Source organism: Streptomyces sp. NPDC093097 (assembly GCF_044754325.1).
Taxonomy (GTDB): Bacteria; Actinomycetota; Actinomycetes; order Streptomycetales; family Streptomycetaceae; genus Streptomyces.
Genome location: NZ_JBIVOW010000013.1, coordinates 1 through 55,794, shown reverse-complemented (window position 1 = coordinate 55,794; position 55,794 = coordinate 1). Strand labels below are relative to the sequence as shown.

The following is a 55,794-nucleotide window of genomic DNA, read 5'->3' as shown; positions in this document are numbered from 1 at the left end:
GTACGTCTTGCCGACGCCGGGCGCGGCCCCGAGGAAGATCTTGAGCTTCCCCGACCGTTCACTCGGCGCATCGGCCGCGGCCATTCTCGGCGCCACCGAAGTCCCTCCCTCGCCATTCCTGCACGACCCCACGACGCCTGGTTCGGCGAGGGGACCTCGGGCGGCCGAGCGGACATGGGTTGCCTGCCATGGTCACACCAAGTCGACCGAATCGCGGTGGAACGGCGCGATATTGACGCTTCCCTGACCCGCCGGACCCACCCCTCCCCGGGCCCCGCGTCAAGACCGCGTCAAAGCCGGACCGCAACCGGTCCCCACGCGGCCACCTGCGCCTACACCGGAGGAGGGAGGTGAGCCGCCATGCTCCGCTACCTCACCCGCTCCCGGACCGCCCTCGCCGCCGCACTGCTGCTCCCGCCGGCCGTCTGCGCGGTGCTGCTGCCCTTCCGTGCCTGGATGTCCAACACCAACGCGGCCCTGCTGCTCGTCGTCGTGGTGGTGGCCGTCGCCATCCTGGGCCATCGCCTGGCCGGGGCGCTCGCTGCGGTCTCCGCCGCTCTCTGGTTCGACTTCTTCCTCACCCGGCCCTACGAACGCTTCGCCATCACCAAGTCCGCCGACATCGTCACCGCCGTACTGCTGCTCGCCGTCGGCATCGCGGTCTCCCAACTCGCCGCCCGCACCCGCGAGTTGAAGGTCATCGCCATCACCGACGGCGACTACCTGGCACAGATCCACCACACCGCCCGGCTCGTCGAGACCGCCGCCGGCCCGGACACGGTGATCGACCACGTGCGGCGGCAGTTGGTGGGACTGCTGGGACTGAGCGGCTGCCGCTTCGAGTACGGCACGCTCATCGGACACCCGCCACGCCTGATGGAGGACGGCTCGGTCGCCTGGGCACACCGTCACTGGGACGCCGACCGGGACGGTCTGCCGGCCGAGGAAGTCGAACTCCGGGTCAGCCACGGCGGCCACTTCCACGGCCGGTTCATGCTGCGCGGCACCCCGGGCACCGCACCGCCGCTCGCCGCCCGGCTGGTCGCGGTGACACTGGCCGACCAGGCCGGAGTGGCCTTCGACTCCGTCAGCCCCGCGGCCGGCTGAACCCGGCCCTACCGGCACGGACCGCGGCCGCCAGGTCCCGGTTCAGCTCGACGACGTTGACATACGGCTGCCCCAGGAAACCCAGCACACGGCCGTGCAGATGGCGCCCGACCAGGCCGCGGACCCGGGCGGGGGAGAGCCGGCGGGCCCGGGCCACGCGCGGGACCTGCTGGTACGCGTACGCCGGGGAGATCGCCGGATCGAGGCCCGAGCCGCTGGCGGTGACCGCGTCGGGAGGGACCGCCGCCGCGGGCACGCCGTCGAAGGCGGCGACCGCCGCGCGGCGGGCCAGGACCAGCGTCGTGAGCTTGGGGTTGGTCGGGCCGAGGTTGCTGGCACCGGAGTTGCCCGGGTCGTAGCCGCCCGCGGACGGGCGGGGCTGGAACCAGGCGGGATCGGGGCGTGGGACCTCGTGCGGAGTGCGCCGGGGGAGCGTGAAGTTCTGGCCGATCAGCCGCGAGCCCACCGGCTTGCCGTGCGCCGTGAGCAGGGAGCCGTCGGCCTGGTCGGCGAGCCCGGCCTGGGCGATGCCGGTCACGAGAAGGGGGTAGCCGACGCCGGTCACCACGGTGAGCACCAGCAGCATCCGCAGGGCCGCCACATACTGCCGCAGTACGGCCGGAACGGCGATGCGCGCCATGGAACCCTTCTCCTCTCCGCGCCGACCCGTCAGCGCAGGCCGGGGACGAACTGGATGACGAGGTCGAGCAGTTTGATGCCCAGGAACGGCAGGACCAGCCCGCCGAGCCCGTAGATCCAGATGTTGCGGCGGAGGAGTTCGGCCGCGGAGGACGGGCGGTAGCGCACCCCGCGCAGCGCGAGCGGGATCAGCGCGACGATGATCAACGCGTTGAAGACGATGGCGGAGGTGATCGCCGACGCCGGACTGTGCAGCCGCATGATGTTGAGCCGGTCCAGCCCCGGATAGACGCTCGCGAACATCGCGGGGATGATCGCGAAGTACTTGGCGACGTCGTTGGCGATCGAGAAGGTCGTCAACGCACCCCGGGTGATGAGCAGTTGCTTGCCGATCTCGACGATCTCGATGAGCTTGGTCGGATTGGAGTCGAGGTCGACCATGTTGCCGGCCTCCTTGGCGGCCGAGGTGCCGGTGTTCATCGCCACCCCGACGTCCGCCTGGGCCAGCGCCGGGGCGTCGTTCGTCCCGTCACCGGTCATCGCGACCAGCTTCCCGCCCTCCTGCTCGCGCCGGATCAGCGCCATCTTGTCCTCCGGCGCGGCCTCGGCGAGGAAGTCGTCCACGCCCGCCTCCTGGGCGATGGCGCGAGCGGTGAGCGGATTGTCACCGGTGATCATGACGGTCCTGATGCCCATCCGCCGCAACTGGTCGAACCGGTCACGCATCCCCTCCTTGACCACGTCCTTGAGGTGGATGACACCCAGCACCCGAGCCTCCGGAGCCCCACCGCCCCGCACCACCTGCCCCACCACCAGCGGAGTCCCGCCACCGGCGGAGATACCGTCGACGACCTGCCCGGCCTCCGCGGTGGGATGCCCGCCGTTGTCACGGACCCAGCGCATCACCGCGGTCGCCGCACCCTTGCGCAGCGAACGGCGCTCCGGCCCGTCGGCAAGGTCGACCCCGCTCATCCGGCTCTGGGCGGTGAACGGGACGAAGCCGGCCCCGTCCAACTCGCCCTCCTCCCGGCCGCGCAGCGCGTACTGCTCCTTGGCCAGCACCACGATCGAACGGCCCTCGGGGGTCTCGTCGGCGATGGAGGAGAGCTGGGCGGCGTCGGCGAGCTCCGCCACGCTCACCCCGGGCACCGGAAGGAACGCGGCGGCCTGCCGGTTGCCGAGGGTGATGGTGCCGGTCTTGTCCAGCAGCAGGGTGTTCACATCGCCCGCCGCCTCGACCGCCCGTCCCGACATCGCCAGCACATTGCGCTGGACGAGCCGGTCCATGCCGGCGATGCCGATCGCCGGGAGCAGCGCCCCGATCGTGGTGGGGATGAGGGCCACCACCAGCGCCACCAGGATCACCAGCGACTGCTCCGCCCCGGCGAAGACGGCGAACGGCTGGAGGGTCACCACGGCCACCAGGAAGATGATGGTGAGCGACGCCAACAGGATGTTCAGCGCGATCTCGTTCGGCGTCTTCTGCCGCGCCGCCCCCTCGACCAGCGCGATCATCCGGTCGATGAAGGTCTCGCCGGGCCTGGCCGTGATCCGCACCACGATCCGGTCCGACAGCACCTTCGTGCCGCCGGTCACCGCCGACCGGTCACCGCCCGACTCCCGGATCACCGGCGCCGACTCCCCGGTGATGGCCGATTCGTCCACGCTCGCGATGCCCTCGACCACATCGCCGTCGCCCGGGATGAGCTGCCCGGCCTCGACGACCACATGATCGCCCAAGCGCAGCGCGGTGCCCGGCACCTCCTCCTCCACGGGCTCCACCGCCCCGGGCCGCCAGTCGGCCAACCGCCGTGCCGTCGTCGTGGTCTTGGTCCGGCGCAGCGCCGCCGCCTGCGCCTTGCCGCGGCCCTCCGCCACCGCCTCGGCGAGGTTGGCGAAGACCGCGGTCAGCCACAGCCAGGCCGTGATCACCCAGGCGAAGACACTGGGCGTCCGCAGTGCCGACAACGTGGTCAGCGCCGCCCCGACCTCCACCACGAACATCACCGGGTTGTGGAACATCACCCGCGGATCCAACTTGCGCAACGCGTCGGGCAGCGAACGCACCAACTGCCCGGGATCGAGCAGCCCGCCCGAAACCCGCTCCGGGCCACGGCCGGCACCGCCCGGCGGATCGGCGGGAGGAACGGCGGTCGAGGACATCAGCGCAGACCCTCCGCGAGGGGACCCAGCGCCAGCGCCGGGAAGTACGTCAGACCGACGACGATCAGGATCACACCGGTCAACAGGCCCACGAACTGCGGCCGATGCGTGGGCAGGGTGCCCGCGGTCACCGGCACCGGCTGCTGCCGGGCCAGCGAACCGGCCAGCGCCAGGACGAACACCATCGGCAGGAACCGCCCCAGCAGCATCACGATGCCCAGGGCCGTGTTGTACCAGACGGTGTCGGCACTCAACCCGGCGAACGCCGAACCGTTGTTGTTGGCCGACGACGTCAGGGCGTAGAGCACCTCGGTGAAACCGTGCGCCCCCGGGTTGAGCATCGCGGCCCGCTCGCCGGGGAACGCCATGGCCAGCCCCGCGCCGACGAGCACCAGCGCCGGCGTGGTCAGGATGTAGAGCGAGGCGAACCGCATCTCCTGACCGCGCAGCTTCTTGCCCAGGTACTCCGGCGTGCGCCCGACCATCAACCCGGCGACGAAGACCGCGACCACCGCCAGAATCAGGAGCCCGTAGAGCCCCGACCCCGTGCCGCCGGGCGCGATCTCGCCCAGCATCATGTTGAAGACCGTCATCCCGCCGCCGCCCGGAGTGTACGAATCGTGGGAGGAGTTGGCCGCCCCGCACGAGGTGAGGGTGGTGGAGACGGCGAACAGCGCCGAGCCCCAGATCCCCAACCGGGTCTCCTTGCCCTCCAGCATCGCCCCGGCCGCATGACCGGCCGGACTGCTCACGCGGTACAGCTCGTTGACGGTCACCAGCGCGACCGAGGCCGCCCAGAGCACCACCATCACCGCGACCAGCGCATACCCCTGGCGGTGGTCGCCGACCATCACGCCGAAGGTCCGCGGCAGCGCGAACGGGATCACCAGCATCAGATAGATCTCGATCAGATTGGTCAGACCGCTGGGATTCTCAAACGGATGCGCCGAGTTGGCATTGAAGAAACCGCCGCCGTTGGTCCCCAGCTCCTTGATCGCCTCCTGCGAGGCGACCGGACCACCGGGCAGGCCCTGATGGCCGCCGGTGAGCGTGGCGACCTCCTGGGCGCCGTGGAAGTTCTGCAGGACGCCGGCCGCCACCAGGACGATCGCGAAGACGAAAGCGATCGGCAGCAGCACCCGCAGCACCAACCGCGTCAGGTCCACCCAGAAGTTCCCCACCCGGTCCGTCTTCCTCCGGGTGAAGCCGCGGATCAGCGCCGCCACTACGGCGATGCCCACGGCCGCCGAGGTGAAGTTCTGCACCGCCAGCCCCGCCATCTGCACGAGGTGGCCCATCGCCGACTCACCGGAATACGCCTGCCAGTTGGTGTTGGTGACGAAGGACGCCGCGGTGTTGAACGCCAGGTCCGCCGGCACCGGCGGCCGGCCCAGGGACAGCAGCAGATGGTTCTGGAGGCGCAGGAACGCGTACAGGAACAGCGTCGAGACCAGGGCGAAGGCCAGCAGGCTGCGCAGGTAGACCGGCCACCGCTGATCGACGTCCCCGTTCACCCCGCCCAACCGGTAGACCAGCCGCTCCACCCGCCCGTGCCGCTCGGTGGTCAGGACACGTGCGAGATGGCCGCCCAGCGGCCGGTACGACAGCGCCAGCGCCGCCACCAGGGCCGCCACCTGGAGCCAGCCCGCCGCGGTGTCGCCCATGCGGACCCTCCCCTAGAACTTCTCCGGAAAGATCAGACACAGGACGAGATAGACCACCACCGCGGCGGCGACGATCAGACCGACGATGTTCTCCACGCTCACAGGCGTCCGACCCCCTTGGCCGCCAGACCGATGAGGGCGAACACCACCAGCGTCAGGCCGACGTAGACAACGTCCGACATGGGCGCGGCACCCCGCAGCTCGTCAGGGGCGGAACCATCCCGCCCGATATCTGGGCATATGCGAGTGCCTGACGCTATATCAGGCGGAGCGCGCGGGCCGCCTGCCGCGCCGCGGGCCACCCGGCGCCGAACTGGGCAGGGTCAGCGTCACCACGAACCCGCCCCCCTTCCTCGACGTCCGCAGCGACCCGTCCATGACCTCGGCCAGGTCCCGCGAAAGCCGCACCGACAGACTGTCGGCACGCGAACCGGACACCCGCGCCGGCACCACCCCGTCGCCACCGGGACCGTCCGCGACCCGGATCGCCACCCGGCCGTTCCGCGTCTCCGCGGTGACGACCGGCGGCCGGTCCGGCGGGCTGTGCCGCAGCGCCTCCGCCCCCAGCGCCGTCAGCACGCGGGTGAGCAGCGCGGCATCGGCGATCACATCCGGCAGGTACTCCGGGAGCCGCAGCACGATCGAATGGCCCCCCGGACCGAGATCGTCCAGCGCGGCGCCCAGCGCCTCGTTGAGATCAACCGGGCGGAGATAGAGATCCAGCGCCCCGGCGTGCAGCCGGCTGAGGTCATCGAGGTCGGCGACGAGCTGCGCCGCCCGGTGCACGGCCCCACGAGCCGTATCCAGCAACCGCCGCTCCTCCGCCTCCCGCTCGGGCCCGCGGCGCCGCCGCAGCCGCACCAACGCGTCCTCCGCGGTACGCAGCGGAGCCCGCAGATCGCGGCCCGCGGCGAGCAGCAGCGCGGCCCGGTTGCGCTCGGCCTCCACCAGCGGATCTCCCGGGCCGGCCGGCCCCGCGAGCCGGCCCCGGGCATGCGCCAGCCCCAGCTCGGCGGCACACGCGTCCAACAGCCGCCGGTCATCCGCACTGAGCCCCGGACCCCGCGCCGCCAACGTCAGACGGTCGTCGACCGGGCTCTCCACATCGGCGTCGTACGGCCGCTCCGGCGGGTGGTCGCCCGCGCTGGCGACCACATACCAGTGCGGCACCGGCGACGCCCGGGCATCTCGTTCGAGCAGGCTCACCGCACGCAACCCGAAGTTCTCCCGGATGAGCTCCACCAGCGCCGGCAGATCCTGCCCGCGCAGCACCCCCGAGGCCAGACGGCACAGGGTCCGCGCCTCCGCCGTCGCCCGCGCCGCCCGCCGGGTGTCCCGCGCGGCCGACCCCGCCGCCGTACCCACCAGCACGGCCGTGACGACGAAGACGACCAGCGCGAGGATCTCCTCAGGACGGTCGATGGCGAGCGAATGCAGCGGCGCGGCGAAGTAATAGTCGGCCAGCAGCGCCGCGGCCACCGCGGTCAGCACCGCCGGGTAGACCCCGCCGACCAGCGCCACCACCACGACCACCAGCAGATGGATCACCAGCACATCGGCCAGACCCACCGGACGGCGCTCCATCGCCAGCAGCCACGTCAACAGCGGCAACAGGACCACCGCGGCCCCCAGCGCCACCGCGAACCGCCGCGCCCCCAGCCCCCGGCCCGGCCGCGGCAGCCGCAACGCGGCGGACCCGGCCGCCTCCTCGTGCGTGACGATATGCACGTCGATCGGCCCCGACCCCTTGATCGTCCGCTCGCCCACCCCCGCCCGCAGCAGCGAGCGCAGCCGACCGTGCCGACTCGCGCCCAGCACGATCTGGGTGACGTTCTCCACCTGCGCGAACCGCAGCAGCGCCGCCACCACGTCCTCACCCGTGATCTGGTGGAAGCTGCCACCGAGCGACTCCAGGAGGGTCCGCTGGCCGTCCAGCTCCGCCGGCGCGACCCGCGCCAGCCCGTCCTCGGGGACCACATGGAGCGCCAGCAGCTCCGTGCCCGGCGTACGGGCACTGATCCGCGCGGCCCGCCGGATCAGCGTCTCGCCCTCCGGCCCACCGCTGAGGCCGACCAGAATGCGCTCCCGGGTCTCCCACGGGGCGACGATCCCGTGCTCGGCGCGGTAGCGCTGGAGCCCCTCCTCCACCCGGTCGGCGAGCCACAGCAGGGCGATCTCCCGCAGCGCCGTGAGGTTCCCGACCCGGAAGTAGTGCGTGAGGGCGGACTCGATGCGGTCCGGCGGATAGATGTCGCCGTGCACCATCCGCCGCCGCAGCACCTCCGGCGGCAGATCGACCAGCTCGATCTGGTCCGCCCCGCGCGCCACCTCGTCGGGCAGGGTCTCCTGCTGCCGCACCCCGGTGATCTGCCGGACCACGTCGTTGAGCGACTCCAGGTGCTGCACGTTCAGCGTGGTGACGACGTCGATCCCGGCGTCCAGCAACTCCGCCACGTCCTGCCAGCGCTTGGCGTTGCGGGTCCCCGGCACGTTGGAATGGGCCAGCTCGTCGACCAGCGCCACCTGCGGGCCGCGGGCCAGCACCGCATCCAGATCCATCTCGGTGAACCGCGCCCCGCGGTGCCACAGCGTCCGCCGCGGCACCGTCTCCAACCCCTCGGCCATGGCCGCCGTCGGCCGCCGCCCGTGCGGCTCGACCAACCCCACGACCACGTCCGCACCCAGCGCCCGCAACCGCTGCCCGTCCGCGAGCATCGCGTACGTCTTACCGACCCCGGGAGCGGCCCCGAGGAAGATCCGCAACCGTCCACGTCCCACCGGCGGACTCCTGCCAGTCGCCCCTCGGCCTGTGCCTGTCCTTCCATGGTGCGCCTGGGAAGGCGTCGCGCAGCGGCGGAACGGGGAGCGGCGCGCCGGCGGACCAGGCAGCCGCGGTCCACCCCCGCCCGCGACGGCCGATCCGGCTCACGGATGCATCCGCGCACCCTTGAGCACCCTGTCCACCGCGTTACGCGGGCCGTACACGGCCAGCCCCACCAGATCCAGTTGGCCACTCGGGACGGCCCGCACCGCCGCGCGGTTGTCCCGGTCGTTGCCGGTCGCGAACAGGTCGGAGGTGAACACCGACCGGGGCAGGCCCCGGGACAACGCCCGGCCGTGCGCCGTGACCAGCGTCTCCTTGCTCCCCTGGAAGACCAGGACGGGCTGGCGGAACATCGGCAGGTACACGGTGTCCTCGGCATCGGCGTACGGCTCGCCGATCACCTCGGGGAACTCCGTTCCCAACCCGCTGACCAGGAAAGCGGTCACGTTCAGGCGCTGCCAGGTCTCCAGGTCGTCCCGCAGGAGCACGGCAATCTTGGTATCGAAACGCACCGGGGCGTCGTCGGCTGCTGTCATGCCCCCAGGCTGCCGATCCGCCCACCACACCGTCTTGTACGTTCTTTGCATGGTCGCCCGGCAGCACGTGTCCGCATGGCGCCCGCAGGTCCCGGGCGGCGTGGAGGTCTTCCACGCCCACTTCACCGAACACACCTACCCGATGCACGTCCACGACGTCTGGACGCTGCTGATCGTGGACGACGGCGCCGTCCGCTACGACCTCGACCGCCATGCGCGCGGCACCCCGCACGACACCGTGTCCCTGCTCCCACCGCAGGTACCCCACAACGGCTCGCCCAGCACCTCACAGGGCTTCCGCAAGCGGGTCCTCTACCTGGACCTGTCCCAACTGGACGAGAGGTACATCGGCCCCGCGGTGGACGGCCCCGACCTGGCCGACCCGCTCCTGCGCCGACGCGTCGGACAACTGCACGCGACCCTGGCCCACCCCGGCGACGAACTGGAAGCCGAGAGCCGCCTCGCCCTGATCGGCGAACGGCTCCGCGACCACCTGCGCCCCCGGCTCGCCGACCGGCCGCGCCAGTCCGCCCCCGGCCTGGCCCACGCCCTTCGGGAACTCCTCGACGACCGCCTACGGCACGGCATGACCCTCGACGCGGCCGCGCAGGTGTTGCACGCCCACCCCACCCATCTCGTACGGGCGTTCAGCGCGGCCTTCGGCATCGCCCCGCACCAGTACCTGATGGCCCGCAGGGTCGAGCGGGCACGACGCCTGCTCCTCGACGGCCGGACACCGACCACCGCGGCAACCGAGGCCGGCTTCTGCGACCAGTCCCACCTGACGCGCCACTTCAAGCGACTGCTGGGCGTCACACCGGGGCGCTATGCGGGGACGGGCCGCACCCGCGGGCGATGACCGCGTGGCGCCTGGCACAACGGGTGCCGGCTACTGAACTCCCCATCCCCCAAGCGGCGTTACGGAGCCGGCGGCGCCGCGGAAATGAGGCAGGGGCGAGCGGACGTGCCCGCCGGCCCTCACCGTTCGGCCGGGTGTCCGCCTGCCGTTCGCCCGACGACCGAGGCCGCACCGGCCACCGCCCACGTCCCCACGCCCCACAGCGACAGCGCGCACAGGCAGCCCACCACCAGGCGTACGGCGTCATCCGGGCCGCCGGCGAGCCACACGGCCCCGCCGGCGGCTCCGGCCGCGACCAGCAGGGCGGCGGGCACCCGGAAGCGCGGCTGCTCGAACACCGCCACCAGCGGCAGGAAATGGAGCCCCACGACGACCGCGACCAGCGGCGGGACGAGCACCGGGACCCCGGCACTCACGCATCCCACGACAACTACGGCGATCAGCAGCCACTGCACCACATTGACCTGCCGGAACCGCCGCCGACGAGCCGCGGGGAGGGAATCGCCCTCCGGCGCCGGAAGGAAGCGCCGCGCGGTGACGTGCAGCGCCAACGCACCGGCGCAACCGGCCACGATGAGGATCAGCCGCGTCGCACCGTCAAAGGCGCTGGTGCCCAACAACCACCAACCGAGCCCGAACCAGACAAGAAAACCGACCCCCGATTTCGACATGGGGGCACCTTATAGGGTGCCGCTTGCGGGGCGCGGTGCAAGCGAGCTGTCACGCGTGGGGGGCAGGAGCCTGACGGCGGACGGTGCTTCGGAGCATGGGTGGCGGGGTTTCCGCGGTACTCCGTTGCGCGGCCGCGTGGTCTTCCGGCGCGGTCGTGCCCCCGTCGCCGCGGATCTCCGTGAGGATGGTGCGGGCCCAGGCAGCAGGGGACCGGCTGTCGAGGAGGCCGGCCAAGTCGGCGGTGTGGGCCGCGCGTTGTGCGGGGGTGAGGGACAGGGCTCGGTGCAGGGTGTCGACCAGGTCCTGGGGCGAGTGGGGGTCGGTGAGCAGGGCCGCGGGGCCGAGTTGCTCGGCTGCGCCGGTGTGGCGGGACAGGACGAGGACGCCTGGGCGGTCGGCGGCGGATCGGGCGGCGACGTATTCCTTGGCGGCCAGGTTCATACCGTCGGCGAGCGAGGTCACCCAGAACACGTCGGCTTCGAGGTAGTGGTCGACCACGGCGGGGAAGGGCAGGGCGTATGGACGGTAGTCGACGGGACGCCAACCTGCACCGCCCCAACGGGCGTTGACCTCTGCCACGGCCCGTTCGAGCGCGGTGCGGGTGGCGTCGTAGGCGTGGATGCCCGGCTCGGCAGGCGGGCAGACCAGGCGGAAGTGCAGCCGCTGCCGTAACCGCGGCTCCCGTTCCAGGAGGGCATCGATGGCGCGGACCTTGTGAACGGGGGCCTTGGCATAGTCCAGACGCTCCACGGAGAGGACCAGGAGCGGAGCGTCACCGGTGGGCGGATGCTCCGCCCGGACGCGGGACCGGGCGAGTGCGGAGAGGGCCTCGCGGTCGATGCCCAGGGGGTGGACTCCGGTGCGCGGCGTGCGGCCCGTTCCGGCCAGCAACCGGCGGAAGTTGCGGGCGAAGGCCGCGGTGTGGAAGCCGGCCCAGTCGAGTCGGGTGAGGGAACGGCGCAACTGCTCCGCGTCCGGGAGCTGTTGGAAGACCTCCGGGGCGGGGAAGGGCGTGTGGTGGAACAGGCCGATGCGCAGGTCCGGTCGCTGCGCCTTGAGGATGCCGGGGACGAGCCAGAGGTTGTAGTCGTGCAGCCAGACCGTGGCGCCGCGCTCCGCGTGCGCATCGATGTGCCGGGCGAAAGCCGCGTTGACGGCCTCGTAGTCGGACCATTGCGAGGGGCGGCGCCGGATGAGCTGGGGTTGGGACATCAACGCCGGCCAGAGCGTCTCCTTGCAGGCGCCGTGGAAATAGCCGGCCCATTGCTCGGGCGTCACGGTGAGCAGCGCGAGGGGAAGCGACGGGGTGGTGGGGGCGGCGGGAGGGGGGATGTCGGGGTCTTCCTCCACCAGCGCGGCGGCCCATACCGCGTCCGGACCGGGAGCGTCGTCGCCGGCGCCGCCGAGGACGGAGGCCAGCGTCGGCAGGATTCCGTTCGGGCTGGTGGGCGGGCGCCAACGCCCCTGTGACCAGCGCAGTGGTGGACGGTGGTAGCCGATGACCACCGGTGCGGTGCGCCGCACCCAGCCGAGCCGTTCCAGAGCGTCCAGGATCGCTGCGGCGCCGTCCAGCGGAGGGCGGTGGACCAGCGGGCTGTCCGGGACCCGCGCAGGGAGCGCGGGTTCGGAATTGCCCATGATCACGCCATGGGCGCCGAGTTGGAAGAGCGACAGGTCGTTGAGCGAATCGCCGGCCACGAGCAGACCGTTGCGCGGCCACTGCAACTTGCCGGCCAGCCGCTGTACCGCCTGTCCCTTGCCGGCCTGCGGCGGCAGGACGTCGAAGTAGCATCCGGCGGAATAGACCCAGGAACAGCCCAGCCGCTGCACCGCCGCGATGATCTCGGGGGACAGGTGCTCGGGAGCGAGGTAGAAGGAGCAGCGCCCGTCCTGCGCCACGCCGTCCTGGTGGACGAGCTCGGGGAAGTGCCACAGGGCCGACCGGATGCGTTCCGAGCCGGGCCATCCGGCACGCAACTCCGTTTCCAGCGCATCGAAATGGGTCATTCCGACGGCGTCGACGACGCTGGCGCCGACGTCCGCGATGATCCATCGGGGGACGGGCAGCAGCGGATCACGGTCGAGGAGCCCGCGGACCGAGGGCAGACCGCGGCCGGTGGCGTAGACGACGGTGATGTCCGGGTGCCGGTCCAGTGCCTGACGCAGTCGCCGTCGCGAGGCTTCGTCGCCCCCGAGCAAGGTGCCGTCCAGGTCGGCCACCAGGACCCGGACGTCCTGCTCTGGGGACCGGGCCATCACCGTGTTGTTCCACGCCTGTTCGGACATGCCGCTCCTTCGCACCGGTGAATGGCAGTAGAGCTGTCTGATGTGCCGTCGGCTCACGCCGGGAGACGTGCGAGCCAGGCCCTCAGCCCCGCGCTGTCCAGGGCGGCACTGGATCCGGGACCGGTGACCGCGGCCGCGCCACAGGCCACACCCGCGGCCAGGCACTCCTCGAGCGATCCGCCGGCCAGCCGCTGGTGGAGGAACCCCACGTTGAAACAGTCACCGGCTCCCGTGGTGTCCACCACCCGCACGACGGGCGCTGCCCGTGCGACCCGGCGGCCGGCCTCCGCGGCGATCGCACCCTTGCCGCCCCGCTTGACGACCGCCACGGGCACCAGGTCGGCCAGGATCTCCAACGCCTCCGCCGCGCTGTCCGCCCCGGTGATCCGCAGCGCCTCGGCCTCATTGGGCGCGAACACCTGCACCTGGGAGAGCGCCTTGGCCACGTCGGGCATGTCGAGGTGACCGGGGTAGTCCTGGCAGTCCATGAAGACGTGGCAACCGTGTTCGGCGGCCACATCGAGTGCGTTCGAGACCTCCGGCCCGTACTGCAGATACGGCAACATCAGCACGGCGGGCCGGTAGGTGGCGATCAGCTCCGCCAACGGGCGTACCGCGACGGGGTCTTCATAGGCGATCATCGCCCGGTCCTGGGGGCCGGACAGCGCGACCGTCACGTTCCGCACCGGCTGGGCGTGGTGCCGGAAGCCCCGTTCGTCGAGGCCCTCCACGCGGGCCACGGCGAGAACCTCCTGGCTGAAGACATCGGAGCCGAAGTCGGCCGCCCACACCACCTCGCGGCGCAGCCTGCGCAGACCCATCGCGAGGGTGAAGGCCCCGCCGGGCACCATGCCCATCCCGCCGGCCCACACCTCGGAGCCGAACGCCACCGGCCCGGCCAGCTCCCGGAAGACCAGATCCACCGAGTAGGCCCCGGCGACGAGAACCGGCGCGCCCGGCTCCGGTGCCGCGGGCGCCGTCACCCGCGACGCCCGTGGGCCCGGGGCAACTGATGCGCAGTCCGGTACTCCTGCCGATCGCGCCGCCGGCCACCGGATGGAGACGCTGCGGGCGGCACGCGTCGGAGTGGTGCGTCTTGCTGCGGTGCGTCCTCCCGGGACGCCTGCGGAACGCAGAGTGCAAGAGCCATGCGGGGAACTGTAAGGCGGTGTCGTGTGCGGGAGATCGCCAATGCAACGGCATGACCGAAAATCGTCGCCGGTCGGTCGGCGTGAGGGTCAGGGCGCTCTGTGCGAGCGGGCTGGGGTGTCCGGGAGGACGGGGGTGAGCCGATAGGCGGCGCCGTCCGGGACCAGGCGGCCGGCGGTGGGCGGGGGGAAGTGGGTGCCCAGGACGAGGGTTTGGCGAGCGGCGAGTGCGGCAAGGAGCGTGCGGCGGGTGGCCAGGGCCTGTGCGGGGTCGATGTCGACGCAGCTGCCGATGCCAGGGTCGGCGAACTGGACGGGGTGGTGGGTGCAGTCGCCGGTGACCAGCGCGGTGGCGCCGCCGCTGCTGATCTCCACCGCCAGGTGCCCCGGGGTGTGCCCGGGGGTGGGGAGCAGCCGCAGACCGGCGGCGATTTCGGTCCCCTCAGGCGGGACGTCGACGAGATCGAGCAGTCCGGCGTCCTCGACCGGGTGCACCGAGTCGCGGAACATCTGCCGTCGCGGCTCGTCCATGGCGTACCCGGCCCAGAACTCCCGCTCGGCCCGGGAGACGACATAGCGGGCGTTGGGGAAGGTGGGGACCCAAGCGTCGCCGTCTGCCCGGGTGTTCCAGCCGACGTGGTCGGCGTGCAGGTGGGTCAGGACGACCAGGTCGACGAGGTCGGGGGCGAAGCTCGCCGCCGTGAGGCGCGGTAGGTAGTCGGTGTGCAGGTCGTGCCAGGCGGGGTTCGCGCGGGGCTTTCCGTTGCCGATCCCGGTGTCGATCAGCACGCGCAGACCGTCGATGGTGAGGGCGAAGCTGTGGCTGGACAGGCGGAGGATGCCGTCCTCGTCCGCGAAGTCGGGGCGCAGCCAGCCGTGTTGAGCGACCGCCTCAGGCGTGGCGCCGGGCAGAAGCCAGGGGCCGGTCTGCTGCGGGAGGGGGATCTCGTCGATGCGGTGGATGGTGAGGTCGCCGACGGCCCAGGAGGGCGTGGCGGGGCCGAGGGTGTCAGCGGCGGGTGGGGTGTGCGTCATGCGTCGCTCCCGGAGTCCTTTGGTCCTTGGTTTCGGTGCTGGGCGGGTGGTGGTTGATGGAGGGGGCTCGGCCGGCGGTGGTGGAAGCCGGTGGAGGGGTGTGAGCGGCCTGTGCGGGCTTGAGTGGGAAAGTAAAAGCAATTCGTTTGCGTTAACTCGACGGTAGGGCCTATCGTCATCTAACGCAAACGATTAGCGTTTGTGTGTGGAAGGCGGTCGGCTCCGACTCGTCCTCCCGCGCTTCACCTCCACACCCGCCCCCGCTCCATCCCCGCCCAACGAACCACACGCGAGCGGATCAGGAACCGATCAGGAACCGATCGGGAACCGCTCAGGATCAGGAGACGACTTCCATGCCTCTGCACGCCCCCGAACTCACACCCCCGGAGGCGGCCCGCTGGGCCGCGCGCTCCGGGCTCCCGTTGCCGGCCGACCGCCACGACGCCGTGGCGGCCACCGCCGCCCACATCCACTCCGTCGTCTCGACCCTTCGGGATCTGGACTTCGAGGACACCCCGCCCGCCGCTTCCTACCGCGTGGGGGAGGGGAAGCCCGATGCGGCCGTATGAGCTCTCCCTCGCCGCCGCGGCGGACGCGATCCGGGCCCGCCGGCTCTCGCCCGTCGAGCTGGTGGACTCCGTACTCGACCGCATCGAGGAAGTAGAGCCGCATCTGCGCGCCTACGTCGCCGTCACCGCGGAACGGGCCCGCCGCTCGGCGCGCACGGCGGAACGGGAAGCCGCCGACGGCCGGATCCGTGGCCCGTTGCACGGAATCCCCATGGGGCTGAAGGACTTGATCGACGTCGCGGGGATGGCGACCACGGCCAGTTCCCGAGTCCGGAGCGGCCACCGCGCGGACGCCGACAGCACGGTCGTCGCACGCCTGACGGAGGCCGGCGCGGTGCTCGTCGGCAAGACCCACACCCATGAGTTCGCCTACGGGCTGACCACTCCTCAGACACACAACGCCTGGGATCCGAGCCGGGTCGCGGGCGGCTCCAGCGGCGGCTCGGCCGTCGCGGTGGCCGCAGGAGCCGCCGGCTTCGCCCTCGGGACGGACACCGGGGGATCGATCCGGGTCCCCGCCGCGCTGAACGGGATCGTCGGCCTCAAGCCGACATACGGCCTCGTTCCCCGGCACGGAGTCACCGCACTGTCCTGGTCGCTGGACCACGTCGGCCCCCTCACCCGCACCGTCGAGGACGCGGCCCTGGTCCTGCCCGCCCTGGCCGGACCCGACCCGCGCGACCCCGCCTCCCTGCCCACCCCCCTTGCCGACCACCGACGGCCTGACGGAACCGACCTCACGGGGCTGCGCGTCGGCGTCCCCCGCAACTACTTCTTCGACCGGGTCACCCCGGACGTCGAGACCGCGGTCCGGCGCGCGATCGACCGCATGGCGACGCTCGGCGCGCGGCTCGTCGACGTCGACATCCCCCTGACGCCGTACATCCAGGCAACCCAGTGGGGCCTGATGGTCCCCGAGGCCACCGCCAACCACGAGCGGACCCTGCGCACGGTTCCCGACCGCTACGCCGACGACGTCCGGGTCCTCCTCGAAGCCGGTGCGCTGCTGCCCGCCGGGGACTACCTGCGCGCCCAACGGGCCCGCACGCTGATGCGGGAGGCGTGGACGCGCCTGCTCGACGAGGTCGATGTGATCGCTGCCCCGACTGTTCCCCTCACCGCCGTACCGGCCGACCAGGAGACGATCTCGTGGTCGGACGGCACGGTCGAAAGCGTCTCCGACGCCTATGTGCGGCTCTGCGCGCCCGCCAACATCACCGGCGTGCCCTCGCTGTCGATACCGGTGGGCCACGACCGGGCGGGCATGCCGATCGGCATGCAACTGCTCGGGCGCCCCCTCGGGGAGCCCGTACTCCTGCGGGCGGGCCACGCCTACGAGCAGTCCGAGCCGGCCCGAGCGCTCGCGCCAGTGCCGGTCTGAGGGCGAGGCGATCACGGCCGGTCCCGGAGCGTGCGTGCGAGGCTGCGGCTCGATACCTGCCGGGCTCCGCGGCGTGTATGCGCCGGGTGGGTGGCCGCGGTCCGTGCCCTGCCCTCTAGCCGCATGCGCTGTGCGTTAGGGCGGTGTCGGCCCCTGCTTGATGCACTGGCCATTCAGGAAAGCGCCGCCTGGGCCCAGGCCGACGACCTCCGCACGCAGATCGACGACCTGCAGACCCGGCCGCGGGCGGCCGAGACCAGCAACCCTGCCCCAAGCCTCACCCCGAAACGGATATCACCGCACGAACCGCCCCCTCGACCTCTACCAACCCTGGGACAACCTCGTGTAGCAGTGGGTGTCGTCGCAGTGGGTGCCGTCGGCGGGCCGCCTTCCGGTGAGAAGGTACTTCTCGACCTGGCCGGACATCTTGCCCGACCAGGCGACGATGTGTCCGCCGCCGTCGTAGGTGAGCAGGACGGCTCCGCTCTGGCGGGCGGCGGCCCGACTCCACGCATAGGGAGTTTGTGCGTCGTGGAGCGACTCGACCATGAGGGCTCTGGGGTTGGTGTTCCACTTCGGCAGGTCTTGCTGAGGGTAGGTGGCCTGGCGCGGCCAGCCCAGGCAGCCCAGTACGCCAGAGGGGACAAGGGCGTGTTCGGAGATCTTCAGGTTTGGGGACTCGCGGGCGATGTCTGACAGCATGGCCTTCCATGCCGTGTAGTTCTTGACCGGCAGGTTCCAGTCACTGCAGAAGATCGCCTGATTTGGGCCGTCCATGGTCAGGTCGGCCGAGGGCAGGGTTGTGCCGTTGCCGCGTTTGCCGATTTCGTCGGCGAGTTCGCGCCAACTGTCCTTGTTGATTCGGCCGTTGGACGCGCCGATTGTGGCTTCGTTCACCAGGTCGTAGACGTGGCCGGGGCTGGCCTTGTCCGCTTGTTCAGCCTTCGCGTACACCTCGGAGAACGTCTTCTTTGCTCCCTGGGCGTGGAGGGAACAGTCGGTGTTCGTGTCGCACCAGTCGAAGAAGTCGTTCAGGTTCTTCTCTGCCGCCAGAGTCTCGGTGCCCATGAAGGTGCGTGCGTCCTTGATGCTGTGGTCCATGTTGCCGTCCAGCACCATGCGCCCGGTCCGCTGGGGAAAGAGGGAAGCGTAGGTCTGTCCGCGCAGAGTGCCGTAGGACGCCCCGTAGTAGTTCAGCTTCTCCTCACCCAAAGCGTCGCGCAACGCTTCCATGTCGCGTGCGTCACTGACGGCGTCCAAGTGGTCGATCAGTGAGGCAGGGGTGGTGCGGCAGCTTTCGCCGTACCGCTTGTTGGTCTCCAGGAGCGTGTTGAACTCCGCCTCGTTCCGCGGCAACGGGGCCGCTTTGGGAGCGGGAGCGCACTGGGCCTTGGTGTCTCCGGTCCCCCGAGAGTCGTAGCCGATGGCGTCGAAGGAGTTCCTGATGGAATCGGGGAGGTAGCCGTCGGTGACGACCACGGTGCCGCGTTGTCCGGGGCCTCCTGGTCCGGTCATCAACGTCCCCAGCCGCTGCGCGGGGTCGGCCGCCTTCTGCCGCTTGACGTCCAGCCTCACCTGCCGGCCGTCGGGTCGGGCCCAGTCGACGGGCACCGTCAGCTCGGCGCACTCCACCCCGGGCTTGCCCGGATCATCCTCGCAAGGATGCCACGCCGACAGCCGCCCCGCGCCCACCTGCTCGTCCTGTGCCCAGGCATGTGAGGGCGTCAGCAACGCCAACATCCCCAGCCCCACGAGCGTGATACGCCCCCATGACGGTTTGCGTATTCCCACGAGTTGGTCCTCTCCTTCTTCCGGCACAGGGGTACTTGGTCCGCTGTCGCGATCATTGACGCGGCAATGTCAGCCCCCCCCGGTCCCCCGGGAACAGCCGAACGCGTCGGGTTTGTGGGCCCATCCGGCAGTTGGGCACCGGGTTGTCAAGGCGGTGGTGCACCCCGGCGGTGCACCACCGCCGGGGTGCACCGCCGGGGTCGGTTGCGATTCAGGTGCATTTCCGGCACCAACCGGTTCTGGATACGGGGCCGGACACCAACTGGGAGACCGGCTCCGTCGGTTGTGCGGCAACCATCGCCGGCTGGGCGGGCGTTCTCAGTCCCGTACCAGGCGCCCGCGGCGCAGGGTCAGGACCTCGTCCGAGGCGCGGGCGAGGTCCTGGGAGTGGGTGACGACGATGACGCATTTGCCGTCCTCGTGGGCCAGGCGTTGAAAGACCTGGATGATGCCGGCTGCCGTGTCCTGGTCGAGGGCGCCCGTCGGTTCGTCGGCGAAGAGGACGTCGACGTCGCAGGCCAGGGCGCGGGCGATGGCGACCCGCTGCTGTTGGCCGCCGGAGAGCTGCAGCGTCCTGCGGTGCCGGTCGGCCTCCTCGATGCCCAGCAGGTCGAGGAGTTCGGCCGCCCTGCGCCGGCGGCCGCCGCCGCGTATGCCGGTGATCTCCATGGCGGAGGTGATGTTCTGCACCGCCGTCATGTACGTGATCAGGTTCAGGGACTGGAAGACGGTCGCCGCGTGCCGCTGGCGGTAGGCGCCCAGGCCCAGGGCGCCGATGTCCTGGCCGTGGAAGCGGACGTGCCCGGAGGTCGGCGTGTCCAGGCCGGACGCGAGGGAGAGGAGCGTGGTCTTGCCACTGCCGGACGGGCCGACGACCGAGTACATCCGGCCCGCGTCGAAGGCGTAGTCGACCTCCTTGAGGATGGTGCGCGGACGGCTCCGGTTGCCGACGGGGTAGGACTTCACGAGTCGGTCCAGCTGCAGGACCGGTGCGGTGGAGGCCATGGTCATTCGCCCTTCGTCAGGATCTCGCGGGGCTCGAGGCGCAGGGTCCGCAGGCCGGGAATGAGGGTCGCGAGGGTGGCGATGCCGAGGCCGGTGGCGCCGACCTTGGCGATGTCGGAGGCGGTGAGCTTCACGTCGATGCGGTCGATCGGGTCGGCCTCGGGCTTCGGCTCCTTCTCGCCGCCCATGGAGTTCGCGTAGTCGGGTTCGCCGCTGTCGCCGTCGTTCTGGGCGGAGCTGACCTCCCCGGCCAGCAGGCTGTTGCCCGCGGTCTGCGCCAGGGCCTGGCTGGCGGGGACGGCAAGGCCGATGGCGATCAGGGCGCAGGCGACGGTCTCCACCAGGTGCTGACCGAGCAGCTTGGACTTCTTCTCGCCGATGGCCAGGAGGATGCCCAGCTCGCGGCGGCGCTCGCGGAGGGCGTTCGCGACGATCAGGCCGAGCACGGCGACACCGGCGACGGACACCAGCCAGACGGTGACGGTGGCGAAGCCCGCGGTCTTGGAGATGGGGCCGACCAGTGCCTGGTACTGCTTGTCGTTCAGCTTGAGCGGGTAGATCTCCGGGTCCAGGCCGGCGGCCTTGGCGTCCTTCTTGAGCCGCGCCAGGTCCTCCGGGCCGCCCAGGGTGAAGGTGGCCTCGCGAACCGAGGTGCCCACGGCACCGGGCTTCTCGTTGTTCAGTGCGGCGGCCGCGTCGGAGCTGACGTAGAAGCGGTTGCCGGGATCGCTCAGCGCCGGGGTGTAGCGGTCGCGACTGGAGGGGGTCTCGTCCTCGAAGATCCCGCCCACGGTGAGCTCGACCGCCTTGGAGCCCTGGATGTCGCCCCGGAACGACCCGACCGTGATCTTGTCGCCGACCTTGACCCCGTTCTGCTCGGCCAGCCGCTTCTCCAGCACCGCGACCTTGCCCTCGGTGTCCGGGCCGATGCCCCTACCCGAGATGATCTTGTGGGTGCCGTTGCGGAAGGCGGGCAGCGCCTCGGTGTCCGGCACGCCTTCGGGCTTGAAGAAGTCGCCCTGCTCGGTTTCGGTGCCGGGCGGCGGCGGGGCGGCTCGATAGAGCTTGAACTTGCCGCGTTCGAGCGCCGCGGCCTCGATCAGATAGCTGTACTTGTGCACCACCGGCGACTTGCCGAGCTTGTCGACCGGTCCGGTGCGCAGTTCGTCGGACGAGTCGATCTTCAGGCCCTGCTGCCCGCCGCCCTCCAAACCGCGCTTCTCCATCAGCGCGTTGATGTCCAGCTGCATGGTCGCCACGGCGCCGACCTTCTTCTTCGCATCCGCCGCTGCCCGGTCGGCCGCCGACTGGACGAGGAAGCCGGACAGCACCAGGGTGCAGACGACGAAGAACAAGCCGGTCAGCATCAGCGTCTTGCCGAGCTGGGCGGTCAACCGCCACCAGGCCCGTTTGAACAGGTTCATGGGTGTCTCTTCACGTATAGCCACAAGGGGAAACAGCGCCCACCGTAGAAAGGCGGCCTTATGAGCAGCGTTCGCCGCGGAGCTGATGTGGCTGGTCTTCCAAACACTGCTCAAATGTCACGTTTGATAGGTATGAGGCGAGAGGGTCGTGCGAAACCGGACAGCTACAGAAGGGAACACAGAGCCGTGCGTGTGCTGATCGTCGAGGACGAGGAGTTCATGGCTGAGGTGGTGCAGCTCGGGCTGCGCCGCGAGGGCATCCCGTCCGACGTGGCGTATGACGGGCACAGCGCACTGGAGAAGGCTGCCGTCAATGACTACGACCTCGTCGTCCTGGACCGCGATCTACCGGGGCTGCACGGCGACGAGGTCTGCCGCCGACTGGTGGCCGAGCGGCCCGGCGTACGGATCCTGATGCTCACCGCGGCCGGCCGGCTCGGTGACAAGGTGGAGGGCCTCGCGCTCGGCGCCGACGACTACCTCCCCAAGCCCTTCGACTTCCCCGAGCTCGTGGCCCGGCTGCGCGCCCTGTACCGGCGCAGTACGCCCGCCCAGGCCCCCGTGCTGACCGTCGCGGACCTGACTCTGGACACCCACCGCCGCAAGGCCGCCCGGGCCGGCCGGGAGATCCAGCTCACGCCCAAGGAGCTGGCCGTACTGGAGCTGCTGCTGCGCGCCGACGGCGGGGTGCTCAGCGCCGAGCAGCTGCTGGAGAAGGCATGGGACGAGGCCGCCGACCCGTTCACCAACGCCGTCCGCCTGGTCATCCACAGCCTGCGCAAGAAACTCGGCGAGCCGCAGCTCGTGCACACCGCGATCGGCGCCGGCTACTACCTCGACCACCCTGCGGCCCCGTGATCCCCCGCCCGCGCGATCTGAGCATCCACACCCGGCTGTTCCTCGGCTTCGCGATCACGCTGGTACTGTCCGGGCTCGTCATGGCGGCGGCGGTCTATCTGGGTATGCGGTACCTGCCGACGTACGGGTTCCAGACGCCGGGTTACGTCGACATACACCCCGGCCACCAGCTGCCCTTGCCGGAACCCACCGTGGAACCCGCCCCCGAGCCGTCCCCGAATCCGCTGGCCCAGACAACGACCATCGACTCCAAGGAAGACGTCTGGGCAACCGTCCTGCTGATCTCCCTGTCCGCCGCAGCCTTGGTCGCCCTGCTGGGACTGGCCGTCAGCTGGTTCACCACCCGGCGACTGCTGACCCCTCTGCACACGATCACCTTGGCGGCCGCCAAGGCCGGCACGGGCAATCTGAGCTACCGCATCAACGCCGCCGGTCCGCCGGACGAACTGCGCCGGCTGGCCGACACCTTCGACGACAGCCTGGCCCGACTCGAGAGATCGTTCGACGCCCACAGCCGCTTCGCCGCCAACGCCTCGCACGAGCTTCTCACCCCGCTCGCCGCCACCCGCACCGCCCTCCAGGTGGCCGGCCAAGACCCGACCGGCAAGGAGCTGGTTCGCCTCGCCCCCATGCTGGCCCGTACGAACGACCGCTGCATCGAGATCGTCACCGAGCTGCTGCAGCTCGCGGCGGCCGAGCACGCGCAGCCCGACCCGGCCCCGGTCGACGTCGCCGCCCTGGTCCAGGAGGAGTACACGGAGGCTGCCGCCCGCGCAGAAGCGGCGGGCCTGTCCCTGAACTCCGTACTGGAACCGGACAGCACGGTGCCGGGCAACGCGGCACTGCTGCGCCGCTTGGTGCACAACCTGCTCGACAACGCCCTGACCCACAACGAGCCGCAGGGCTGGGTGCGGGTCACTGTCCGGCAGGACCCGCAAGGCGCTCAGGTGCTGCTACGGGTCGAGAACTCCGGCCCGCAGGTCGACCCGACCACCACCACCCGCCTCTTCGAGCCCTTCTACCGCGCCAACTCCCGCGTCCGCAGCGACCGTTCCGGGCACGGCCTGGGCCTCGCCCTCACTCAGTCGATCGCCCGCGCCCACGGCGGCACGATCACCGCCACCGCCCGCGCGGCCGGCGGCCTGGCCGTCACGGTCCGGCTGCCCGCGGAGAACCCCGGCTGACCCGGCCTTCCGACCGCCGGCCGTTCTCAAAAATGACGGCGTTCACGAGAGGGTTCCCGCTCTCCTGCCGCCGATGTGACTGTTGTCGTCGGGCGCCGCTTGTCCCCTCAACCGGGACCAAGGGGTCCGGATGCCCGCGGTCATGGTCCGTGCTCACCCGCTAGACGCAAGCGCTTTGCGTTAGGGCCGTAGGGTGGTGGTATGAGTCCCCGACCGATGGCGCGCCCCGGCGGCCGTAGCGCCCGTGTTCAGGAAGCGGTCCACACCGCCGTGCGCGAACTCGAATCCGAGCTGGGCCGCGAGGCGTTGACGGTTCCGCTGGTCGCCGCACGGGCCGGCGTGACCCCCTCGACGATCTACCGGCGCTGGGGCGATCTGCGGGAGCTGCTCTCCGATGTGGCCGTCGAGCGCCTGCGCCCGGAGGCGCCACCGGAGGACCAGGGCGACCTGGCCTCCGACCTGCGGACCTGGGCCGAGCAGTTCCTCGACGAGATGGCGTCGCCATCCGGCCGCGCCTACGTCCGCGATGCGCTCCTCGGCGACCCGGACGGTAGCAACGCCGGCCAGTGCTCCGCCTACGCGTCCGACCAGATCGACATCATCCTGGCCCGCGCCACCGACCGCGGCGAGAGCGCACCCGGCGCCGACGCGGTCCTCGATCACGTCGTGGCCCCGATGATGTACCGCATCCTGTTCCGCCCCGGTCCCCTCGACGCCGCCTACGCCCACGGCTTGGTGACGGGGCTCCTCGACGAGCAGGTGTAGCGGCGGCGCACCTGCCACCACCTGCGCCTTCCGGGCTCGTGCTCGGCGCAACAGGCATGCGCCGAGCACTGTGCGCCGCGCAGGGACCGGCCGCGAACGGCCGCGCCGCTGCGGACGCTCGCCCCGCCGCGGACGGCCGTCCCGCTCTTCCAGGCTTCCGGGGAGTGCTCCCCCTGCTTCCGGGGAGTGCTTGCCCGGTGTCCGGGAATGCGGAGACGGCCGCCCGCGGACCGGGTCAGGCGTGGGTCGTGGCGAGCAGTCCGAGGACGTCGTCGGTGGTGCCGCTCTCGCCGATGCGGGGGAAGATCTTGGCGGTGCTGTGCCGGTGGGCGTCCGCGTCCAGATCCGTCATGGCGTCGGTGGCCAGCGTGAGGTGGTAGCCGTGCTCGTGCGCCGCACGGGCGGTGGACTCCACTCCGATGCTGGTGGCGACCCCCGTGAGCACGATCTGGGTGACGCCGCGGCGTCGCAGGTGCAGATCGAGATCGGTGCCGTAGAAGGCCGACCAGTTGCGCTTGGTGACGGTGATGTCCCCGGCGTGACCGGCGAGTTCGGGAACGATCTCATCCCAGCCGGCGGGCAGGGTCTGGGAGTGGCCGGGCTCCTCGGTCCGTCCCGGGACGACGTCGGAACCGTCGGGGGAGAACGAGACGCGGACCAGGACGACGGGCAACTCCCGGGCACGGAAGGCGTCGGCGAGCCGGACGTTCCGCTCGATCACGTCGTCGAGGGAGTACGGAGCGCCGGACAGCGCCCGCAGGCCGTTCTGAAGGTCGATGACGACCAGAGCGGTCTTCGGGTCGAGGGTGGTGAGGGCCATGGTGGGTTCTCTCTAACTCTCTGTGTCTGTCTTGCTGTCTGGACATCTCGGCGTGGCGCGGCTTCCTGCGCCAGGCACTGGGGGATTGGGGCATGGGTCCGGGACGTGGAGCGGCTGCCCGGTCAGCGGTCGGCCCGCTGGGGACGAGGAGCGTCGGTTCCGTCGTCGCTGGTGTCCTGGGGGCGCCCGATGCGGTGGAGCGAGCGGTCGGCGACGCTCGCCACCAGGAACGCCACGGCGACGGCGAGCAGCAGCCAGCCGAGGTGGTGCAGCCCCTCGGTGGTGGCGCCGTCCCGGAAGAAGGCGGCGTTGGCGGCCGAGGCGGCGAGCGCGCCGAGGTAGGTGAAGGTGCGCAGCAGTCCGGCGGACGATCCCATCCGGGCCGGATCGGCCTGCGCGTACAGGGCGTTCTGATTGGCCAGGCCGTTGAGGCCCTGCGGGATGCCGGCGACGGCACCGATGAGCGCCAGCAGCCACAACGGACTTGCCGCGTCGGCGAACAGCAGTGCCGCACAGCCGGCGAGCTGCACCAGGGCCCCGACGACGAGCTTGCCGCGGACCGCGGCGCGCCGGCCGGTGACCACGGTGGCGACCACCGCCGCCGCGGACATGGGCAGCAGCAACATCCCGGCCGTCTGGGCGCTGAGTGAACGCCCCTCCTCAAGCCACTGGGTGAAGCCGTACAGGAAGGCGTACGTCGTGGTGTAGGCGAGCAGTTGGCGACCGTAGGTGGCCAGCAACGGAGCGTTGCCGCGCAGGACCCGCAGGTCGACGAAGGGCTCGGGCGTGCGCAGTTCCCGTACGGCGAACGCGGTGCCCGCCGCCACGCTGAGCACCGGCAGGTACCAGGTGCCGGCCCGCGGGCTCATCAGGAACAGCATGAAGGTGGTGAGCATGACCGCGAACAGCACCATCCCGGCGGCGTCCGTCCGCTGCGCGGGGCGGACGCCGCTGACCTCCTTGAGGGTGGCCAGGCTCGGCAGGCGCACCGCCCCCAGCACCAGACAGGCCGCGGACAGCGGCACGTTGACACCGAAGATCAGGTGCCAGCCGCCCGCGGAGATCAGCAGCCCGCCGACGGTCGGGCCGATCACCGCGATGACCTGGCTGCAGGCGGACAGGGCGGCCAGGATGCCGCTGGGGCTCTTCAGGCCCGTGCGGTCGGACTCGGCGCGCAGCAGGAACATCGACGCCGGATAGGCCGCGGACGTGCCGAACCCCAGCAGCACCCGGGAGAGGATCAACATCCCCAAGTTCGGGGCGAACATCCCCAACAGCCCCGCCGCGCCCACCAGTGCGGTGCCCGTCAGGTACAGCAGGCGGGGTCCGTAGGAGTCCACCAGGCGCCCGATCACCGGTTGCCCGACGGCGGTGGCCAGGTACAGCGCGGAGACCAGCCAGGCGGTCTGCGAGGGCGGGGCGCCGAAGGACCGTCCGATCGGGATCAGGGCCACGGCGAGCATCGAGGAATTGACCGGGTTCAGGATCGAACCCAGGATCATCGGCGCGATCAGCCGCCGGTCGAATCCGCCGCGGTCCGTCGGGCGTTGCGGTGCGGGTATGCGTGCGGAGGGCTCGGTCACGCCTGGACCGTCCCGTCCGGCAGCGCCATCGCCTCGATGATCGTGCGGCGTTGCTGCTCGGTGCACCGCCCCTGCGGTGACCGGGCGAGCCGTTCCTGACGGGCCCGCCGGTCGCCGTGCCGCCGGTGGCGGCCGAGGGCGGTGAGCAGGACGGGTTGCCTGCGCCCGTTGAAGGTGATCCGCACGTCGTCGGCCGCGCGGACCGCAGACGCGGACCGGAGCCCATCGATGCTCTCGCTCATGTTCCGCACGCTAAATATGCTCAACCCAGGTTGTCAAGTTTGATTGATCAATTGAGCTTGATTGGGCGTCCGGGGTCCGATTCCGCATGGTCGGGTTGACGTGTATTAAAAGTTCAACCGTTGCACTTTTTGATTTGATGCACCTACTGTAGAGATGAGGGGGACCGGCGTGGCCGGAACTCAGGCATGACCCGCGCCGTTCCCCGGCGCACAGCCATTGCCATGCCGTTGCCACCGCACGTTCCGACGCCCCGCACCCCTGCCTACGGAGAGGACCCAGCATGACGACGACCAACACCCGCATCGCGATCATCGGCGGCGGCCCCGCCGGACTGCTCTGCGCGCGCATCCTCCAACGCCACGGCCTCGACCCGGCCGTGTACGACGCGGACGCCACGGCGGACTCCCGCGACCCGGGCGGCACGCTCGACCTGCACGCCGACTCCGGCCAGATCGCCCTGGAGGACGCCGGACTCATGGACGCCTTCCGCGCGTTGGCCCGCCCTGAGGGCCAGGCCAAGACCCGCCGCGACCACCACGGCACCGTCCTCACCGCGTTCACCCCCGCCGAGGGGGACGCGGCCGCACCCGAGATCGACCGCGGCCGACTGCGGGCCATGCTCCACGCCAACCTGCGCCCCGGCACGGTCCGTTGGGGCCACAAACTCCTGCGCGCGACACCGGCCGGCGGCGGGGCGCACCGCCTCGCCTTCGCCAACGGCGCCACCGTCGAAGCGGACCTCGTCCTCGGGGCCGACGGCGCCTGGTCGAAGGTGCGGCCCCTGCTGACCGACGCGGTGCCGCAATACCTGGGAGTCGCCTTTCTCGACACCCGGTTCGACGAGGTCGACACCCGGCACCCCGAGATCGCCGCGCTCGTCGGCGACGGGCACCTGTTCGCCACCGACGGAGACGGCCGCGCGGTGATCGTCCAACGCAACAGCAACGGCGTGGTCCGCGGCTACGTGGCGTTCCGCGCCCGGACTGACTGGCACCTGCGGGCCGGACTCGACCTCACGGACCGCGCGGCCGTCCGGGCCCATCTACTCAGGGAGTTCAGCGGCTGGTCCACCGACCTGCGCCCGCTGCTCACCGACAACGACAGCGAGTACGTCCCCCGTTCCTTCTGGGCCCTGCCCGCACCGCTGACCTGGGATCGCGTACCCGGCATCACCCTGCTCGGAGACGCCGCCCACCTCATGGCACCCTTCGGCGGCCACGGCGCCAATCTCGCCCTCCTCGACGGAGCGGAACTCGCGCACGCCCTCCATGCGGAAGCCACCGTCGAGAACGCCCTGATCCGCTACGAGACCGCGATGTTCGCCCGCTCCGGAGAACTCGCGGTGAGCGCCAACGACGCGCTCGCGCGGTTCTTCGCCACGACCTCGCCGGACGCCCCGCACCTCCCGCCGGACCCTGCGCAGGAGCACCGGAACTACATGGCCAGGGCTGCCGCATACCGTCGCCGGCGAGCCGAGGAAGACCACACGGCGAAGTCGGCGGGCGCCCGCGGCGATGCCTGACGGCCGCGTACCGAGCGGCCGTTGGAGCCCGTCGGTCCCGGCCGGGCTCAGCCCTCGGAGGGCGTGACCTCGTGACCCGGCCAGCCGTGTTCGAGCAGGTCGAAGGCACGGTGGACGGCGGCCTCCGGGTCGGCGCTGTCGTGACCGAGGTCGCGCGCCTCCAGGGCGAAGTGGGCGAGCGCCCGGCACATCGGGTCGTCGGCGGGCGCGCCGCTCTCCTCGGCGATCACCGCGGCCAGATCGATCTCGTGCTGCATCCACATACGGCGGGCGTAGGCGCGCAACGCCGGGGTGCTGTCGACCAGTTCGATGAGCTGGACGAACCGCGGATCGGTGTCCTTCCCCTTGAGGAGCCGGGCGCGCAGGACGTGGTCGCGCAGGGCGCGGGGAATGGACTGGCCGGCCGGGCGCCGGTGCACGGCGGCGAGCAGGGCGGCCTTGATCTCGTCGCCCTCGTCGAAGACGAGCGCTTCCTTGCTCGGAAAGTGCTTGAACAGCGTGGTGGTCGACACGTCGGCGGCCTCGGCGATGTCCCGGATGCCGACCCGGTCGTAGCCGTGCTCCGCGAAGAGCCGCAGGGCGGCGTCGGCCAGCGCCTTCCGGGTGGCGGCCTTCTTGCGCTCGCGCCGGCCCAGCGGTGCGTGCTCACTCACGGTATCGGTCATGTCCCCATCCTAAGGGTGGGTGATCGACACAAAAGAGCTGCCCGGTTGGCCTCACGGTGACAGCCGGGCGGCCATACGTCACAGTCCGAGCGGCAGCGGTTCGCGCGGGGCGCCCGAGCTGATGAGCGCTGCCAGCGGGGTGGCCAGATCGCGAGGAGAGAACAGGTCGCGACCACGGTGGGTGACGATATCCGCCGGATGCCACCACCTCAGGCCGTGGATGTTCTCGGCGGCCAGCTCCTCGTCGGTGAGCGCGCCGCGCGGGGTGAAACCGGCGGTCCGCACCAGGAAGTAGTCGTTGACCACACCGTCGTAGCCCGCGACGTAGTCAGGGCCGACGACCTCCTGATGCCAGACGTGCGGCGGGGCGGACTCGACCACGAGCCCCACCTCCTCGCGCAGTTCGCGACGCAGCGCGGCCAGCGGCGTCTCGTCCCGCTCGATCCGCCCGCCCGGAGCGGCCCAGACCACCGTCCCGGTCTCCCGCACCACATGTCTGCACAGCAGCACGCGGTCGGCCTCGTCGAGGACGAGCGCACGGACCGCACGCCGCAGATTCATCGTCGCCATACGGTGACGCTAGCGTGACGGGAGAAGACGGGCAAAGCGGCCCCGTTCGAGCGACCGGACAGCGGCCGGATCGCGGCCGGAACCGGGGGCATGACCGGCCCGGCGCGACGAGTTCCGCAGGGGCCGCAACTCCGTGAATTCCCCGCAGACCAAGGTGAGTTGATCGCCCTCAATCCGGCCCCGGCGGCCGCCCCTCGCCGGGACGGTCGTCGGGGCTTTCGGCGTACGCTCGCTGCATGAGCACTGCGGGGCAGAGGGTGAAGGAAGTCCGCAAGCGTCGCGGGCTGACGCAGACCGAGTTGGCCAAGGCGTCCGGCGTTTCCCTCTCGACTGTCCGGAAGCTCGAACAGGGTGAAAGGGAGACCGCGCGACTGGAAACGCTGCGCAAGCTGGCCCAGGCGTTGAGGGTGCCGACGATGCGCTTGGCAGGGGAGCCGCGCGAGGATGATGCCGGCGCCGCGACGGTGGATCGTTGGAGGGCCGTCCGTGAAGCTCTTGAGCGCCCACCGGTGGCCCCGGGTCTGGACGACGACCCCCCGACCGTGGGCGGTGTGCGCACGGCCCTGCACGAGACGGAGCCGCTGTTCTCCGGTGATCGATTCGCCGCACTGTCCGTGATGCTCCCTGCCCTGCTCAGGGATGCCGACGCACTGGGTTCGGAGGGGCGGAGTGTGCGCGTGCGGCTTTTGCAGCTGGCCGGATGGCTCATGGTGCAAACGCGTCAGTTCGAGGCCGCCGAGACGGCCCTGGAGCGGGCCCTGGACGACTCTGCGGATCGCATGGAGGGCGCCGCCACCGTCAACACGCTCTGTTGGCTGCGACTGCGCCAGGGCGAGTTGGGCAAGGCGTACGACCTGGCCGTGAAGTGGGCCGATGAGACGGAGCCGCGTATGTCCCGGGCGACTCCCTCCGAGCTGGCGACATGGGGGTGGTTGCTGCTGCGGGTGTCCGCCGCCGCCGTCCGGAACGCGCGGCCGGGAGAGGCGGAAGACGCCCTGAAGCTCGCATCGGCGGCATCCGTCGCCCTCGGCAGGGAGTACGCCCCGGACAACGACTTCCTGCGTGTCTTCGGGCCGACGACGGTCAAGCTCAAGGCGGCCGAGAACGCCGGCGTGACCGACCGGCCCGACCTCGTGCTCCGCCTCGCCGAGCGGATCCCGCTCTCCGGTCTCAAGCCGACCAGCAACAACCGTAACCGCCACCTGCTGGACGTGGCCGACGCGTACGTCAAGACGGGCAACTGTGCCGAGGCGTTCGGGAAGTTGGAGCAGATCCACGCTGACAGCCCGGAGTGGCTGCCGAACCAGCGCTATGCCCGTGACATTCTCGGCCGGGTGATCCGTAGGCGGCGTGTGTTGACAGTGGAGATGCGCACGATGGCCGATGTGGTGGGGCTGCCGCTGTAGTGCGGTGGCACCGTGCTGACATCGGCGAGCGGGCCAGGGACGACGCGGAACCGGTCGGCGTGCTGCCCGACCGGACCGAAGATGCAGGGCGGCCCCGGCCCGCTCGGCGCCGCGTCCGTCAGCCGCCGGTGGCCGCAAGTGCCTGGCGGCCACCGGGCCGAGTCCGCCCTCCTCTCCCGCTCCCGCGCGTGCGGGGCGTCGACCGCAACGAGCGGCGGGCTTGGGCACGGTGGTCACTCGCGGCGCCACAGCGCCGTCACGTTGGGCGGCTCCCAGCCGGTCATCGACGTGTGGGCCTGCAGGCAGCGGTAGGTGCTGCCCTGGTAGGTGACCCGGTCGCCCGCGGTGTAGGAGCGGCCGGACGTCCAGGCACCGCTCGGCGGATCGGTGGGCGGGTCGGTGGGGTTGCCCGGCCCCGGTGTCCCGTCGACGTCCAACACGAAGTCGAAGGTGCCCTCCTTGCCGTTGCCGGCCCCGCGGACGTTCATCAGCAGCGCGGGATCGAAGAGGGAGTCGGTGTTGTTGCGCGGTTCGCCGGGGAAGTACAGCTGGGTGGTCAGTACGGGCTCTCCGGGGGCCTGCACCTTGACGTGGATGTGCCGCGTGCGGCCCGGGTAGAGGCCCGGCACGATCGTGGTCAGTGAGAACGCTCCGCCCGCTTCAGTGAATTGATGGCCGCGCAGTGTGTAGCCGGCCATGTCGTAGTCGCCGGCGTCGTCGGCCTGCCAGAAGTCGAGCAGTACACCGGAGAGGGGGAAGCAGTGACGGCCGAAGACGTAGCCGCTGACGGTCAGCGGGGTGCCCTGCATGCCGGAGTCCACCAGGTTCTTCCGCAGCGGGGAGTCGGGCTTGAAGTAGGGGCCCTCGATCTGGTCGTGGGTGGGGCCGTCCCCGTCGTCGCAGGCGGGCGTCACGGAGAGCGGGCGCCCCTGGCCGGCGGAGTCGCGGGCGAGTGCCACCGTGCCCGAGGACAGCAGCGGGACCGCGGCACCGGCGGCGACGGCCGCCTTGAGCAGGCTCTTGCGGCTGATCGGCCGGCCGGAGCCGACGTCACGGTGAGGAGGGGGTGTCATGGCGATTCCTCGGTCTTCTGAGTAGGGAAGGAAGAGGGACGGGACGTGCCTGACAGGTGACCGGAGAGGTGCGGACGCGCGGGACCGTGCGCACGACGGCCTGCCGACGCGGAGGGCACCGGCGCGCAGGCCGCGCCGTGCCGTTCGGAGGGCCGGCCTTGGCGCGGTCACCACCGGAGACGGTAGTGGCAGCGGCACCGGCTCGGCGAGATACCGCCCGATCCCCCTGGGCGGCGTTATGGAGCGAAATGAGCCCGGTGGTCGCCGCCTGCTGCAGATTCACGCCAGAGTACGGCCGGCGACGCCGCGCCGTGGTGCGTCACCGGTGCCACAACTACGGGGACTCATAGCTGACATGACGCCGTACGGGCAGCTGGCACGCGCCCTCCGAGGCCGGATGGTCGTGCAGATCCGCGGGGACGGGCGTCGTTCGGCGCCGCCGGTCGCCGCGGACGTCGCACGGCCCCTCCTCCAGCGCAATGGCGCAGTAGGTGGACGGCCGGGTCTCCCGACCCGCCCGGGCCCGCCAGTCCGTGTAGGTGTCGCAGTGCGCCGCCGTGCGCGCGTGCGCGCGCAGGGCCTGCGCCAGCATCGTCGCCGCGGTGTCGGGCCGCTGGTTCGCCGGGTGCCAGCCCAGCAAGTGCCGCCAGTGCAGTGGCGTACCGGCGAGGGGACGGGTGGTCAGGCCGGGCGTCGGCGGGAAGGTGGCCCGGCACAAGCCCACCGCGCGGCCCACCTGCACCAGGTGCGCGCAGGAGGCGGTGTCCGTCTCGTACATGCGGCGGGGGCTGAAACCGGCCCGGGCGCAGGCGACGGTGAAACAGTCCCCGAAACAGCCGTCGCCCGGTACGCACGCCCACGTCTCCTCCGCCAGGGCGGCCAGGTCGACCTCCCGGTCGCGGGCGAGCGGATGGCTGTCGGTGAGTATGACGAAGACCGGTTCGACGGCGATATCTCGCCAGGCGAGGTGAGGGATGCCGGGTGGCGGCGCGGACCCGCAGGCCCCGGCGAGCGTGAAGTCCAGGCGCCCTTCGGCCAGTAGCTCGGCGAGCTCGCGCTCGGACCAGGAGACATAGGTCGTCACCGTGGTGTCCGGGGCGGCGTCGGCGAGCCGGTCCACCAGCGCGCCCAGCAGCGGACCGTGTGTCGCGCCCAGCCGCAGCCGCTCGGCCTCCCGCCTGGCGCGGGCGAACCGGGCGGCCTCCCGCTGGAGTTCGCTCACCGCCGGCAGCACGACCCGGGTGCGCTCCAGCACGAGTTCGCCGAGCGCCGTGGCCCGTACGCCGTACCGTCCACGCTCGAACAGCACGCCGCCGAAGGCTCGCTCGATCCGTCTGAGCTGCGCGCTGAGCGCGGGCTGCGCGAGCCCGAGCGTCGTCGCCGCTCTGGTCAGACTGCCCGCGTCAGCGATCGCGCGGAGGATCCTCAGATGTCTCAACTCCAGTTCCATGAAGGGAGCTTGCGCAATACAGAGACATCGGACAAGTAGTTCTTGAAAGTTCAGGTGTTGGGTCCCGGTGCGTCGTCCTCCGGCAGGAACGCCCTGTACCTGGCTGAATCCGTGCGAGGTCCGACCGGCAGGAACGGCGCGCCGACGCTCGCCGCCGGGGGCCGCAGGCGTTCCGGCGGTGCAGGGGCCGGGAGTTGTCGGGCGGCGACAGGGGCCCTCACCGCGTCGCGATGAGGGCCCCGCTACCCGCCGAGCGGCAGTACGGGGTCAGACACCCGCGATCGACCGGATCCAGGAGCGGTACGCCGTCACATTGCTGTACGCCGTGCTCGTCTGGCGGTCGCTGGTGGAGGCGACGCCGACCTGGACACCGTTCGCCATCATCGGGCCGCCGGAGTCGCCACCGGCGGTGATGCCGTCGCCCCGGTAGGCGCAGATCGCGGAGCCGCCGTAGGCGTCGGTGCAGCCGCCGCTGACGGTGACGTTGGCGTACTTCAGGTAGCGGGACTGGCAGTTGATCTCCGAACCGCACTGGGAGGTGGCACCCCAGCCGTAGACCTGCACGTTCTGCCCGACGCTCACCGAGCCGGGCTGCCCGAGGGTGGCCTAGGTCGTGGACACGGAACGGTCGAGACGGACGAGCGCCAGGTCCGGCCCGCTGGTGTAGGTCTGCACGCCGTTGGCCGCGACACCGCCGCTGTACTGGTCCAGGCTCCCGATGCGGAACGACAGCGCACCGCCGGCGACGCAGTGCTTGGCGGTGAGGATCCAGGTCGGGGCGATGATCGTGGCCCAACAGGTCTCCTGGCCGTTCGAGTACAGCCGGGCGGCCCAGGGGCCGCTGTTTGCGTACTGCCCACCGATGATGGGGCGCGGCCCCGGGGTGCCGGGGGAGACCGGCGCCGCGCTGGCGGCGGGGGTGACAAGTGCGAGGACGGCGACCGCTGCGGCGGCGAGAGCGGGCACGAGCTTCGATATACGCAAGGTTCCTCGATCCGTAAGGCACGCCACCTGGGACGTGCGTGTGCGGGGTCGATGGCCCCATGGGCCGCGCCCACGGCGAACGCCCGGTACGAGGGGCGGTTCGTCATGAACACGGTCATACTCGCCTAGCGTTTGATGAACGGAGTACTAACTCTTGGCCATAACATGGAAGTTATGGCGCGCCTCGCGAGGGCATCCGGCGTTCACTGCAGATGGGAGCAGTCGGAATCAGGGGCCCGCGTGATGGTGATCACGTCGTCGAGCCGGTCGCGCACAGCGAGCAGGTCGGCGATCCGCTGGTCGATGCGGACACGCTCGGCCTCCAGTCGGCCCAAGAGCGCCGGGGACGCTTCACCCGAGTCCACGCACGGCAGCACCTGGCGGACCACTCTGCTCGGGAGGCCCGCGGCATACAGCTGTTGGATCAGCCGGACTCGTCCCACGGCGGTGTCGGGGTAATGCCGCTGGCAGCCGGGGCTGCGGGACGCCTGAAGCAGACCTTGTTCCTCGTAGTAGCGCAGCGCCCGGACGCTCACTCCCGCCTTGTCGGCGACCTCACCGGTGGTTGGCCGCGCATGTGGCAGGCGCCGGTCCAGGTGGCCAACTCGCCGCTGCAGAGGGCATCTTGACGGACTCGTCCTGCCAAGGACTTCACGTCTCTCCACGGCTCAGAAGCGAGACGATACGTAGACTCGCGCGCAGTGCAGGAAGCAACCGTTGGTGGAGGGTACTGTTCCATGGCGACCTATGTATTGGTCCATGCCGCTGCTGTTGATGCGTGGTACTGGGGGCCGCTGGCCGGCGAGTTGCGGGACCGAGGCCACGAGGTGGTTGCGCCAGACCTGCCCTGTGATGACGAGTCGGCCGGGCTCGCGGAGTATGCGGACACGGTGGTCGAGGCGATCGGCGACCGGACCGATCTCGTCGTCGTCGCCCACTCGTTCGGCGGTTTTACCGGTCCGTTGGTGTGCGACCGGGTATCGGCGGACCTGCTGGTCATGCTTCAGGCCCAGGTTCCGGCCCCGGGTGAGTCACCGGGGCAGTGGTGGGACAACACCGGTTACGGGCCGGCGCGGCAGGAATCCGACCGCCGCAGGGGCGTCGCGGAGGGGACCGAAGAGGACGCGCTCTCCCTTGTGCTGCACGACACCCCGGCCGCCCTGGCCGCCGAGTTCCTGGCGGAGCACCAGCGGAATCAGACTCCGGCGCCGTTCGGCAAGCCGTGGCCGCTGGCCGAGTGGCCGAAGGTGCCGACCAGGTTCCTGATGTCGTCCGACGACCGCTTCTTCCCCGCCGAGTTCATGCGAAGGACGGTCACCGAGCGGCTCGGCTTCCAGCCGGACGAGATGCCGGGCGACCACTGCCCCATGCTCGGTCACCCGGAGGAACTGGCGGACCGCCTGGAGGCGTACCGAGCCGCGCTGTGATCGACGACCAACCCGATGGTGGAGCGGGCAGTCGTGAGGGGCTGCTGGTGGCTGGGCGCGGGAACGGCACGTACAACTCGTCCGGCACCCACCGCTCGGCCGGATCGGATATGCACGGGCCAACGAACGGTCACACCCGAAGAAGCGAGGCTTTGGTGCCGGCGGGCACGGCACGCGAGCGGTCGTCGTGCCCGCCGGGACCTCTGACGCTGCGCGAGAACCTAAGAGGTCTGGCAGCCGAGAGCGGCGCGGCTGGCGACGACGAAGGAGATGCTTCCGGAGTTCTCCCAGAGGTTGTTGATGTTGACGAACAGCCACTTCGTCGTAAGGCTGTGGTCAGCCAATGACAGAGTGGCCGTCCGTCCCTCCGTCCCTGGCCTGATCCGGAACCGCACCTGGGTGTTCCCCAGCTTCGCCGGTGGCGTCTCCTGCGCGCTCAGCGTCGTCCCGTTCAGGCTGCCCGGCCCTGTCACCGACTCCACGTCGGCCACCGCCATGATCGACGCCAGATTGACCCGGTGGACGTGATACTGAGACCCCACAGGGTTCCGCGTGGTCTCCGGACGCCAGTTGAACGTGAACACCGTCCCCGGCGCGATCTGCCCACCGAACGGGTTCGGCGACGAGGATTCGTGGATCGTCCCCTCGCCCAGCCGGGCCCCCAGCGCGTTCCGCCAGTAGAATCTCGGATTGAGCGTCGCATTCCCCTCCCGAATGCACTGGGTGTCATTCACTGCCGGGACCTGGGTCGCTGTGGCAGCGGTGCCCGGCAACGATGGCCCCAGCAGCGTCGCCGCGACCAGCACTCCCGCCCTGTACGCCCGTCGTGCCCACTGCCGCTTCCGCGGCGCCGGCACGTCAACACCCCCGCTGTGACCCGTCGGACGGGTTCCCTCTTCGTACACGTTCCACCCTCTCTCTGCTGCCAACCAGGTTCCGGGCAGACCGCTCCGCGACATGTCGTGAGAGGCGGCTCCCAGGGGCTCGCCCCAGGCAGATGAGTCCTGGGGCGGGGGAGACCCACTTGATCGCTCGTACGAACACCGGATCACGCGGGGTACTCGACGCAGCAAAGCATGCAAGTAAGGGCGATTGCGTAGTAGCGGGACATTTGTATCTATCGGCACAATCACGCAAATGCCATACAAGGCAGGGGGAGGCGTGTCTGTTCAACGGCGGAGTCGGTGGCGCGCGGCAGGGCGGCGTCAGTCCCGGCCGGTGTCGATGACGCAGAAGCGGTTGCCCTCGGTGTCGGCCAGGACGACGAAGTCGGCGTCGTCCGGATAGTGCTCCCAGTCCACGTGCCGGGCGCCCAGGGAGACCAGGCGCTCGACCTCGGCGGCCTGATCGTCCGCGTCCCCGGCATACAGATCGAGGTGGACCCGCGGAACCTCCTGCACAGGTGTCTCGCTCAGGCCGAGCGACAGTTGGACGCCGGTGCCTTGGGCCGGCACCAGCACCACCCAGTCGTCTGTCATCTCCTCGCGCGGGACGTACCCCAGCGCCTGGGTCCAGAACGCGGCCGCACGGCGTACGTTCGCAACACCCAACACAACGGAACCCACAGTCAGCATGCGTCGATTCTGCCGCATGGCGGTGGCCCGGCGGGCTGCGATTCCCGTGCGGGGGAGGGGAGTTCCCGCCGTATGACTCCAAGGAGCCTGCAACGGCCCGTAGTTCGACGTCCGTGCGGTGCCCCGGCCGCCGTCGCAGCCTGCCGACGGCGGCCGGGACGAGATTCACGCCGCCGGACCGTCGCGTTCCGACTTCAGGAGCCGACACTGTCAGGAAGCCGCGGCGGTCGTGGCGGCGGTCAGCCTCCGGAAGGGATCCGCCGACAGTCCCGGCCTTGCAGCCACGGCGAGCCTTCGCTCCAGCCGGTCTGGCAGAAGTACGAGGCGTTGCTGCCGCGTGTCACGACGACGAAGTCGGAGATCGGGCCCCATCGGTCGCTGTTGCACTGCCACACGGAGAGGTTGGGCAGGTCCGCATCTACTTTTTCACAGGCGATGACTTCTCCGGCCCGTACGGAAGGGGGAGTGGCGCGAGTGAGGGCGTGCGGTGCGGCAGCCTGGGACGAAGCTGCGCCAGCGATCTGGAAGGCCGCGACTGCGCCGGCTGCCAGGGCCAGGATCCGCAGGCAGAGGCGCCGAGAACTCCGTGCTGTGCTCACTTCAGTCTCCTTCGAGGACAGGTGGGACACGGGCACTTCCGGACAGCTGCCGAAATGCCATGCGCGGGACCATGCGACGTTCACGGGCAGGTGCCGTCCAGAGGCGCTGATCGCCCACCTCATCGGGCGGAGCCCGCAGGAGACTTGAGCTAAACCACCCGGCAGGGAGGCGCGTGACGTATTCGACGGCGCGCAGACGGTGGCACCTGCGGCAGGGCTGTCGTAACAGCGCAACACCGCCGAGCGAGCATCAACTACGTCACGTGGTGCGGCGGCGTCGCCACGCGTGACGAGAAGAGCCCGACCATCTGCCCGGCAGGACTCCACATGGCGGGTGTCTTCCCCTGGTCCGCCCGCTGAGCCGAACGAACGTCATCAGCCATGGAATGTCGTGGTCGACTCCAGTGCGGCCCGCCCGGTCGTGACACGGTTCACCGGCGCGGTCTCATCGGCGTAGCCGAAGGAGATTCCCACGAGCAGCCTTCCTTCGGTGACGCCGAGTTCGGCGCGGACGGTGTCGGCGTAGAAGCTCAGCAGGCCCTGCGGGCAGCTGTCCACGCCGTACGCGGTCATCGCCAGGAGCAGTGTTTGTAGGTAGGCGCCGACGTCCGCGGCCAGCCGTGCCCCGCCGTCACCATTGACGAAGAGGAATGCGGCGTGTGGTGCGCCGTAGAAACGCAGGCTCTCCGCGTCATAGGCCGCGCGTGCCGTGTGATCGTCACGGTCGATGCCCAGCGCTCCGTACAGCTCGGCTCCGAAGGCCGCCCGGCGTGCCTGGTGCACCTGCGCGTACATGTCCTCGGAATAGGGGAAGTCCACCGAGGTGCGCTTCTCGGCGTGGGCTGCCCGCAAGGCATTCGCCAGACGCTCACGCGCCGCACCGCTCACCACCTCCACCTGCCAGGGCTGGGTGTTGGAGTTGGAGGGCGCGGCGCCGGCCAGTGAGAAGACTGCGCGCATCGTGCCCTCGGGCACGGCTTCCGGGCGGAACGCACGGGTCGCGTGACGGCCGCGTATTAACTTCTCCGCGCAGCCGCTCAGTTCGTTGGAGATCGACTCGCTCATGGGGTGCTCCTTGAGGTGGCCAATGTAAACGGTGTCGTTTACTTGCAGGGGAATCCTAGTAGGTCATGCCTCTGGAGTAAACGCGAACGTATACTTCGTCCATGGATACGGTGACGGCGACTCCTCACGGGCGGGGACGTGGCGGGCGGGAGCGCATCCTGGCCGCCGCCGCCCGGCTGTTCGCGGCTCAGGGCATCAATGCGACCGGCATGGAACAGGTCGCGGAGGAGGCGCCCGTCTCCAAGCGCACGCTCTACGCGCACTTCCGCACCAAGAGCGACCTGGTCGTCGCCCACCTCCAGGACCTCGCGACCTCGGGGGCCACCCTGGAGAGCGTGCTGGCCCGCGAGGACGTCCCCCCGGGGGAGCGCATCCTCCGGATGTTCGACCAACCCGCACCGGAGCAGGATCCGGTGCGCGGGTGCCCGTTCATCGACGCCGCCGCGGAGTTCCCCGATCCTCGGAGCGCGGTCCACTCCTACGCCCGCGAACAGAAACTGCGGATGGTGCGGCTGGTCGCCGGCCTCGTGACGGTGATGGGCTGCCGCCAACCCGCCGCACTCGCCGAGCAACTGGTCACCCTCGCGGATGGCGCGGCCAGTCGCGCCATGGTGCTGGGTGAAGCGGACTACGGCCGGCACGCGCGGGCGGCAGCAGAGGTTCTCCTCAAGCAGGCTCTTCCGGAAGCGAACTGACGAGAAGAAGTCAGCACGGAAAAGTCCGTTGGCATGGTTCGGCGGTCTCTCGCTGCCCGTCGTCTGCGTGACGGCTTCCTGGCGTGCGGCAGGAGCGGTGGGTCCGCTCGGGGGTGGCCGGGAGCGAGCAGGTGAGCGGGGCGAGGCGACCTAGCGGTTCTGGGCCCACCACATCGCGAAGCCGATGACCGCGGTGCCCAGCGCATAGGACGCGCCGCGTAGGAAGTTGGTGGCGACGAGGCGGCCGTAGCGGCGCCATGGGTTCGGGAAACGGCGGGGTGTCGGCGGACGCTCCTCCATCGTGTGCATCTGGAGCCCCTCTCGTGAAACGCGGAGAACTGCGGCGGTTCCGTCGGGGGAACCGCTCTCTTGCGTTGATAAAAGCTTAAACGGTTGTGCGCTTGTGAACGTGTCGTGCGCCCCGGCGTGTTCGCCCGAGAATGCGCCGGCTGGCGGCCGCGGCGGGGCGTGGGGCGCGGGGGCCTCAACCCTGGTACCGAGAGGACGACTTGGTGGTGGGTGTGGTGGGAGGGGTGTGGGGCGGGGCGTCAGGGGGTGTCGGTGGTGTGCGCGCGGTTGCGCGTTCGGCTCAGGCGGTCGAGGGTGGCCTCGGCTTCGGCCATGAGCGTGGCGACCAGCCGGGCGGCGGGCTGGAGGTCCGTGACGAGGCCGACGGCCTCGCCGGCCCAGACCGGGACGACATCGAGGTCGCCCTGCTCGGCGGCGTCCCGATAGCGCCGCTTGGCGCCGGCGTCCGTGCGCAGTTCGTCCTCCCGGTCGCGCCATGCGTCGAGATAGCCGTTGCGCAGTGTCCGGGCGGTGTACCGCTCGGGCCAGCCCGCCTCCCGCGCGATGTCGAGCACCCGGTTGCGTTCGGTCTCCTCCCCGCGCGCCCGGATCAGGGCGGCGCCGACGCCGGGCGCGAGCAGCGCCTCGCAACTGGCTTGGAAACGCGTGCCGATCAGGGCGCCGGCTGCCCCCAGCGCCAGCGCCGCCGCCAGCCCTCGGCCGTCGGCGATGCCGCCGGCGGCGAGCACGGGGACCGGTCCGGCGAGGTCCACCACCGCGGGGACCAGGGGCAGCGTCGCCCGCCGACCGCCGTGCCCGCCCGCCTCGGTCCCCTGGGCGATGATCACGTCCGCGCCGACGTCCAGGGCCCGTTGGGCCTCGTCGAGGCTGGTCACCTGCACCATCAGCAGGGCGCCCGCCTCGCGCACCTGGTCCGCGAACGGGGCGGGGTCCCCGAAGGAGAGCATCACGGCGGCCGGGCCCTGCTCCAACGCGTACGCCAGCGGTTCCGGGCCGATGGCCCAGGTGAGGAAGCCGACGCCCCAGGGTCGGGTGGTCTCCCGCCGGACCAGGGCGAGTTCGCGCGCCAGCCAGTCCGGCTCGCCTCGCGCGCCGCCGACCATGCCCAGACCGCCGGCGTTCGACACCGCCGCCGCCAGGGCACCGCCGGCGACCCCGCCCATGGGGGCCAGGACGACGGGGTGTTCCACGGGAAGGAGGTCATGGAGTGCGGTGGTGAGGAGAGGCATGCCCGCAAGCATCGTCCTTCGGCGCCTCTGCCGGTAGGTGGCTGGTCACTGCGCCGGGGAGTCATCCCGCCGGACCCTTCGCCGGGCGCCGCCGTGGTGGGGTGTTCGGGGCTGGTGGGCGCGTGGATGACCCGCCGGACCAGGTCCTCGGTGTGGTGCGCGGCGCCGTGGATGAGCCGTTGGGCGGTCAGGCCCTCGAAGAGGGCGACGCAGGGGGCGAAGCCCTCGGCGTCGCCCATCTGGAGTGCGGGCAGGCCATAGCCGTCCGCCACGGCGCCGAACACGGCGAATACCTGCACACCATGTACCTGGACCACTTCGGGCCACCGCCGCCGGTCGGGAGCTGAGCGCGTAGCCCGAGACCGCCGGCAGCCCCGCCCTCTTCGCGGACGGCGGCGCCCTCGTCGGCACCCTGGACGACGGCACCCGGCGCGTGGCCACCGCGACCATGCCCTACACGTGAGAGCCGCTCGACCCGGCGCAGGCCCGCGCACAGCTCACCGTGCCCGCCTACGCCGTCAAGATCGCCCCGGTTGCGACGGTGACCTGCGGGTATTCAATTTGGTTCGCACCGAGATCGGCGACCTCACCGTCAAGGGCGCCTGGGCCGGACCGGCCCGCCTCCAGCTCTTCGCCCACGCCTTGGCGCCCCTGGCCGACCTGCCGTCCGGCCTCGGTGCACTCGCCGTCAGCGGCGGGGCCAGGGGGGCGGTCTAGCAGAAGCCGTTGAGCTCCCACCACTCGCCGTTGGTGCGCTCACCGCGCGACAACAGGCCATTGCCCAGGCCGCGGTAGGTGACCAGCCAGCCGGGGTTGCCGGCGTAGCCGTCGATCACGTACTTCTCGTTGGTCACGGTGATGAGGTCGGGGCGGCCGTCGCCGGAAGAGTCACCGTTCGCGATGAGGTCGGCCATGGTGTTCCAGCCGCCCGAGCCGACCAGGACACGGCCTCCGAGGGCGGTGGCACGGCCCGGGTAGAGCCAGAGCTTGCCGGTGGACGCCTCGCGGGCATAGAGGTCAGGGCGGCCGTCACCGTCCACGTCGCCGACTCCGACGAGCGCGTTCATGCCGTTCCAGCCGCCCGTGCCGAGGAGTTTGCGCGAGCCGAGCGTGCCGGCCGAGGTGCCGGGGTACAGCCACAGTTTGCCCGTGGACTTCTCGACGGCGATCAGGTCGGAACGGCCGTCACCCGTCAGGTCACCGAAGGCGGTGATGTTGCTCATGCCGTTCCAGCCACCCGTGCCGATCAGCTTGCGGGTGCCGAGGGGGCCGTTGCCCGTGCCGGGGTAGAGCCACAGTTTGCCGGTGGACGCCTCGCGGGCGATGAGGTCCTCGCGGCCGTCACCGGTGAAGTCGCCGTGCCGGGTCAGGGCGTTCATGCCGTTCCAACCGCCGGTGCCTATGAGGCGGCCGGTGCCGTCGCCCGAACTCAGCCAGAGCCGCCCGGCGGTGTCGCGGACGACCACGTCGGCCTTGCGGTCACCGTTCATGTCACCGAAACCCATGGCCTTGGGAGAGGTCTCGGAGAACCAGAGGGGGTACGCGGGCTGGCTGCATTCGCGTGCGGTGGGGACGAACTTGATCGAGCTGGTCGTCGCCGTCGGGGACGAACTGTATTCGCCGGCGCTGTTGGGACGCTGGGGGAAGTAGCCGCCCCACGCCACATAGTTCTTGTCCTCGTAGACGCAGGCGATCGACGACGTCCGGTTGACGTACGTGTGGATCTTGTTGTCCCAGCTGCCCAGGTCCGCGACGCTCTTGTTCGTCTTGTACATCTGCCCGGTCGCGTTCTCGCCGGACCAGCCGCAGAAGTAGCCCGCCGGGCAGGCATACGCGTCCGCGGCTGCGGAAGCGGCGTTCACGGTCGCCAGGCCGGTGCTCGCGAGCACGAACCCGGCAAGCGTCGCCGCACTCCGTCTGAGACGGTTTTTCATGGTTGTGTCCCTTTCAATTGGTTTACGCCGCCAGCCTATCCGCAGGCACTGACAGGGACTTGAGAACAGACCAGGCAGGCCGACGCGCACACCAACGACCGCTTCGGTGAGGGCATCTGAGTGGTGCTTCGCCCGGTTGGCGGGACGGACTGTTGCCTCGGGGACGGCCGGGGTACCTCCGCAGAAAGGGCCGCGCGCCGCGGCCGAGGAGAAGCCGGAGACGAAGGAGCCGCCGTGACGTTCGGGGCATCGACACCACTGCGGGTTCGCCGGGAACGCGGGGCGCTTCCGGCGAGGCGGGCGGGGGAGCCGTGCCGCTGATGACGCACGAGCGGGCCCGGCGGCGCTTCGCGCGATCCCGGGTCGCCCGCCTCGCCACCGTCGACGCCGACGGCCGCCCCCATCTGGTGCCGGTGGTGTTCGTCGTCACCGGCGACACCCTCGCCTTCGCCGTCGACCACAAACCCAAGCGGACCACCGCGCTCAGACGACTGGCCAACATCGCCGCCCACCCCGAGGTCAGCCTCCTCGCCGACGACTACGACGAGGACTGGGACCGCCTGTGGTGGGCGCGGGCCGACGGCACGGCCACCGTGCTGCCGCCGGCCGACGAGGCGGAGAGATCGGCCGGGTACGTGCGGCTGCTGACGGAGAAATACCGGACGCAGTACGCGGGCCGTCCGCCGGAAGGACCCGTGGTGGAGGTGGCGGTGACCCGCTGGACCGGATGGCACGCCACCTGAGGGCCGGCCCCCGGAACAGACGCCAGGGGACCGGCCGTTGGGGCGCGCCGGCCTCAGAGCGCCGTATGCGAGCGTCCGGCGCCGCGGGTCGCGCGGTGGATGCCGACCGCCGCGGCGAGGCAGAGCACGGAGATCACACAGAGCACCAGGGGCACGGCCCGCACCCCGGCACCCTGGATCACACCGCCGAGCGCGGGCCCCGCCGCGACACCGCCGACCATCGAGGCGGCGATGACATAGGCACCGGCGCGGCGCGCGGTGGGGACGGTGCGGGTCAGCCACGGCAGACCGGTCGGGAAGATCGGGGCGATGAACAGGCCGACCCCGGCGTACATGTACGGGGCGAGCGCCGGGACACCGGCCGCGGCCAGGCAGACCGCCATACCGGCGCAGCTGACGATGACGATGGCCGGTTCCGAGTACCGGAGAGTCAGCGGCACGACCAGGAAGCGGCCCACCGTCATCATCAGCCAGTACACCGAGGTGGCCGAGGCGGCGAAGCCCGCGCCGAAGCCGATCGTCTCCAGGTGCGTCGGCTCCCAGCCGCCCACCCCGGCCTCCACGCCGACGTGCAGCACGTACAGCGTCACGAACGCCGCCATCATCAGCGCCAGCGAGCGGCCCAGCGGCGCCGACCCACCCGCCCCGGACCCGGCGGAGTCCGCGGCCCGGGGCGGGTCGGTGTTGCTGACGCCCTTGAGGAAGAGCAGCAGCAGCGCCGACGCCACCCCGAACACCCCGAAGACGAACGGGTAGCGGTGCGGACCGACGGCACCGATGACGATCGGACCGCCGACCGCGCCGATGCCGAAGAAGGCGTTCAGCACGTTGAGCATCGCCGTGCTGCGACGGCCGAAACCCACCGCGAAGAGCTGGTTGAGGCCGTAGTCGATACCGCCGAAGCCGAGTCCGGCGCCCAGCGCGGCGGCCAGCGCCACCGGCCAGGACGGGGCCAGCGCGAAGCCGACGGTGCCGAGGGCCATCAGCAGGTACGAGGCCCCCAACAGGGCGCGGTTGCCGACCCTGCCGTGCACGCGGTTGAAGGCGAGCACCCCGCACACCCCGCCGATGAAGTGGGCGCTCAGACCCAGTCCGGCCGCCGACGGCGTCAGGCCGAACGTGCCGCGCAGCGCCGGGATGGCGGGCCCGTAGAAGGACTGCAGCGCACCGATCAGCGCGAAGCCCACACAGGACGCCACCAGTGCCACAGTGCTGAACATCTTGAACTCGGCCGCGGGCGCGGTGTCTTGGGCGGGGTCGGTGACCCCTGCGCCACGCTTCCGCTCGTCGGCGGTGCCGGTTGCCGGGAGCTCGCTCATCGTGCCTTTCCTCAACGGTTGTTGAACCGGGACACGATCTCATGGGCGAACGCCATGATCGTGCCCTGTGGGCTGATTCCCGTCACGCCCGGGAGCACGCTGGCGTCGCACACCCGCAGGCCCTCGAAACCGTGCGGACGGCCGTCGGCGTCGCACACCCCGCCGCGGTCGGCCGCCCCCATCGCGGCCGACGCCATCCCGTGCACCGAGACCAACTCCCAGTCCTGCGGGCGCACCCGCCGGCAGAACGCCTCGACGTCGGCGGGGGACCGCAGCGCGGGAGACGCGGACACCGGCGGTGTGAGATCCGTCGCGCCCGCCGCGAACAGCGCCTGAGCGCCCTTGCGGAAGGCGTCGCACAGCGCACTGTGGTCCACCGCGCTCATCGCATGGCGCAGCAGCAGACCCCCGCCGGGGACGGACCGCACCGAGGCCGTGCCGTGCAGCCGCACCTGCGTGGTGTAGACGCCCAGACGGTCGAAGTCGGCCAGCAGGCGCCGGGTGTCGGGCGCGGGGCGCCCGGCCAGCGCGGCGGCCAGGCTGCCGCGCGAGACATTGGCCGGCATGATCAGCACGCCCTGGTCGCCGAACTCCTTCACCTGAGCGGTGAAGAGGGTCCCGCGGTCCGCGCGCACCTCCTCCGGGAAACGGGCGATGGTCCGCAGATTGACATGCAGGGAGAGCCGGCGGCCCGCGGTGCGGTGCTGGATGCGGCTGCGCTGGAGGAGCGCGGGGGTGCCCAGCGGACCCGCCGCCAGGAACACCGCACGCGCCCGGTAGACCGTCCGGGCCCCGTCCGGGCCGACGGCCAGCACCCCGTGCGCGGTACGCCCGTCGTGCAGCACCCGCACCACCCGGGTATCGGGCCGGATCTCCGCCCCCAGCGCCTCGGCCTGCGGCAGGTAGCTGACCGCCATGCTCTGCTTGGCCCCGCTGGTGCAGCCGGTCGTGCAGCGGTTGCGGTGCAGACAGTCGCGCACCGCGCGGCGGGGGTGCTGCCATCCCCAGGAGAGCCGTTCCGCACCCGCCGCCAGGAGTTGCGAGTCGCGGTTGCCGTCCCCGTGCGGCTGGGTGATCACGTTCAGCCGGGTGGTGACGGTCTTGAGATGGACCTCCAGGTCCTCCGCCCGGTACCCGTCGAGGCCCGACTGCGCCGCCCAACGGGCCAGCAGCCGGGGCGGCGGCTCCCACAGCAGACCGCCGTTGACCAGGGTCGTCCCGCCCACACAACGCCCCTCGCCGTAGGCGATGGTGGGGGTGCCGAAGATCGGGGTCAGACCCCCGTTGCGGTACAGCCGGCGCATGTTGCCCGCCTGGCTGGCCGCCGCGAGGTCCGCCGTCCCGGCCCGCGGTCCCTCCTCCAGGACCGTCACCTGCCGCCCTGCGGCGGCGAGTTCGAGCGCGGCGACGCTGCCGCCGGCGCCCGAACCGACCACCACCACATCGGCCTCCACGGTCCGTGCACGCCTACCGGTGAGCATGGGCGCCACCTCGCTCCTCCTCGTCCGTGCGACCGTCGAGCGCGCCCAGGAGGGCCAGCGCGGTGCTGGCCCGGACGATCTCGGCGAAGCCGGGCAGGGCGGCCAGGGCCCGCATGCCCCGCCGGCCCTCCTCGGCCGTCGCACCGCGCAGCGAACTGCGCGCGGCGACCCGGAAGGCCAGCGGCAGCAGCCGCAGCGCGGTCGCATAACCGGCGCGATACGGCGCCGACAGGGTCGCCAGGGTGCCCAGGACATGGTCCTCGGCCGCGGCCATGGCACCCGGCTCGCGCAACCAGGGGTACTGGCGCTGCCAGTAGGCCCGCAGGCCACTGGCGCGCAGAGCGGCCCGCATCAGCGCACCGCCTTCGCCGCGGAGACCTTCTCCCGCACGAAGTCCGTCAACAGCCGGCGCACCCCACGGCCCAGCACGTCGTCCAGGGCACGCAGGAAGATCTGCACCTCCTCCTCGCCCGCCACCAGCGGCGGCGAGACGATCAGCGCGATTCGCTGGTTGGAGCCGAAGAACGTCAGGATGCCGTGGTCCCGGTAGAGCGCGGCGATCACCGCACCGGTCAGGAGCTTCGCGGTCACCTGCGGGTCCTTGGCCAACGACAGCGGGATCAGGTCCCGGACCGCCTTGGGCAGCGACGGCCCCTGCCGCAGATACACGCCGTGCAACGCGCCCTGGCCCGCCACCGACGCGACCAGGCCGGAATGGCGCGCGGCGAGATCGGCCAGCCCCGCCGACAGCAACTCGCCCAACTTCCGGGCCCGGCCGGGGAAGTCCTCCTCCACCGCGACCGCGACCGCCTCCAACGCCGTCGCGGTCTCCTCGCCGAAACCGTAGTAGGTGGTGCTGTGCAGCGTGGCGTCGCCGAGGTTGTCGTAGGCGCGGCGGAAGACCGGTTCGCGGGTGATGTAGCCGGAGATCGAGGACTTCCCGCCGCCGAACGACTTCGACGTGGTCAGCACGTCGGGCACCAGCCCGGGATGGCGCATGAAGTGGAACAGCTCACCGGTCTTGCCCCAGCCGGTGTAGACCTCGTCGAAGACCAGGACGATGTCCTGCTCGGTGCACAGCCGGCGGACCTCGTACAGGAACTCCGCCGGGCACTCGCGCAGACTGGACGCGCTGAACGGCTCCAGCACCACGGCGTAGACGTCGCTGCGGCCCCGGCCGTCGGTGTGCCGCTCCAGCGCCAGCCGGAAGGATTCGAGGTCGGCGTAGGCGAACGAGTCGGTGCCCGGGATCCGCGGGAAGTCGAAATGGATCTCGGGGGAGGCGGTGAGGCTGCCGGCACCCATCAGCTTGCCGTGGAAGGCGATGTCGGTGTGCAGCACCGTGCCCCGCCGGCCACCGTGGTACTTGTACGCCAGCTTGACGGCGCCCTCGACCGCCTCCGCACCGGAGTTGGGGAAGTAGGAGACGTTCAGGTCACCCGGCAGCAGCGCGGCGAGGTTGTGGCTGAGCGCGGCGACGTACGGCGAGAAGTAGTTCTTGTGCACCTCCATCCGGCGCCGCTCCCGGTAGCGGTCCCGGGCGGCCAGCACCCTGGGATGGTTGTGGCCGTGGTTGAGGACGCCCACCCCGCCGGTGAAGTCCAGGATTCTGCGGCCGTCGCGCAGCGTGATCCAGGCGCCCTCGGCGCTCTCCACCAGGTCCCGGCCGAAGCCGAAGGTGCCGATGAGCGAGACCTGACTGCGGCTGACGTACTTGCCGTACAGGTCGTGGACCTGCTCGATGCTCAGGCGCTCGGCCTGGTCGAGGGTGAGCAGCTCAGGCACGGGCGTTCTCCTCGTCGTGACGCGCCGCAGCGGTGCGCAGCCGGTCGGCTATCAGCCGGCCGGCCTTGCGGCCTTCACGCACGGCGTAGTTGGTGCCGCGGTCCTCGGGGAAGACCTGGGCCATGCTCGACAGGTACAGGCCCGGCACCTGCGTCTGGAGCGGCGGCATCGTCCGCCGGTAGCCGGGCGTGATCACCGGCTGGGCGTACTCCGCCCGCCACACGTGGAAGTCGTCGATCCACCCGCGGTCGAAGCCGGGGAACATGGTGCGCAGGTGCGGGAGGCTGTACTCCAGCACCTCCTCGTCGCCCATCCGGTACAGCTCGGCGTCGACCGGCAGGTACTTCGACAGATAGACGATGTGCTTGCCGCCGTAGCGGCCCGGCGCGTCCATGTTGGTGTGCTCGATGACGCCGACGTAGGGGAACGACGGGTCGTTGACGTTCAGCCAGTACGTGTCCGACAGCGGCCGGTTGTTCTCCAGCACCAGGCAGACATTGGCCAGATACTGCACGTTCCGCAGCTGGCGGGCGAGCGCGGGGGAGGCCGGATGGAGCACCGCGGCCTCGTCCGGGGCGACCGGGTCCAGCAGCGCGGCGGCCTGCTCGGGGGCGGTGGTCACCAGCACGTGCGGTGCGGTGAGGACCTCGCCCGCTTCGGTGCGGACACCGGTGACACGGCTGCCGTCGGTCAGCAGCGAGCGGGCGGCGGTGCCGGTGAGGATCTCCACCCCGAGCTCGGTGAGCCGCTTGTGCAGCGCGTTCACCAGCGTCTCGCTGCCGCCGCGGAGGTAGTACAGCGTCTCGCTGCCGGACTTGGTCCGGCTGCCGCCGCGCAGATGGAGCTTGGTCCACATCCAGGTGGCGCCGACCTGGTCGGCGTACTGGCCGAACTTCCCCTCCAGCAGCGGCCGCCACACCACGTCGTAGACCTTGCGCCCGCCGAGCGAGATCAGCCACTCCTTGGCGGTGCGGTTTTCCAACTCCCGCCAGTCCTTGACACGTTGGGCCCGCAGCGCGAGCAGGCCCAGGCGTAAGCGGTTGGGGAACGACAGGGGCGCGAAGCGCAACAGGTCCAGCGGTTGGGAGAGGCGGTAGATGGAGTTGGCGTAGTACATCCCGGTGCGCGTCAGATGCGGTTCGACGGCGTGGGAGACGCCCAGCTCGGCGCAGAGGTCGAGGATCTCGGTGTCGGAGGCGAACCAGTGGTGGTAGAAGCGCTCGATGCGCCGACCGCCGCCGACGTCGAAACTGCCGGCCAGACCGCCGAGTTCACCCTCCTTCTCCAGGACCCGGACGCGGTGGCCCCGCTCGGCCAGCTCCAGGGCGGCGGACAGGCCGGTGAAGCCGCCGCCGACGACGAGGGCGTCCGTGGTGGCCGTGTTGTCTGTGCTCATGCGTACTCCTCGACGAGCTCCGGGGTGGGGTCGGTGGGCCGGGCGGTGTTGCGGATGCGCTCCAGGACCAGATACGGCGGCCGGCCCTGCACCTGGCGGAACACCCCGACCAGGTATTCGCCCAACACCCCGCAGGCCAGCGACTGGATGCCGAACGCGCCGAGCGAGGTGGACCGGCGCAGGCCCTGCCCGGTCACGCCGACGCCCACCGCCGCGGCGAGGGACGCCACGCCGACGTAGGTGGGCAGCCGGAGCGGCAGCGCGGCCCCGCCGGCGAGCAGACCGCTGCGGGACAGCGCCAGCATCTTGCGCAGCGTGTACTTGGTCTCACCGCCGCCGCGGGCGTCCCGCTCGTAGCTGATGCTGGTCTCGGGGAACCCGGTCCAGCTGATGGCGCCGCGCAGGAAGAGCTCGCTCTCCCCGAGGTTCCCCACGAAGTCGACGACCTTGCGGTCCAGCAGCCGGAAGTCCCCGGTGTCCAGTGCGACCGGCTGCTGGGTCAGGCTCGCCAGCAGCCGGTAGTACGCGTACGCGGTGGCCTTCTTGAACACCGTCTCGCCCTGCCGGTGACTGCGCCGCGCGGACACCACCGACGAGCCCTTGAGCCACTGCTCGACCATGCGCGGGATGAGCTCGGGCGGGTCCTGGAGGTCGGCGTCGATCAGGACGACGGCGTCCCCGTCCGCCTCGTGCAGACCGGCCAGACAGGCGGCCTGGTGGCCGAAGTTGCGGCTGAAACGGACCGCACGGGCCGTCGGCGTCTCACTGGTCAGCTGCTCGATGAGCGGCCAGGTCCGGTCGGTGCTGCCGTCGTCGACGTAGATGATCTCGTGCGGGAGGTCGCGCACCGCACGCGTCAGGCGCCGGTGCGTCCGCTCCAGCACCTCCTCCTCGTTGAAGCAGGGCAGGACGATACTGACGAGATAGGGGCGCGGCGGCCCCTCGTGGGGAACAGGGGTGGCCATGAGAACCCTCCTGAAGGGGAAACGCGGAGAAGGGGGAACGGACGTGCGGGGCGGGCGGAGCCCGGACGGCGGTCTCGCTGTTCCGATCAGATGGCAGGGCGGTTCGGTGATCAGGGCACCACGGGGGAGCGCGCGGCGCGTCCGCCGCGGTCCCGCCGACCGGCCCCGAGTGGCGTGGCCTGGATGCGCTGCCAGACGACGCTTCCGGCGGCGCGGACCGTGGTGCTGTGCCACTCTCCGAGCGCTTGGCAACAGGTTGCCAGCGCTGGCATAAAGTTGGCAAGGGTGGCCCGGGAAAGGTGACCTTAACTAGTCGGCCGCGCAGTCAACTCCCGTGCCCCTCACGGGCGTCCACCACCGCACCCTGAAGCAGACTGGAAACGGCGCCTTCCCCAGGCGTCGACGCCGGACGGCAGTGCGATGAAGGGGGACAGGGGAGATAGGGAAAAGCCCCGACGCCATACGGGTCGGGGCACTGCGCAGAGGCGGACGGGAGGGGCGTGTGCGGAAGGGGCCGCGGTCACCGTCGCGCCGCGAACGGCCGTCCGCCGCTTACTTCTTGACCCTGGCCTTGGGCTTGGTCCGGCTCCCGGCCCGGCGCGTCGGACGGCCGCGGTGCGCGTCTTCCAGGGCCTCGGCGAGAATCCGCCAACTTTCCGCGGCCAGATCGATGTTGGACTCCTGCCGGGCCTGCTCGCCCAGCTCCTTGAGCCGCCGGATGGCCTCCTCCTCGTGGCCTTCCAACAGCATCAGCCGGCAGTCGAGGATGTGCAGCCGGATGCGGTCGCGGTAGGAAAGCCGCAGCTCGTGGCCGCTGAGCTCGTCGAGCGCCGTACGGGCGTCCGGGTACCGCCCTTCCTCGAAGGCCAAGTGCGTCTGCAACGTCAGCAGTTCCTGACACAGGACGGGCGTGCCGACCAGGGTCAGGGCGCCGGCTGCCGCGTCCAGGTACTCCCGACAGCGGTCCGTGCGCGGCGGTGCGACCTGGAGACAGAGGGAGGCCGCGGCCAGGCGCAGCCGGAGCCACAGCGTCAGATCGACACGGCTCTCCAACTCCTGCATGGCCCGTTCCAAGTACGTCATGGCGGTCTCGTGGTCGCCCTGCCGGAAGCGCACGGTGGCCACCGACCACAGGGCCTCGGCGGCCAGCACACCGGACCGGCCCTCCATGAGCTCGGCGAGTTCGTCGGCGTGCGCCCGCGCGTCGGGCAGCCGGCCGGCCTCGGCCTCCACCGACACCAGCGTCAGCAGCGCGCCCCCGGTGTCGGACACCGACAAGTGGGCCTTCTTTGCCAGTCGATGGGCCTCCACCGCAATGCTGATGGCCTGGCTCACCTCACCGGTGGAGCGCAGCGAGCGTGCCAGGTGGGAGCGGGCCCGGCATTGGAGTTCGGGCAGGGCCTGCTCATCGGCGATCCGCACCAGTTCTTCCAGGCAGGCCTGTTCCTCGACGCGTTCACCGCGCCGCCGCCAGTGGGCGGACACCAGCCAGAGAGCCTGCCAACGCTGTATGGCGTCTTCCTGATCGGCTCGTTTGAGTGCGGCGATGAGGTGCTCGGTCGCCTCGTCGCTGTCGGAGGACACGGCCAGGCTCAGTGCCTGGGCGAGCGAGCCGGTGTGCACAGACTCCTCGAACGCGGAGGGCTCGACGCCGAGTTGCCTGGCGAGATAGGTGATCACCCGGTCCGTGGGTTGCCGGGCGCCGGACTCCAGACGCGACAGGTATCCGGTGGAGATCTCCTCCCCGGCGAGTGCGGACTGGGAGAGACCCCGCTCTGCCCGCAGCGCCTTGAGGCGCCGTCCGAAAGCCGGCTGTTCTCTCATGTGAACCCACTATTCAGCTCGGTTGAGACGTGAGGCCACCCGCCCTCCGCGCAGCTCCCCGAGCGGGCAACAACCTGGTCGTTGCCGGCAGTTTAGTGAGCCGCTGCCTGCCCGGGCAAGCGGATTGCCAAACGTCGACGGGCTCTTTCCCAGCATCTCCTTGATGTCGGCCGTCATGAATTTGCCAACCTCTTGGCAAACGTTGTCAAGCTTCCGCCGCCCTCGGTACGTTGTCAGCGTTTCAAATACCGGGATCGCGACATCCCCGGTCATCTGCTTCTTTATCGATGGAGACGGAATGTCCCAGCGCGCCCGCACGTTATCCGGTACCGCCCTTTCCGCCCTGAAATGCTCGCCATTCGCCGGTTCGCCGGACTGGGACATTGACTGGCCGCTGCACAAGGGGACCGACGTTCCCGCCCATGGAGACTGTCATCGGGCGGACCGGCCCTGACGGCGGCGGCCGCCCACGTTGCCCATGACAGGCAACGTGGCGGCGGCCCCCCGAAGCCGTCGAGCGTCCGTGTCCCGGCGCCGCCACTCCGCGGCGCCCGCGCGAGCACTCCGGCCCTGCCGTCACCCCCCACCGGCAGCGCAGCCCCGAACCTGGAGACCGCATGCAGCCGCTCACCAAGGCCGTCATCCCCGTGGCCGGTTACGGCCCCCGCCTGCTGCCCGCGACCAAGACGATCCCGAAGGGCATGCTGCCCGTCGTCGACAGACCCGTCCTCCAGTACGTCGTCGAGGAGGCCGCCGCCGCGGGTCTGCGCGACGTCCTGATGATCACCGGACGTCACACCCAGCCGATCGAGGACCACTTCGACCGCAACGCCGAGCTGGAACAGGCCCTCCGCCGCACGGGAGACCCCCACCTCCTGGCCGAACTCCAGCGCCCCGAGCGCCTGGCCACCGTCCACTACCTCCGGCAGGACACCCGCCAAGGACTCGGCCACGCCGTCCTGCGCGCCGAACACCACATCGGCGACGAACCCTTCGCCGTCCTCCTCGGCGACGACCTCATCGACGCCGGCAGCCCCCTGCTCCCGGACATGATCAAAACCCAGCAGCGCTACGGCGGTTGCGTGCTCGCCCTCACACCGGCCGCCCCGCACGAGAGCTTCGCCCACGGCCGCGCGACCACCCTGCGCGCCCGCACCGACGGCACCCTGCCCATCGCCGACCTCGTGGAGGGGCCGCGCCCCGCCGGGGCCCCGGGCGGCTACGCGGTGATCGGCCGGTACGTGCTGTCCCCGGAGGTGTTCGCCGCCCTCCGGGCCGCCCCGCCGGGCCGCGACGGCGAGATCCAACTCACCGACGCCCTGGCCGCGATGGCCCGCAGCGGCACCCCCGTCCACGGTGTGCTGCACACCGGCCGCCGCCACGACACCGCCGACCCGGAGAACTGCCTCCGCACCGCCATCCAGTTCGCCTGCGAACGCCCCGACCTCGGCCCGTCCCTGCGCACCTGGCTCGACCACTACGTACGCCACGAGATGCCCCGCGGCTGAGGTCGGCCCTTTCGGCCGTGCTGCGCTGTCACCTCGGCGGGTGGCGGCCGGTCGCCACGATGCTCGTAGGGGTCTCGTCGCCTCTGAGTGACGGCCGAGTCAGCGGGATGGCCACGGTGTGCTGCTGACCGAGCGTCAATGCCGTTCGGTGCGGGAGCGGGTGCGCTTCACTGCCTCCTGCCCTTCCCTCGCTCAAGTCCCATGCCCAGAAGCGCCGTTCGCGCGTCCTGCCGCCGCGTGGCACCCGTTCGAACGTTCTCGATGTCGCACTGGAGAAGCTGGACGCCTTGTATTCACGGGGAGTTCAGGTGTCGACGCCATCATTAAAGGGAACGTAATGGGCAAGGAAAGGTGTTGTCATGTCCATTCAACGCGCGTAGCGCTGGGCATGACCCCTGCGGTTTCCTCGAAGTGCCCCCACTCCAATCCCCCCACATTCCAGGAGACTTTGATGCCTCGCGCCGCTCTGGGACTGTCCGCCGCTGCCGTGGTCCTCGTCGGGCTCACCGCCGCCCCGGCGATGGCCGAACCGCCGGCCCCGCCGTCGACGTCGACGATCCGCACCGAGCTGGCCGCCCTGAAGGTGGCCACCCCGCACTCCATGGACGGTTACGCCCGCGACAAGTTCTCGATATGGGCCAAGCAGCCCGACGGCTGCACCACCCGTCAGGAAGTTCTCGCCCGTGACGGCAAGAACGTCCAGGACAAGCCGGGCAGCTGTCAGCCGTCGAGCGGTTCGTGGTACTCCGCCTACGACGACACCACCGTCACCAACGTCGCCCAGGCCACCATCGACCACATGGTCCCGCTCGCCGAAGCCTGGCGTTCCGGCGCCGACGGCTGGACGGCCGACCAGCGCAAGGCGTTCGGCAACGACCTGAAGGACCCGCAGCTGGTCATCGCCTCGGGCTCCTCCAACAGCTCCAAGAGCGACAGCGGCCCGGCCGACTGGAAGCCGACCAACCACGCCTACTGGTGCATCTACGCCAAGGACTACACCCACGTGAAGTCCGTCTTCAAGCTCACCACGACCGACGCCGAGAAGACGGCGCTGTCCTCCATGCTCGACACCTGCACCAACTGACCGACCCCATGGCGACCCGCCTCCCGCACCTGCCAAGGGACTTGGCCTGTGCGGGAGGCGGCGCGCGGATCGGCCGCCGAAACCTCCACTGATGCTCATGGGTGCGGTCAGCTCGTACTCTTGTGCCTGGCGCCTGTAGCGCGGCGCCAGGGAAACGCGTCCGCGCGCATGGCCGCTGACCCCCAAACCCGTTGATCTGGAGGGCCGTTGATGCGGCATGGCCGTCGATCCGCAGCAGCGCTGACAGCGTCACGCACGGGGCCTGTACCGTCCCGAGGGCGGCCGGCACCGGCAACCGGGAGCCAGTCCGCATGACCCACCGCGGCGCACAACCAGGGGACGAACCGAACGCGCCCACTCCGGAACGCGTCGCCGAAGTGCGGGAGGTCACCGCCCGCATCACGCACTGGGCCGCGGGCCGCCCCGACATCGTCGGCCTGCCCTCGTCGGGTCCTACGCCCGCAACGCCGCCCGCCCGGACTCCGACATCGACATCGTCCTGCTCACGACGGACCGGTCCCGATACGCCGACGACGGTGCGCCACGAACACAACGGGAGGTTTCGATGTAGACGAAGTCTTCCGACGTGATGCTGCACTGGTGATGGAGGTAGGCCCTCCGGGACCGCCCA

52 protein-coding genes and 1 pseudogene (1 of these 53 only partly in view) are annotated in these 55,794 nt (G+C 71.0%); 17 read left to right on the top strand and 36 right to left on the bottom strand.

Going from position 1 to position 55,794, the window contains the following annotated elements; all coding sequences use genetic code 11:
• Positions 1–84 carry the 5' portion of an ATP-binding protein gene (locus ACIQE0_RS22305; RefSeq protein ID WP_402335327.1) on the bottom strand. Its footprint begins 2,445 nt before the window's first position, so 84 of the gene's 2,529 nt are visible here — the first part of the coding sequence; it begins with the start codon at positions 82–84; the stop codon falls past the left edge of the window.
• Between the two features lie 276 nt (positions 85–360).
• Between ACIQE0_RS22305 and ACIQE0_RS22300 the strand changes: the two genes are divergently transcribed.
• Positions 361–1,107, top strand: a complete 747-nt coding sequence (locus ACIQE0_RS22300) for a DUF4118 domain-containing protein (protein WP_402334880.1) — start codon at positions 361–363, stop codon at positions 1,105–1,107.
• Here ACIQE0_RS22300 and kdpC read toward each other — a convergent pair.
• The 6 genes from kdpC to ACIQE0_RS22270 all read right to left on the bottom strand — a co-directional run bounded on the left by kdpC (position 1,088) and on the right by ACIQE0_RS22270 (position 8,984).
• Positions 1,088–1,747 (bottom strand): potassium-transporting ATPase subunit KdpC, encoded by a 660-nt coding sequence (gene kdpC / locus ACIQE0_RS22295; RefSeq protein ID WP_402334877.1) that lies wholly within the window; start codon positions 1,745–1,747, stop codon positions 1,088–1,090. The genes ACIQE0_RS22300 and kdpC overlap by 20 nt on opposite strands.
• A 29-nt stretch (positions 1,748–1,776) precedes the next feature.
• Positions 1,777–3,909, bottom strand: a complete 2,133-nt coding sequence (gene kdpB / locus ACIQE0_RS22290; protein ID WP_366329628.1) for a potassium-transporting ATPase subunit KdpB — start codon at positions 3,907–3,909, stop codon at positions 1,777–1,779.
• Complete coding sequence (kdpA, locus tag ACIQE0_RS22285; RefSeq protein WP_402334873.1) at positions 3,909–5,573, bottom strand: potassium-transporting ATPase subunit KdpA; 1,665 nt, start codon at positions 5,571–5,573, stop codon at positions 3,909–3,911. The genes kdpB and kdpA overlap by 1 nt, the downstream gene beginning before the upstream one ends.
• 12 nt (positions 5,574–5,585) lie before the next feature.
• Complete coding sequence (locus ACIQE0_RS22280; protein ID WP_366329630.1) at positions 5,586–5,675, bottom strand: potassium-transporting ATPase subunit F; 90 nt, start codon at positions 5,673–5,675, stop codon at positions 5,586–5,588.
• 159 nt (positions 5,676–5,834) lie between these two features.
• Positions 5,835–8,351 carry a DUF4118 domain-containing protein gene (locus ACIQE0_RS22275; protein WP_402334870.1) on the bottom strand — a complete coding sequence of 839 codons (2,517 nt, stop codon included), beginning with the start codon at positions 8,349–8,351 and terminating at the stop codon, positions 5,835–5,837.
• 147 nt (positions 8,352–8,498) lie between these two features.
• The gene (locus tag ACIQE0_RS22270; protein ID WP_402334867.1) at positions 8,499–8,984 is read right to left on the bottom strand and encodes a DUF2000 family protein; all 486 of its coding nucleotides are present in this window, start codon (positions 8,982–8,984) and stop codon (positions 8,499–8,501) included.
• Here ACIQE0_RS22270 and ACIQE0_RS22265 point away from each other — a divergent pair.
• Positions 8,983–9,792 (top strand): AraC family transcriptional regulator, encoded by an 810-nt coding sequence (locus ACIQE0_RS22265; RefSeq protein WP_402334864.1) that lies wholly within the window; start codon positions 8,983–8,985, stop codon positions 9,790–9,792. The two genes, ACIQE0_RS22270 and ACIQE0_RS22265, sit on opposite strands and share 2 nt — an antisense overlap.
• Positions 9,793–9,911: 119 nt before the next feature.
• Here the strand turns inward: ACIQE0_RS22265 and ACIQE0_RS22260 are convergent, their stop codons facing one another.
• The 4 genes from ACIQE0_RS22260 to ACIQE0_RS22245 form a co-directional block, all read right to left on the bottom strand.
• A complete protein-coding gene (locus tag ACIQE0_RS22260) occupies positions 9,912–10,463 on the bottom strand; it encodes a hypothetical protein (RefSeq protein WP_402334861.1) in 552 nt (183 codons plus the stop codon).
• Between the two features lie 49 nt (positions 10,464–10,512).
• Positions 10,513–12,750: a trehalose-6-phosphate synthase gene (locus ACIQE0_RS22255; protein ID WP_402334858.1), complete on the bottom strand. Its 2,238-nt coding sequence runs from the start codon at positions 12,748–12,750 to the stop codon at positions 10,513–10,515.
• A gap of 53 nt (positions 12,751–12,803) precedes the next feature.
• Entirely contained in the window at positions 12,804–13,733 is a 930-nt protein-coding gene (locus ACIQE0_RS22250; RefSeq protein WP_402334855.1) for a carbohydrate kinase family protein, read from the bottom strand.
• 255 nt (positions 13,734–13,988) lie between these two features.
• Positions 13,989–14,933, bottom strand: coding sequence for an MBL fold metallo-hydrolase (locus tag ACIQE0_RS22245; protein WP_402334853.1), 945 nt, complete (start codon positions 14,931–14,933; stop codon positions 13,989–13,991).
• Positions 14,934–15,292: 359 nt separating this feature from the next.
• On the opposite strand from ACIQE0_RS22245, the gene ACIQE0_RS22240 reads away from it, so the two are divergent.
• Both ACIQE0_RS22240 and ACIQE0_RS22235 read left to right on the top strand, forming a co-directional pair.
• Positions 15,293–15,502, top strand: a complete 210-nt coding sequence (locus tag ACIQE0_RS22240) for a hypothetical protein (protein ID WP_402335324.1) — start codon at positions 15,293–15,295, stop codon at positions 15,500–15,502.
• A complete protein-coding gene (locus ACIQE0_RS22235) occupies positions 15,489–16,883 on the top strand; it encodes an amidase (protein ID WP_402334850.1) in 1,395 nt (464 codons plus the stop codon). Before ACIQE0_RS22240 ends, ACIQE0_RS22235 begins: the two co-directional genes overlap by 14 nt.
• Positions 16,884–17,204: 321 nt before the next feature.
• Here the strand turns inward: ACIQE0_RS22235 and ACIQE0_RS22230 are convergent, their stop codons facing one another.
• The 3 genes from ACIQE0_RS22230 to ACIQE0_RS22220 all read right to left on the bottom strand — a co-directional run bounded on the left by ACIQE0_RS22230 (position 17,205) and on the right by ACIQE0_RS22220 (position 21,103).
• Positions 17,205–18,674, bottom strand: coding sequence for an alpha/beta fold hydrolase (locus ACIQE0_RS22230; RefSeq protein ID WP_402334847.1), 1,470 nt, complete (start codon positions 18,672–18,674; stop codon positions 17,205–17,207).
• A 318-nt stretch (positions 18,675–18,992) separates the two neighbouring features.
• The gene (locus tag ACIQE0_RS22225; protein ID WP_402334844.1) at positions 18,993–19,685 is read right to left on the bottom strand and encodes an ABC transporter ATP-binding protein; all 693 of its coding nucleotides are present in this window, start codon (positions 19,683–19,685) and stop codon (positions 18,993–18,995) included.
• Positions 19,682–21,103, bottom strand: coding sequence for an ABC transporter permease (locus ACIQE0_RS22220; RefSeq protein WP_402334841.1), 1,422 nt, complete (start codon positions 21,101–21,103; stop codon positions 19,682–19,684). The genes ACIQE0_RS22225 and ACIQE0_RS22220 overlap by 4 nt, the downstream gene beginning before the upstream one ends.
• A gap of 186 nt (positions 21,104–21,289) precedes the next feature.
• Between ACIQE0_RS22220 and ACIQE0_RS22215 the strand changes: the two genes are divergently transcribed.
• The 3 genes from ACIQE0_RS22215 (at position 21,290) to ACIQE0_RS22205 (ending at position 23,910) form a co-directional block, all read left to right on the top strand.
• Positions 21,290–21,961 (top strand): response regulator transcription factor, encoded by a 672-nt coding sequence (locus ACIQE0_RS22215; protein ID WP_402334838.1) that lies wholly within the window; start codon positions 21,290–21,292, stop codon positions 21,959–21,961.
• Positions 21,958–23,145 carry a sensor histidine kinase gene (locus ACIQE0_RS22210; RefSeq protein ID WP_402334835.1) on the top strand — a complete coding sequence of 396 codons (1,188 nt, stop codon included), beginning with the start codon at positions 21,958–21,960 and terminating at the stop codon, positions 23,143–23,145. Before ACIQE0_RS22215 ends, ACIQE0_RS22210 begins: the two co-directional genes overlap by 4 nt.
• Positions 23,146–23,346: 201 nt before the next feature.
• Positions 23,347–23,910 (top strand): TetR/AcrR family transcriptional regulator, encoded by a 564-nt coding sequence (locus tag ACIQE0_RS22205; protein ID WP_366329644.1) that lies wholly within the window; start codon positions 23,347–23,349, stop codon positions 23,908–23,910.
• Between the two features lie 235 nt (positions 23,911–24,145).
• On the opposite strand, the gene ACIQE0_RS22200 is transcribed toward ACIQE0_RS22205, so the two are convergent.
• The 3 genes from ACIQE0_RS22200 to ACIQE0_RS22190 form a co-directional block, all read right to left on the bottom strand.
• A complete protein-coding gene (locus ACIQE0_RS22200) occupies positions 24,146–24,730 on the bottom strand; it encodes a hydrolase (protein WP_402334830.1) in 585 nt (194 codons plus the stop codon).
• Between the two features lie 122 nt (positions 24,731–24,852).
• A complete protein-coding gene (locus ACIQE0_RS22195) occupies positions 24,853–26,232 on the bottom strand; it encodes an MFS transporter (RefSeq protein WP_402335323.1) in 1,380 nt (459 codons plus the stop codon).
• A gap of 77 nt (positions 26,233–26,309) precedes the next feature.
• Entirely contained in the window at positions 26,310–26,555 is a 246-nt protein-coding gene (locus ACIQE0_RS22190) for a hypothetical protein (RefSeq protein WP_402334827.1), read from the bottom strand.
• A gap of 281 nt (positions 26,556–26,836) precedes the next feature.
• Here ACIQE0_RS22190 and ACIQE0_RS22185 point away from each other — a divergent pair, with 281 nt between their 5' ends.
• Entirely contained in the window at positions 26,837–28,078 is a 1,242-nt protein-coding gene (locus ACIQE0_RS22185) for an FAD-dependent oxidoreductase (protein ID WP_402334824.1), read from the top strand.
• Positions 28,079–28,125: 47 nt separating this feature from the next.
• On the opposite strand, the gene ACIQE0_RS22180 is transcribed toward ACIQE0_RS22185, so the two are convergent.
• The gene (locus ACIQE0_RS22180; RefSeq protein WP_402334821.1) at positions 28,126–28,743 is read right to left on the bottom strand and encodes a TetR/AcrR family transcriptional regulator; all 618 of its coding nucleotides are present in this window, start codon (positions 28,741–28,743) and stop codon (positions 28,126–28,128) included.
• A gap of 78 nt (positions 28,744–28,821) precedes the next feature.
• Entirely contained in the window at positions 28,822–29,313 is a 492-nt protein-coding gene (locus tag ACIQE0_RS22175) for an NUDIX domain-containing protein (protein ID WP_402334818.1), read from the bottom strand.
• Positions 29,314–29,549: 236 nt separating this feature from the next.
• Between ACIQE0_RS22175 and ACIQE0_RS22170 the strand changes: the two genes are divergently transcribed.
• Positions 29,550–30,719 (top strand): helix-turn-helix domain-containing protein, encoded by a 1,170-nt coding sequence (locus ACIQE0_RS22170; RefSeq protein ID WP_402334815.1) that lies wholly within the window; start codon positions 29,550–29,552, stop codon positions 30,717–30,719.
• A 233-nt stretch (positions 30,720–30,952) separates the two neighbouring features.
• Here the strand turns inward: ACIQE0_RS22170 and ACIQE0_RS22165 are convergent, their stop codons facing one another.
• The 4 genes and pseudogenes from ACIQE0_RS22165 to ACIQE0_RS22150 all read right to left on the bottom strand — a co-directional run bounded on the left by ACIQE0_RS22165 (position 30,953) and on the right by ACIQE0_RS22150 (position 34,810).
• A complete protein-coding gene (locus tag ACIQE0_RS22165) occupies positions 30,953–31,792 on the bottom strand; it encodes a carbohydrate-binding protein (protein ID WP_402334812.1) in 840 nt (279 codons plus the stop codon).
• A gap of 334 nt (positions 31,793–32,126) precedes the next feature.
• Positions 32,127–33,242, bottom strand: coding sequence for a LysR family transcriptional regulator (locus ACIQE0_RS22160; RefSeq protein ID WP_402334809.1), 1,116 nt, complete (start codon positions 33,240–33,242; stop codon positions 32,127–32,129).
• A gap of 267 nt (positions 33,243–33,509) precedes the next feature.
• Positions 33,510–34,226 (bottom strand): annotated as a pseudogene (locus ACIQE0_RS22155) (S1 family peptidase).
• A gap of 203 nt (positions 34,227–34,429) precedes the next feature.
• Complete coding sequence (locus tag ACIQE0_RS22150; protein WP_402335321.1) at positions 34,430–34,810, bottom strand: MerR family transcriptional regulator; 381 nt, start codon at positions 34,808–34,810, stop codon at positions 34,430–34,432.
• Positions 34,811–34,963: 153 nt separating this feature from the next.
• Here ACIQE0_RS22150 and ACIQE0_RS22145 point away from each other — a divergent pair, with 153 nt between their 5' ends.
• Positions 34,964–35,653, top strand: coding sequence for an alpha/beta fold hydrolase (locus tag ACIQE0_RS22145; RefSeq protein WP_402334807.1), 690 nt, complete (start codon positions 34,964–34,966; stop codon positions 35,651–35,653).
• A gap of 221 nt (positions 35,654–35,874) precedes the next feature.
• Here the strand turns inward: ACIQE0_RS22145 and ACIQE0_RS22140 are convergent, their stop codons facing one another.
• The 3 genes from ACIQE0_RS22140 to ACIQE0_RS22130 all read right to left on the bottom strand — a co-directional run bounded on the left by ACIQE0_RS22140 (position 35,875) and on the right by ACIQE0_RS22130 (position 38,891).
• Positions 35,875–36,459, bottom strand: coding sequence for a hypothetical protein (locus ACIQE0_RS22140; protein WP_366329656.1), 585 nt, complete (start codon positions 36,457–36,459; stop codon positions 35,875–35,877).
• Positions 36,460–36,858: 399 nt separating this feature from the next.
• On the bottom strand, positions 36,859–37,227 hold the full coding sequence (locus tag ACIQE0_RS22135; protein WP_402334804.1) for a VOC family protein: 369 nt from the start codon (positions 37,225–37,227) through the stop codon (positions 36,859–36,861).
• Between the two features lie 974 nt (positions 37,228–38,201).
• Positions 38,202–38,891, bottom strand: a complete 690-nt coding sequence (locus ACIQE0_RS22130; RefSeq protein ID WP_402334801.1) for a nitroreductase family protein — start codon at positions 38,889–38,891, stop codon at positions 38,202–38,204.
• A 101-nt stretch (positions 38,892–38,992) separates the two neighbouring features.
• Here ACIQE0_RS22130 and ACIQE0_RS22125 point away from each other — a divergent pair, with 101 nt between their 5' ends.
• Complete coding sequence (locus tag ACIQE0_RS22125) at positions 38,993–39,586, top strand: TetR/AcrR family transcriptional regulator (RefSeq protein ID WP_402334798.1); 594 nt, start codon at positions 38,993–38,995, stop codon at positions 39,584–39,586.
• A 150-nt stretch (positions 39,587–39,736) separates the two neighbouring features.
• Here the strand turns inward: ACIQE0_RS22125 and ACIQE0_RS22120 are convergent, their stop codons facing one another.
• Complete coding sequence (locus ACIQE0_RS22120; RefSeq protein WP_366329660.1) at positions 39,737–39,895, bottom strand: hypothetical protein; 159 nt, start codon at positions 39,893–39,895, stop codon at positions 39,737–39,739.
• A gap of 239 nt (positions 39,896–40,134) precedes the next feature.
• Positions 40,135–41,124, bottom strand: coding sequence for an NAD(P)H-dependent flavin oxidoreductase (locus ACIQE0_RS22115; protein ID WP_402334794.1), 990 nt, complete (start codon positions 41,122–41,124; stop codon positions 40,135–40,137).
• A gap of 122 nt (positions 41,125–41,246) precedes the next feature.
• Between ACIQE0_RS22115 and ACIQE0_RS22110 the strand changes: the two genes are divergently transcribed.
• Both ACIQE0_RS22110 and ACIQE0_RS22105 read left to right on the top strand, forming a co-directional pair.
• Positions 41,247–41,471 (top strand): hypothetical protein, encoded by a 225-nt coding sequence (locus tag ACIQE0_RS22110; protein WP_402334791.1) that lies wholly within the window; start codon positions 41,247–41,249, stop codon positions 41,469–41,471.
• 214 nt (positions 41,472–41,685) lie between these two features.
• Complete coding sequence (locus tag ACIQE0_RS22105) at positions 41,686–41,841, top strand: hypothetical protein (RefSeq protein ID WP_402334789.1); 156 nt, start codon at positions 41,686–41,688, stop codon at positions 41,839–41,841.
• Here ACIQE0_RS22105 and ACIQE0_RS22100 read toward each other — a convergent pair.
• Complete coding sequence (locus ACIQE0_RS22100; protein WP_402334786.1) at positions 41,838–43,058, bottom strand: FG-GAP-like repeat-containing protein; 1,221 nt, start codon at positions 43,056–43,058, stop codon at positions 41,838–41,840. The genes ACIQE0_RS22105 and ACIQE0_RS22100 overlap by 4 nt on opposite strands.
• Positions 43,059–43,378: 320 nt before the next feature.
• On the opposite strand from ACIQE0_RS22100, the gene ACIQE0_RS22095 reads away from it, so the two are divergent.
• Positions 43,379–43,801, top strand: coding sequence for a TIGR03668 family PPOX class F420-dependent oxidoreductase (locus ACIQE0_RS22095; protein ID WP_402334783.1), 423 nt, complete (start codon positions 43,379–43,381; stop codon positions 43,799–43,801).
• Between the two features lie 53 nt (positions 43,802–43,854).
• Here the strand turns inward: ACIQE0_RS22095 and ACIQE0_RS22090 are convergent, their stop codons facing one another.
• The 7 genes from ACIQE0_RS22090 to ACIQE0_RS22060 form a co-directional block, all read right to left on the bottom strand.
• Positions 43,855–45,021 (bottom strand): MFS transporter, encoded by a 1,167-nt coding sequence (locus ACIQE0_RS22090; protein ID WP_366329779.1) that lies wholly within the window; start codon positions 45,019–45,021, stop codon positions 43,855–43,857.
• Positions 45,022–45,131: 110 nt separating this feature from the next.
• Positions 45,132–46,601: an FAD-dependent oxidoreductase gene (locus tag ACIQE0_RS22085; protein ID WP_402334780.1), complete on the bottom strand. Its 1,470-nt coding sequence runs from the start codon at positions 46,599–46,601 to the stop codon at positions 45,132–45,134.
• Entirely contained in the window at positions 46,588–46,953 is a 366-nt protein-coding gene (locus ACIQE0_RS22080; protein WP_366329667.1) for a hypothetical protein, read from the bottom strand. The genes ACIQE0_RS22085 and ACIQE0_RS22080 overlap by 14 nt, the downstream gene beginning before the upstream one ends.
• Positions 46,953–48,386: an aminotransferase class III-fold pyridoxal phosphate-dependent enzyme gene (locus ACIQE0_RS22075; RefSeq protein ID WP_366329668.1), complete on the bottom strand. Its 1,434-nt coding sequence runs from the start codon at positions 48,384–48,386 to the stop codon at positions 46,953–46,955. Before ACIQE0_RS22075 ends, ACIQE0_RS22080 begins: the two co-directional genes overlap by 1 nt.
• Entirely contained in the window at positions 48,379–49,782 is a 1,404-nt protein-coding gene (locus tag ACIQE0_RS22070; protein WP_366329669.1) for an NAD(P)/FAD-dependent oxidoreductase, read from the bottom strand. The genes ACIQE0_RS22075 and ACIQE0_RS22070 overlap by 8 nt, the downstream gene beginning before the upstream one ends.
• Positions 49,779–50,747, bottom strand: a complete 969-nt coding sequence (locus ACIQE0_RS22065; protein WP_366329670.1) for a glycosyltransferase family 2 protein — start codon at positions 50,745–50,747, stop codon at positions 49,779–49,781. The genes ACIQE0_RS22070 and ACIQE0_RS22065 overlap by 4 nt, the downstream gene beginning before the upstream one ends.
• A gap of 552 nt (positions 50,748–51,299) precedes the next feature.
• Positions 51,300–52,571: a helix-turn-helix domain-containing protein gene (locus tag ACIQE0_RS22060; protein WP_366329671.1), complete on the bottom strand. Its 1,272-nt coding sequence runs from the start codon at positions 52,569–52,571 to the stop codon at positions 51,300–51,302.
• Positions 52,572–53,188: 617 nt separating this feature from the next.
• Between ACIQE0_RS22060 and ACIQE0_RS22055 the strand changes: the two genes are divergently transcribed.
• The 3 genes from ACIQE0_RS22055 to ACIQE0_RS22045 all read left to right on the top strand — a co-directional run bounded on the left by ACIQE0_RS22055 (position 53,189) and on the right by ACIQE0_RS22045 (position 55,734).
• Positions 53,189–54,079, top strand: a complete 891-nt coding sequence (locus ACIQE0_RS22055; RefSeq protein WP_402334773.1) for a UTP--glucose-1-phosphate uridylyltransferase — start codon at positions 53,189–53,191, stop codon at positions 54,077–54,079.
• 451 nt (positions 54,080–54,530) lie between these two features.
• Entirely contained in the window at positions 54,531–55,163 is a 633-nt protein-coding gene (locus ACIQE0_RS22050; RefSeq protein WP_402334771.1) for a DUF1524 domain-containing protein, read from the top strand.
• Between the two features lie 262 nt (positions 55,164–55,425).
• A complete protein-coding gene (locus ACIQE0_RS22045; protein ID WP_402335318.1) occupies positions 55,426–55,734 on the top strand; it encodes a nucleotidyltransferase domain-containing protein in 309 nt (102 codons plus the stop codon).
• Positions 55,735–55,794: the final 60 nt, after the last annotated feature.

Bases quoted from the DNA above. Each gene is read 5' to 3' on its own strand.
- ACIQE0_RS22300 (WP_402334880.1), top strand. From the start codon at position 361: ATGCTCCGCTACCTCACCCGCTCCCGGACCGCCCTCGCCGCCGCACTG.
- kdpC (WP_402334877.1), bottom strand. From the start codon at position 1,747: ATGGCGCGCATCGCCGTTCCGGCCGTACTGCGGCAGTATGTGGCGGCC.
- kdpB (WP_366329628.1), bottom strand. From the start codon at position 3,909: ATGTCCTCGACCGCCGTTCCTCCCGCCGATCCGCCGGGCGGTGCCGGC.
- kdpA (WP_402334873.1), bottom strand. From the start codon at position 5,573: ATGGGCGACACCGCGGCGGGCTGGCTCCAGGTGGCGGCCCTGGTGGCG.
- ACIQE0_RS22265 (WP_402334864.1), top strand. From the start codon at position 8,983: ATGGTCGCCCGGCAGCACGTGTCCGCATGGCGCCCGCAGGTCCCGGGC.
- ACIQE0_RS22270 (WP_402334867.1), bottom strand. From the start codon at position 8,984: ATGCAAAGAACGTACAAGACGGTGTGGTGGGCGGATCGGCAGCCTGGG.
- ACIQE0_RS22260 (WP_402334861.1), bottom strand. From the start codon at position 10,463: ATGTCGAAATCGGGGGTCGGTTTTCTTGTCTGGTTCGGGCTCGGTTGG.
- ACIQE0_RS22255 (WP_402334858.1), bottom strand. From the start codon at position 12,750: ATGTCCGAACAGGCGTGGAACAACACGGTGATGGCCCGGTCCCCAGAG.
- ACIQE0_RS22245 (WP_402334853.1), bottom strand. From the start codon at position 14,933: ATGACGCACACCCCACCCGCCGCTGACACCCTCGGCCCCGCCACGCCC.
- ACIQE0_RS22235 (WP_402334850.1), top strand. From the start codon at position 15,489: ATGCGGCCGTATGAGCTCTCCCTCGCCGCCGCGGCGGACGCGATCCGG.
- ACIQE0_RS22225 (WP_402334844.1), bottom strand. From the start codon at position 19,685: ATGACCATGGCCTCCACCGCACCGGTCCTGCAGCTGGACCGACTCGTG.
- ACIQE0_RS22220 (WP_402334841.1), bottom strand. From the start codon at position 21,103: ATGAACCTGTTCAAACGGGCCTGGTGGCGGTTGACCGCCCAGCTCGGC.
- ACIQE0_RS22205 (WP_366329644.1), top strand. From the start codon at position 23,347: ATGAGTCCCCGACCGATGGCGCGCCCCGGCGGCCGTAGCGCCCGTGTT.
- ACIQE0_RS22200 (WP_402334830.1), bottom strand. From the start codon at position 24,730: ATGGCCCTCACCACCCTCGACCCGAAGACCGCTCTGGTCGTCATCGAC.
- ACIQE0_RS22195 (WP_402335323.1), bottom strand. From the start codon at position 26,232: ATGATCCTGGGTTCGATCCTGAACCCGGTCAATTCCTCGATGCTCGCC.
- ACIQE0_RS22190 (WP_402334827.1), bottom strand. From the start codon at position 26,555: ATGAGCGAGAGCATCGATGGGCTCCGGTCCGCGTCTGCGGTCCGCGCG.
- ACIQE0_RS22185 (WP_402334824.1), top strand. From the start codon at position 26,837: ATGACGACGACCAACACCCGCATCGCGATCATCGGCGGCGGCCCCGCC.
- ACIQE0_RS22180 (WP_402334821.1), bottom strand. From the start codon at position 28,743: ATGACCGATACCGTGAGTGAGCACGCACCGCTGGGCCGGCGCGAGCGC.
- ACIQE0_RS22175 (WP_402334818.1), bottom strand. From the start codon at position 29,313: ATGGCGACGATGAATCTGCGGCGTGCGGTCCGTGCGCTCGTCCTCGAC.
- ACIQE0_RS22170 (WP_402334815.1), top strand. From the start codon at position 29,550: ATGAGCACTGCGGGGCAGAGGGTGAAGGAAGTCCGCAAGCGTCGCGGG.
- ACIQE0_RS22165 (WP_402334812.1), bottom strand. From the start codon at position 31,792: ATGACACCCCCTCCTCACCGTGACGTCGGCTCCGGCCGGCCGATCAGC.
- ACIQE0_RS22160 (WP_402334809.1), bottom strand. From the start codon at position 33,242: ATGGAACTGGAGTTGAGACATCTGAGGATCCTCCGCGCGATCGCTGAC.
- ACIQE0_RS22145 (WP_402334807.1), top strand. From the start codon at position 34,964: ATGGCGACCTATGTATTGGTCCATGCCGCTGCTGTTGATGCGTGGTAC.
- ACIQE0_RS22135 (WP_402334804.1), bottom strand. From the start codon at position 37,227: ATGCTGACTGTGGGTTCCGTTGTGTTGGGTGTTGCGAACGTACGCCGT.
- ACIQE0_RS22130 (WP_402334801.1), bottom strand. From the start codon at position 38,891: ATGAGCGAGTCGATCTCCAACGAACTGAGCGGCTGCGCGGAGAAGTTA.
- ACIQE0_RS22125 (WP_402334798.1), top strand. From the start codon at position 38,993: ATGGATACGGTGACGGCGACTCCTCACGGGCGGGGACGTGGCGGGCGG.
- ACIQE0_RS22120 (WP_366329660.1), bottom strand. From the start codon at position 39,895: ATGCACACGATGGAGGAGCGTCCGCCGACACCCCGCCGTTTCCCGAAC.
- ACIQE0_RS22115 (WP_402334794.1), bottom strand. From the start codon at position 41,124: ATGCCTCTCCTCACCACCGCACTCCATGACCTCCTTCCCGTGGAACAC.
- ACIQE0_RS22100 (WP_402334786.1), bottom strand. From the start codon at position 43,058: ATGAAAAACCGTCTCAGACGGAGTGCGGCGACGCTTGCCGGGTTCGTG.
- ACIQE0_RS22095 (WP_402334783.1), top strand. From the start codon at position 43,379: ATGACGCACGAGCGGGCCCGGCGGCGCTTCGCGCGATCCCGGGTCGCC.
- ACIQE0_RS22090 (WP_366329779.1), bottom strand. From the start codon at position 45,021: ATGTTCAGCACTGTGGCACTGGTGGCGTCCTGTGTGGGCTTCGCGCTG.
- ACIQE0_RS22085 (WP_402334780.1), bottom strand. From the start codon at position 46,601: ATGCTCACCGGTAGGCGTGCACGGACCGTGGAGGCCGATGTGGTGGTG.
- ACIQE0_RS22080 (WP_366329667.1), bottom strand. From the start codon at position 46,953: ATGCGGGCCGCTCTGCGCGCCAGTGGCCTGCGGGCCTACTGGCAGCGC.
- ACIQE0_RS22070 (WP_366329669.1), bottom strand. From the start codon at position 49,782: ATGAGCACAGACAACACGGCCACCACGGACGCCCTCGTCGTCGGCGGC.
- ACIQE0_RS22065 (WP_366329670.1), bottom strand. From the start codon at position 50,747: ATGGCCACCCCTGTTCCCCACGAGGGGCCGCCGCGCCCCTATCTCGTC.
- ACIQE0_RS22060 (WP_366329671.1), bottom strand. From the start codon at position 52,571: ATGAGAGAACAGCCGGCTTTCGGACGGCGCCTCAAGGCGCTGCGGGCA.
- ACIQE0_RS22055 (WP_402334773.1), top strand. From the start codon at position 53,189: ATGCAGCCGCTCACCAAGGCCGTCATCCCCGTGGCCGGTTACGGCCCC.
- ACIQE0_RS22050 (WP_402334771.1), top strand. From the start codon at position 54,531: ATGCCTCGCGCCGCTCTGGGACTGTCCGCCGCTGCCGTGGTCCTCGTC.